This is a genomic window from Rhizobium sp. RAF36, assembly GCF_052114105.1.
Taxonomy (GTDB): domain Bacteria; phylum Pseudomonadota; class Alphaproteobacteria; order Rhizobiales; family Rhizobiaceae; genus Rhizobium.
Window position 1 is genome coordinate 57,672 of sequence record NZ_JBFREC010000004.1, and the last position, 56,313, is coordinate 113,984.

52 protein-coding genes and 1 pseudogene (2 of these 53 running past the window's edge) are annotated in these 56,313 nt (G+C 60.7%); 32 read left to right on the plus strand and 21 right to left on the minus strand.

The genetic code is table 11. The features are described 5' to 3' along the window. From AB4Z25_RS15605 to AB4Z25_RS15625, 5 genes are all read left to right on the plus strand, one after another. Positions 1–556, plus strand: partial view of a MurR/RpiR family transcriptional regulator gene (locus tag AB4Z25_RS15605; protein WP_442208408.1) — the 3' portion only. The gene continues 311 nt to the left of window position 1, outside the view; only the last 556 of its 867 coding nucleotides appear in the window; the start codon falls outside the window, past its left edge; its stop codon occupies positions 554–556. Between the two features lie 22 nt (positions 557–578). Continuing rightward, entirely contained in the window at positions 579–1,355 is a 777-nt protein-coding gene (locus AB4Z25_RS15610) for an SDR family oxidoreductase (RefSeq protein WP_442208409.1), read from the plus strand. Positions 1,356–1,386: 31 nt separating this feature from the next. Then, a complete protein-coding gene (locus tag AB4Z25_RS15615; RefSeq protein ID WP_442208410.1) occupies positions 1,387–3,303 on the plus strand; it encodes a beta-N-acetylhexosaminidase in 1,917 nt (638 codons plus the stop codon). 10 nt (positions 3,304–3,313) lie between these two features. Next, positions 3,314–4,750, plus strand: a complete 1,437-nt coding sequence (locus tag AB4Z25_RS15620; RefSeq protein ID WP_442208411.1) for a M81 family metallopeptidase — start codon at positions 3,314–3,316, stop codon at positions 4,748–4,750. A gap of 78 nt (positions 4,751–4,828) precedes the next feature. Next, positions 4,829–6,025 carry an MFS transporter gene (locus AB4Z25_RS15625; protein WP_442208412.1) on the plus strand — a complete coding sequence of 399 codons (1,197 nt, stop codon included), beginning with the start codon at positions 4,829–4,831 and terminating at the stop codon, positions 6,023–6,025. 129 nt (positions 6,026–6,154) lie between these two features. Here the strand turns inward: AB4Z25_RS15625 and repC are convergent, their stop codons facing one another. The 4 genes from repC to AB4Z25_RS15645 all read right to left on the minus strand — a co-directional run bounded on the left by repC (position 6,155) and on the right by AB4Z25_RS15645 (position 12,411). Beyond that, on the minus strand, positions 6,155–7,423 hold the full coding sequence (gene repC / locus AB4Z25_RS15630; protein ID WP_442208771.1) for a plasmid replication protein RepC: 1,269 nt from the start codon (positions 7,421–7,423) through the stop codon (positions 6,155–6,157). A gap of 151 nt (positions 7,424–7,574) precedes the next feature. Further along, positions 7,575–8,621 carry a plasmid partitioning protein RepB gene (gene repB, locus AB4Z25_RS15635; protein ID WP_442208413.1) on the minus strand — a complete coding sequence of 349 codons (1,047 nt, stop codon included), beginning with the start codon at positions 8,619–8,621 and terminating at the stop codon, positions 7,575–7,577. Between the two features lie 51 nt (positions 8,622–8,672). Further along, positions 8,673–9,887, minus strand: a complete 1,215-nt coding sequence (gene repA / locus AB4Z25_RS15640; RefSeq protein ID WP_442208414.1) for a plasmid partitioning protein RepA — start codon at positions 9,885–9,887, stop codon at positions 8,673–8,675. A 487-nt stretch (positions 9,888–10,374) separates the two neighbouring features. Next, positions 10,375–12,411 (minus strand): oxidoreductase, encoded by a 2,037-nt coding sequence (locus tag AB4Z25_RS15645; RefSeq protein WP_442208415.1) that lies wholly within the window; start codon positions 12,409–12,411, stop codon positions 10,375–10,377. Positions 12,412–12,556: 145 nt separating this feature from the next. Here AB4Z25_RS15645 and AB4Z25_RS15650 point away from each other — a divergent pair, with 145 nt between their 5' ends. Then, positions 12,557–13,186, plus strand: a complete 630-nt coding sequence (locus tag AB4Z25_RS15650; RefSeq protein ID WP_112597384.1) for a TetR/AcrR family transcriptional regulator — start codon at positions 12,557–12,559, stop codon at positions 13,184–13,186. 11 nt (positions 13,187–13,197) lie between these two features. Here AB4Z25_RS15650 and AB4Z25_RS15655 read toward each other — a convergent pair whose 3' ends face one another. Then, entirely contained in the window at positions 13,198–13,632 is a 435-nt protein-coding gene (locus AB4Z25_RS15655; protein WP_112514426.1) for a ProQ/FINO family protein, read from the minus strand. A gap of 139 nt (positions 13,633–13,771) precedes the next feature. Next, positions 13,772–13,975, minus strand: a complete 204-nt coding sequence (locus tag AB4Z25_RS15660; protein WP_112388787.1) for a cold-shock protein — start codon at positions 13,973–13,975, stop codon at positions 13,772–13,774. A 326-nt stretch (positions 13,976–14,301) separates the two neighbouring features. Here AB4Z25_RS15660 and AB4Z25_RS15665 point away from each other — a divergent pair, with 326 nt between their 5' ends. Then, the gene (locus AB4Z25_RS15665) at positions 14,302–16,644 is read left to right on the plus strand and encodes a methyl-accepting chemotaxis protein (protein ID WP_442208416.1); all 2,343 of its coding nucleotides are present in this window, start codon (positions 14,302–14,304) and stop codon (positions 16,642–16,644) included. Positions 16,645–16,739: 95 nt separating this feature from the next. Here the strand turns inward: AB4Z25_RS15665 and AB4Z25_RS15670 are convergent, their stop codons facing one another. Together AB4Z25_RS15670 and AB4Z25_RS15675 are read right to left on the minus strand one after the other, a co-directional pair. Next, positions 16,740–18,392, minus strand: coding sequence for an acyltransferase (locus AB4Z25_RS15670; RefSeq protein WP_442208417.1), 1,653 nt, complete (start codon positions 18,390–18,392; stop codon positions 16,740–16,742). A gap of 19 nt (positions 18,393–18,411) precedes the next feature. After that, entirely contained in the window at positions 18,412–19,680 is a 1,269-nt protein-coding gene (locus AB4Z25_RS15675; protein WP_442208418.1) for an ABC transporter substrate-binding protein, read from the minus strand. A gap of 161 nt (positions 19,681–19,841) precedes the next feature. On the opposite strand from AB4Z25_RS15675, the gene AB4Z25_RS15680 reads away from it, so the two are divergent. Together AB4Z25_RS15680 and AB4Z25_RS15685 are read left to right on the plus strand one after the other, a co-directional pair. Continuing rightward, on the plus strand, positions 19,842–20,885 hold the full coding sequence (locus AB4Z25_RS15680; RefSeq protein WP_442208419.1) for a LacI family DNA-binding transcriptional regulator: 1,044 nt from the start codon (positions 19,842–19,844) through the stop codon (positions 20,883–20,885). A 186-nt stretch (positions 20,886–21,071) separates the two neighbouring features. Further along, positions 21,072–22,025, plus strand: a complete 954-nt coding sequence (locus AB4Z25_RS15685; RefSeq protein WP_112514429.1) for a sulfonate ABC transporter substrate-binding protein — start codon at positions 21,072–21,074, stop codon at positions 22,023–22,025. A 200-nt stretch (positions 22,026–22,225) separates the two neighbouring features. Here AB4Z25_RS15685 and AB4Z25_RS15690 read toward each other — a convergent pair whose 3' ends face one another. From AB4Z25_RS15690 to AB4Z25_RS15705, 4 genes are all read right to left on the minus strand, one after another. Continuing rightward, positions 22,226–22,468, minus strand: coding sequence for a hypothetical protein (locus AB4Z25_RS15690; protein WP_442208420.1), 243 nt, complete (start codon positions 22,466–22,468; stop codon positions 22,226–22,228). 228 nt (positions 22,469–22,696) lie between these two features. Further along, positions 22,697–23,158, minus strand: a complete 462-nt coding sequence (locus tag AB4Z25_RS15695; RefSeq protein ID WP_112388780.1) for a helix-turn-helix domain-containing protein — start codon at positions 23,156–23,158, stop codon at positions 22,697–22,699. A gap of 167 nt (positions 23,159–23,325) precedes the next feature. Continuing rightward, entirely contained in the window at positions 23,326–24,348 is a 1,023-nt protein-coding gene (locus AB4Z25_RS15700; protein WP_442208421.1) for a hypothetical protein, read from the minus strand. Between the two features lies 1 nt (position 24,349). Further along, positions 24,350–25,390, minus strand: a complete 1,041-nt coding sequence (locus tag AB4Z25_RS15705) for an aldo/keto reductase (protein WP_442208422.1) — start codon at positions 25,388–25,390, stop codon at positions 24,350–24,352. Positions 25,391–25,826: 436 nt separating this feature from the next. Between AB4Z25_RS15705 and AB4Z25_RS15710 the strand changes: the two genes are divergently transcribed. The 3 genes from AB4Z25_RS15710 (at position 25,827) to AB4Z25_RS15720 (ending at position 28,878) form a co-directional block, all read left to right on the plus strand. After that, on the plus strand, positions 25,827–26,876 hold the full coding sequence (locus AB4Z25_RS15710; RefSeq protein WP_442208423.1) for a sugar ABC transporter substrate-binding protein: 1,050 nt from the start codon (positions 25,827–25,829) through the stop codon (positions 26,874–26,876). A 176-nt stretch (positions 26,877–27,052) separates the two neighbouring features. After that, positions 27,053–28,054, plus strand: coding sequence for an ABC transporter permease (locus AB4Z25_RS15715; protein ID WP_442208424.1), 1,002 nt, complete (start codon positions 27,053–27,055; stop codon positions 28,052–28,054). Continuing rightward, on the plus strand, positions 28,051–28,878 hold the full coding sequence (locus AB4Z25_RS15720; protein ID WP_442208425.1) for an ATP-binding cassette domain-containing protein: 828 nt from the start codon (positions 28,051–28,053) through the stop codon (positions 28,876–28,878). Before AB4Z25_RS15715 ends, AB4Z25_RS15720 begins: the two co-directional genes overlap by 4 nt. A 174-nt stretch (positions 28,879–29,052) precedes the next feature. Here AB4Z25_RS15720 and AB4Z25_RS15725 read toward each other — a convergent pair whose 3' ends face one another. Next, the gene (locus tag AB4Z25_RS15725) at positions 29,053–29,541 is read right to left on the minus strand and encodes an Lrp/AsnC family transcriptional regulator (protein WP_442208426.1); all 489 of its coding nucleotides are present in this window, start codon (positions 29,539–29,541) and stop codon (positions 29,053–29,055) included. An 84-nt stretch (positions 29,542–29,625) separates the two neighbouring features. Between AB4Z25_RS15725 and AB4Z25_RS15730 the strand changes: the two genes are divergently transcribed. Genes AB4Z25_RS15730 through AB4Z25_RS15740 form a run of 3 tightly spaced genes read left to right on the plus strand, consistent with a single transcriptional unit; the run spans position 29,626 to position 32,998 of the window. Further along, complete coding sequence (locus AB4Z25_RS15730; RefSeq protein WP_442208427.1) at positions 29,626–30,687, plus strand: pyridoxal-phosphate dependent enzyme; 1,062 nt, start codon at positions 29,626–29,628, stop codon at positions 30,685–30,687. A gap of 12 nt (positions 30,688–30,699) precedes the next feature. After that, complete coding sequence (locus AB4Z25_RS15735) at positions 30,700–31,800, plus strand: branched-chain amino acid ABC transporter substrate-binding protein (RefSeq protein WP_442208428.1); 1,101 nt, start codon at positions 30,700–30,702, stop codon at positions 31,798–31,800. A gap of 49 nt (positions 31,801–31,849) precedes the next feature. After that, complete coding sequence (locus AB4Z25_RS15740) at positions 31,850–32,998, plus strand: M20 aminoacylase family protein (protein WP_442208429.1); 1,149 nt, start codon at positions 31,850–31,852, stop codon at positions 32,996–32,998. A 68-nt stretch (positions 32,999–33,066) separates the two neighbouring features. Here AB4Z25_RS15740 and AB4Z25_RS15745 read toward each other — a convergent pair whose 3' ends face one another. Next, positions 33,067–33,537, minus strand: coding sequence for a hypothetical protein (locus AB4Z25_RS15745; RefSeq protein ID WP_442208430.1), 471 nt, complete (start codon positions 33,535–33,537; stop codon positions 33,067–33,069). A gap of 63 nt (positions 33,538–33,600) precedes the next feature. Continuing rightward, the gene (locus AB4Z25_RS15750; RefSeq protein WP_442208431.1) at positions 33,601–34,596 is read right to left on the minus strand and encodes a type I glyceraldehyde-3-phosphate dehydrogenase; all 996 of its coding nucleotides are present in this window, start codon (positions 34,594–34,596) and stop codon (positions 33,601–33,603) included. Between the two features lie 124 nt (positions 34,597–34,720). Between AB4Z25_RS15750 and AB4Z25_RS15755 the strand changes: the two are divergent. Together AB4Z25_RS15755 and AB4Z25_RS15760 are read left to right on the plus strand one after the other, a co-directional pair. Beyond that, positions 34,721–35,716, plus strand: a pseudogene (locus AB4Z25_RS15755) (glycosyl hydrolase family 95 catalytic domain-containing protein); the annotation flags it as partial. Between the two features lie 4 nt (positions 35,717–35,720). Further along, the gene (locus tag AB4Z25_RS15760; protein WP_442208432.1) at positions 35,721–35,906 is read left to right on the plus strand and encodes a hypothetical protein; all 186 of its coding nucleotides are present in this window, start codon (positions 35,721–35,723) and stop codon (positions 35,904–35,906) included. On the opposite strand, the gene AB4Z25_RS15765 is transcribed toward AB4Z25_RS15760, so the two are convergent. After that, positions 35,890–36,753, minus strand: coding sequence for a type 1 glutamine amidotransferase domain-containing protein (locus AB4Z25_RS15765; protein ID WP_442208433.1), 864 nt, complete (start codon positions 36,751–36,753; stop codon positions 35,890–35,892). The genes AB4Z25_RS15760 and AB4Z25_RS15765 overlap by 17 nt on opposite strands. Positions 36,754–36,789: 36 nt before the next feature. Continuing rightward, on the minus strand, positions 36,790–37,584 hold the full coding sequence (locus tag AB4Z25_RS15770; protein ID WP_442208434.1) for an SDR family NAD(P)-dependent oxidoreductase: 795 nt from the start codon (positions 37,582–37,584) through the stop codon (positions 36,790–36,792). A 189-nt stretch (positions 37,585–37,773) separates the two neighbouring features. Between AB4Z25_RS15770 and AB4Z25_RS15775 the strand changes: the two genes are divergently transcribed. Beyond that, entirely contained in the window at positions 37,774–38,721 is a 948-nt protein-coding gene (locus AB4Z25_RS15775; protein WP_442208435.1) for a GlxA family transcriptional regulator, read from the plus strand. A gap of 39 nt (positions 38,722–38,760) precedes the next feature. Here AB4Z25_RS15775 and AB4Z25_RS15780 read toward each other — a convergent pair whose 3' ends face one another. Further along, positions 38,761–39,699, minus strand: a complete 939-nt coding sequence (locus AB4Z25_RS15780) for a GlxA family transcriptional regulator (RefSeq protein WP_442208436.1) — start codon at positions 39,697–39,699, stop codon at positions 38,761–38,763. A gap of 110 nt (positions 39,700–39,809) precedes the next feature. Between AB4Z25_RS15780 and AB4Z25_RS15785 the strand changes: the two genes are divergently transcribed. Next, entirely contained in the window at positions 39,810–40,562 is a 753-nt protein-coding gene (locus AB4Z25_RS15785) for an SDR family NAD(P)-dependent oxidoreductase (RefSeq protein ID WP_442208437.1), read from the plus strand. Positions 40,563–40,890: 328 nt separating this feature from the next. On the opposite strand, the gene AB4Z25_RS15790 is transcribed toward AB4Z25_RS15785, so the two are convergent. Next, a complete protein-coding gene (locus tag AB4Z25_RS15790) occupies positions 40,891–41,028 on the minus strand; it encodes a hypothetical protein (RefSeq protein WP_442208438.1) in 138 nt (45 codons plus the stop codon). Between the two features lie 262 nt (positions 41,029–41,290). Between AB4Z25_RS15790 and AB4Z25_RS15795 the strand changes: the two genes are divergently transcribed. From AB4Z25_RS15795 to AB4Z25_RS15815, 5 genes are read left to right on the plus strand one after another with little or no spacing between them, the layout of a single operon-like run. Further along, positions 41,291–42,436 (plus strand): extracellular solute-binding protein, encoded by a 1,146-nt coding sequence (locus AB4Z25_RS15795; protein ID WP_442208439.1) that lies wholly within the window; start codon positions 41,291–41,293, stop codon positions 42,434–42,436. Beyond that, positions 42,436–43,326 (plus strand): ABC transporter permease, encoded by an 891-nt coding sequence (locus tag AB4Z25_RS15800; RefSeq protein ID WP_442208440.1) that lies wholly within the window; start codon positions 42,436–42,438, stop codon positions 43,324–43,326. Before AB4Z25_RS15795 ends, AB4Z25_RS15800 begins: the two co-directional genes overlap by 1 nt. Next, on the plus strand, positions 43,323–44,153 hold the full coding sequence (locus AB4Z25_RS15805) for an ABC transporter permease (RefSeq protein WP_442208442.1): 831 nt from the start codon (positions 43,323–43,325) through the stop codon (positions 44,151–44,153). The genes AB4Z25_RS15800 and AB4Z25_RS15805 overlap by 4 nt, the downstream gene beginning before the upstream one ends. Positions 44,154–44,186: 33 nt before the next feature. Continuing rightward, the gene (locus AB4Z25_RS15810) at positions 44,187–45,263 is read left to right on the plus strand and encodes an ABC transporter ATP-binding protein (protein ID WP_442208443.1); all 1,077 of its coding nucleotides are present in this window, start codon (positions 44,187–44,189) and stop codon (positions 45,261–45,263) included. Continuing rightward, on the plus strand, positions 45,256–46,104 hold the full coding sequence (locus AB4Z25_RS15815; protein ID WP_442208444.1) for a glycerophosphodiester phosphodiesterase: 849 nt from the start codon (positions 45,256–45,258) through the stop codon (positions 46,102–46,104). The genes AB4Z25_RS15810 and AB4Z25_RS15815 overlap by 8 nt, the downstream gene beginning before the upstream one ends. Here AB4Z25_RS15815 and AB4Z25_RS15820 read toward each other — a convergent pair. Continuing rightward, positions 46,101–46,931 carry an inositol monophosphatase family protein gene (locus tag AB4Z25_RS15820; protein WP_442208445.1) on the minus strand — a complete coding sequence of 277 codons (831 nt, stop codon included), beginning with the start codon at positions 46,929–46,931 and terminating at the stop codon, positions 46,101–46,103. The two genes, AB4Z25_RS15815 and AB4Z25_RS15820, sit on opposite strands and share 4 nt — an antisense overlap. Before the next feature lie 80 nt (positions 46,932–47,011). Between AB4Z25_RS15820 and AB4Z25_RS15825 the strand changes: the two genes are divergently transcribed. Genes AB4Z25_RS15825 through AB4Z25_RS15860 form a run of 8 tightly spaced genes read left to right on the plus strand, consistent with a single transcriptional unit; the run spans position 47,012 to position 55,160 of the window. Beyond that, positions 47,012–47,260 (plus strand): hypothetical protein, encoded by a 249-nt coding sequence (locus tag AB4Z25_RS15825; RefSeq protein ID WP_442208446.1) that lies wholly within the window; start codon positions 47,012–47,014, stop codon positions 47,258–47,260. A gap of 40 nt (positions 47,261–47,300) precedes the next feature. Further along, complete coding sequence (locus tag AB4Z25_RS15830) at positions 47,301–48,989, plus strand: ABC transporter substrate-binding protein (RefSeq protein WP_442208447.1); 1,689 nt, start codon at positions 47,301–47,303, stop codon at positions 48,987–48,989. Between the two features lie 20 nt (positions 48,990–49,009). Further along, complete coding sequence (locus AB4Z25_RS15835; protein WP_442208448.1) at positions 49,010–49,990, plus strand: ABC transporter permease; 981 nt, start codon at positions 49,010–49,012, stop codon at positions 49,988–49,990. Further along, the gene (locus AB4Z25_RS15840; protein WP_442208449.1) at positions 49,990–50,892 is read left to right on the plus strand and encodes an ABC transporter permease; all 903 of its coding nucleotides are present in this window, start codon (positions 49,990–49,992) and stop codon (positions 50,890–50,892) included. Before AB4Z25_RS15835 ends, AB4Z25_RS15840 begins: the two co-directional genes overlap by 1 nt. Then, positions 50,889–51,704: an ABC transporter ATP-binding protein gene (locus AB4Z25_RS15845; protein WP_442208450.1), complete on the plus strand. Its 816-nt coding sequence runs from the start codon at positions 50,889–50,891 to the stop codon at positions 51,702–51,704. Before AB4Z25_RS15840 ends, AB4Z25_RS15845 begins: the two co-directional genes overlap by 4 nt. Then, a complete protein-coding gene (locus tag AB4Z25_RS15850) occupies positions 51,701–52,633 on the plus strand; it encodes an ABC transporter ATP-binding protein (protein WP_442208451.1) in 933 nt (310 codons plus the stop codon). The genes AB4Z25_RS15845 and AB4Z25_RS15850 overlap by 4 nt, the downstream gene beginning before the upstream one ends. Before the next feature lie 12 nt (positions 52,634–52,645). Next, positions 52,646–53,122 carry a GNAT family N-acetyltransferase gene (locus AB4Z25_RS15855; RefSeq protein ID WP_442208452.1) on the plus strand — a complete coding sequence of 159 codons (477 nt, stop codon included), beginning with the start codon at positions 52,646–52,648 and terminating at the stop codon, positions 53,120–53,122. A gap of 16 nt (positions 53,123–53,138) precedes the next feature. Further along, the gene (locus AB4Z25_RS15860) at positions 53,139–55,160 is read left to right on the plus strand and encodes a beta-N-acetylhexosaminidase (protein WP_442208453.1); all 2,022 of its coding nucleotides are present in this window, start codon (positions 53,139–53,141) and stop codon (positions 55,158–55,160) included. A 5-nt stretch (positions 55,161–55,165) separates the two neighbouring features. Here AB4Z25_RS15860 and AB4Z25_RS15865 read toward each other — a convergent pair whose 3' ends face one another. Further along, positions 55,166–56,313 carry the 3' portion of an ROK family transcriptional regulator gene (locus AB4Z25_RS15865; protein ID WP_112597339.1) on the minus strand. Its footprint extends 55 nt past the window's final position, so 1,148 of the gene's 1,203 nt are visible here — the last part of the coding sequence; its start codon lies off the right edge, out of view; it ends in the stop codon at positions 55,166–55,168.

Sequence of the window (56,313 nt, forward strand, 5' to 3'; positions counted from 1 at the left end):
GCTGTTCCTGCTGCACCGCTCGCTTGACCTGACGGCGATAGAGGCGGCCGTCGGGCTGATCTCCAAGGCTGAAATGATCTACGCCTTCGGCTCCGGCGGCAATTCCTCGATGATCGCCGACGAGCTGCAGAACCGTCTCTTCCGTCTCGGCCTGCGGATCACCGCCAGCTCCGACCACAGCATGCAGATGATGATGGCGGCAGCGGCAAAGGCGGGCGACGTGATCATCGGCTCGTCCTTCTCCGGCCGTAATGCCGAGCTGGTCCGCTCCTTTGCTCTGGCACGCGAGGCCAAGGTGAAGACCATCGCGCTGACACAGACCGGCAGCCCGGTTGCCAAGGCCGCCGAGATCGTCGTTCCGATCGACCTGCCCGAAGGCACCAATATCTACCGGCCGACATCGACCCGCATCGCCTATATCGCGACGGTCGATATTCTCGCGAGCCTCGTGGCCTATGCCATCCAGCCGAAGGCAACGACGACGCTCCGCCGCATCAAGCAGCAACTTGTCGCCCACCGCGACGGCACCGATGACCGGCAGCTGCTTGGAGACTGATTGACATGAGAGGACAGCAGCAATGACGCAATCGGCGGCCATCGTGACGGGAGCAGCAGGCGACATCGGCGCGGCGATCGCCGCGAGACTGGCCGAGGATCACGACATTGTTCTGCTGGCCGATATCGATCCGAAAGCTGCGGCAGCAACCGCGGCGAAACTCGGCAGCGCCGATCGTTTCATCCCGGTCGAATGCGACGTCACCAGCGAGAGTAGCGTTGCAGCGCTCGCCAGGCGGGCAGCAGAGATCGGAACGGTCCGCACGCTGGTCAACAATGCAGGCGCCGCCCGCGCCGTCAGCCTGCATGACACGACGCCGGAGATCTGGCGCGCGGACAATGCGCTCAATCTCGAAGCGGCCTTCCTGACCTTCCGGGCCGTCGAGGATCAGCTGAAGGCCAGCAAAGGCTCGGTCGTCAACATCGCGTCGGTCAACGGCATGAATGTCTTCGGACATCCGGCCTATAGTGCCGCCAAGGCAGGGCTTCTGCATTTCACCCGGCTGGTGGCCGTCGAATACGGCAAGTTTGGTATCCGCTCGAATGCGGTGGCTCCGGGTACGGTCAAGACCCAGGCCTGGGAAGTCCGCGCCGCGGCCAATCCCAATGTCTTCGAGGATGCCCGCCGCTGGTATCCACTGCAGCGTGTCGTCGATCCGAAGGATGTCGCCAATGCCGTCGGCTTTCTCGCCGGACCGCTGGCGGCGGCGATCACCGGCGTCTGCCTGCCTGTCGATTGCGGCCTGACGGCCGGTCAGGCAGAGCTCGCCCGCACCTTCTCCCAATCCGAGCACTATTGAAAAATCATAAGAGAAAACGAGAGGAACAGAAATGAAACCGGTTTACTACCGCCTGGAAAACAGCTGGAACCCGGATGGCGGCCCGAACGGTGCATTCACCTTCACGCTCTTCAATCTGTCCGGCGAGCCGCTTTCCGGTTTCAAGCTCGTCTATACCTCGCTCACCCGCGTCATCGATGCGGCAGCTTGCGGCAACGCCACCTTCCTGCGCCGCAACGCCAATTTCCATGAGTTCGGTCCGCCCGCCGGTCTCACGCTCGCACCCGGCGAAAGCTGGAGTTTCACAGTCGCCGGCCTGCACCGCAGGGCGCAGCATTGCACCGACGGCGCCAAGTCCGCCTACCTGACTCTCTCCTCGGGCAAGCATGTGCCGGTCGCCGTGTCTGACCTCTTGCTGGAAGGCCGCACCAGCGAGCCGCCGCCGGAGCTTTTGCCGGAAGGCCGCCTCGATCTCCCCTTTGCGCTTCAGCCATGGCCGGCCGAGATCACTGCCACACCGGGCGACGGCTTCCCGGTTGTGCTCTTTCCGCAGGGTGCCAACATCGAGGAACTCGCTGCCATCTCGACGGTGATCTCGCTGACGCGGCGCCTGTTCGAAAGCGATCACGCGGTCTTCAATCTTGCCGCCTCGCCGCAGGGTCGACCGCTGATCTTCGAGACGGATGCCGCCCTTGAGGCAGAAGCCTATCGCCTGGATTTCACATCCGGCAGCGTGACGCTCAGCTATTCCGGTGCTGCCGGACGCCAATATGGCCTGACTTCGCTCGCCCAATTGCTGAACGGCGCTCGCGTCACCAAAGACAAATTCCGTTTCCCAATTTCAGGGACGATATCGGACAAGCCGCGTTATGGCTGGCGCGGCTGCCATCTCGACGTCTCGCGCCAGTTCTATCCGGTTGCCGACGTCAAGCGGCTGATCGATATTCTCGCCTGGTTCAAGCTTAACATCTTCCATTGGCACCTGACCGATGACGAGGCCTGGCGCCTGGAGATCAAGGCCTATCCGCAGCTGACGGCGGCGGGTGTTCTTCGCGGGCCTGACGAACCGCTGCTGCCGCAACTCGGCAATGGTGCCGAGCCCGCCGGTGGCTTCTATTCGCAGGACGACATCCGCGAGATTGTCGCCCATGCCAGTTCTCTGAGTGTCGAGGTCATTCCCGAGATCGACATTCCCGGTCACAATGCGGCAACGCTCGTTGCACTGCCCGAACTCACCGACGGCCAGGAAGCGCCCGACAGCTATCATTCCGTTCAGGGCTATCCCAACAATGCGCTGAACCCCGCCATACCGATGACCTATGAATTCCTGGAGAAAGTGTTCGACGAGATGGTCGAGCTTTTCCCCTCCTCCTACATCCATATCGGCGGTGACGAAGTGGCAAACGGCTCGTGGCTTGCCTCGCCGCTTGCCAAGAAGCTGATGGAGAAGGAAGGCATCTCAGGCACGTTCGGGCTGCAGTCCTTTTTCCTGAAGCAGGTGAAGGCGATGCTCGACAAGCGTGGCCGCAAGCTGGCCGGCTGGAACGAGGTGGCCCATGGCGGCGGCGTTGCGGCGAAGGACAGCTTGCTGATGGCCTGGGAAAATCCGCAGGTCGGCATCGAACTCGCCAAGGAAGGCTATGACGTCGTGATGACGCCGGGCCAGGCCTATTATCTCGACATGGTTCAGGCGACGGCTTTCCAGGAACCGGGCGCCAGCTGGGCCGGAACGGTGCCACCGGCCCACACCTACGCCTATGAGGCGGCAGGCGAATTCCCGGAAGAGCTCAAGGATCGGCTGAAGGGTGTTCAGGCCTGTATCTGGTCTGAGCATTTTCTGTCGCGCGGTTACTTCAACCGTCTCGTCTTCCCGCGCCTGCCGGCTATCGCCGAGGCGGCATGGACGCCGAAGGCCGCGAAGGATTGGCATCGCTTCGCTGCCATCGTTCCGCTGAGCCCGATGCTCTAGGATGACAGCGATGCGGATTGCGATCGGCGGAATTCACACAGAATGCAGCACCTACTCGCCGGTGCTGATGACCGTGGATGATTTCAAGGTGCTGCGGGGAGAAGAGCTTCTCGGCGCGGCGTACTTCGACTTCGTCCACGAGAGCGGTGCTGACCTGCTGCCGCTGCTTCACGCCCGCGCCGTACCCGGAGGCCCGGTGTCGCGCGTCGCTTACGAAGCCTTCAAGTCCGAGTTCATCGAGAAGCTGAAAGCGGCGCTGCCGCTCGACGGCCTCTACCTCGCCATGCACGGCGCAGTGAATGTCGAGGGCATGGACGATGCCGAGGGCGACTGGATTTCGGCAGCCCGCGCCGTCGTCGGCGATGCTTGCATTGTCGCGGCGAGCTACGACCTGCATGGCAATGTCAGCCAGACGATCGTCGACCAGCTGGATATCTTCGCCGCCTACCGCACAGCACCGCATATCGATGTGCGCCAGGCGATGGTCCGTGCCTGGACGATGCTCGTTGATGCGTTGGAGACGGGCAAGCGGCCAGGTGTCGCCTGGGCGCCGGTCCCGGTTCTGTGGCCCGGCGAGCGCACCTCGACCGAGGACGAGCCGGCAAAGGGGCTCTATGCCAGGCTGCCCGAATTCGACGCCCGCGACGGAATTCTCGATGCCAACCTCATGATCGGTTACGTCTGGGCCGATGAGCCGCGCGCGACGGCCTGCGCCGTTGTGACAGGCAAAGACAAGGCTGCCGCTATAAAGGCGGCAGAGGAAATTGCTCTCTCCTATTGGGATGCACGCGCCGAGTTTCGTTTCGGCCCGGTCACCGGTCCATTGGGCGAAGTCCTTGATATCGCTCAGAATTCACCGTCGCATCCGGTTATTCTTGCCGATTCTGCAGACAATCCGACCGGTGGCGGCGTCGGCGACCGCGCGGACGTGCTGCGAGCCGTTCTGAGCCGCAATCTGACCGGCGTTCTCTTTGCCGGCATCACCGATCGCCCGGCAGTTGACGCATGTTTTACTGCAGTAAACTCTGCGAGGGTAACGCTATCGATCGGCGGCAGTCTGGATCCGTCGAGCCAATCGATCGATGTGGAAGCGGAAATCCTGACCCTCGACGACCCAGGCATCCCTGCCGACCGGCAGGCCGTTGTGAGGATCGGCGGCGTGACTGTCGTTCTTGCTGCGCGCCGGCGCCCCTACCACAATATCGCGGATTTCACCCGCCTTAGCCTTGATCCCAAATCCGTACGACTTCTCGTCGTCAAATCCGGATATCTTTCGCCGGAGCTTGCGCCAATCGCCAATCCGAACCTGATGGCTTTGACGGATGGCGTGGTTGGGCAGGATATCGAAAACCTTGTCAGCCTCCGCCGGCAGCGTCCAGCCTTTCCATTCGATCGCGATTTCGCCTATACGCCGGAAGCGCGTCTTTCCGCTTCCTGGAAAGATTGACAACAACATACGGCGACTGTCCATATCGGGTGGCTTCATCCCCGCCCGGCCTGTATTCGCCAGTCTTCGATGAAGAACATGAAACGCCTTATCCCCGACGTCTTCCGCAACCCGGTCATCCGGGTGAGCATGTTTGCGATTTTCACCTTCGGCTTTGCCGGCGCGACGACTTCGCCCTACCAGTCCGTCGTCGGTATTCGAGAGCTGGGTCTTTCGAACGCGCTTTATTCCGCACTGATCTTCGCGGCCGCAACCGTCAATGTCGTCGTCAGCATCCTGCTGGGCAATCTTGCTGACCGGCTGGGCGAATACCGGACGATGATGCTGATCGCCGCGATCTTCGGCGTTGCCGGTTACGGCGCCATCTATCTCATTCCGACTGAGCAGGTCTTCGTGTTGAGCGCTCTTCTCATCCTGCCTGTCTATAGTTCGCTGAGCTCGCTGTTGTTCGCCAATGTCAGAGCGGCGACCGGAGACATGAACAGAAGCGATGTCGCGACCGTCAATTCGGGTGTGCGGGCGATGATCTCCCTCTCCTGGGTTCTCGTCCCGGGGCTGACCGGCATTCTGCTGTCCGGCTCGCCGACCATGTTGCCCGCCTATCTCTTCGCCTGCATTTCCTGTGTCGTCTGTCTGGCCCTGATCGGGCTGTTTCTGCCACGGCAGAGCGGCACCGATCATGCCGCCACCCACCATCTCTCCTATCTCGCCGCGCTCGGACAGGTCGTCTCCCCGAAGATCCTGAGCCGCGTCGTGGCTATCGCATTGATCAGCAGCACGCTTCACGTCAATGGCGCCATCCTGCCGCTGGTCGTCACCGGCGCTGCGCATGGGACCGTTGCCGATGTCGGTGTCCTCGTCGGCATTGTCGCCTTCCTCGAGGTCATCTTCATCATTCTCTGGTCGCGGCTGCTTCGGGTGATCAGCCAGCTGACGGCTCTGGCCGCGGGAACAATCATCTACGCCTTCTATCTCGTGCTGCTCGCCCTCGCCTCCGCGCCCTGGCAGGTCTACGCCCTCACCCTTATCAGCGGGATTGGCGCAGCCGCCCTGATCAGCGTTCCGATCACCTATCTGCAGGATCTGATTGCCGAGCGTCCGGGCCTCGGCAGCGCGTTGATCTCGGTCAACATATTCCTCAGCGCCGGATTGAGCGCCTTGCTCTTTGCTGCCGGGACGGCCCTGACAACCTATTCCGGCACGGCATTCGTCGGCGCGATCTCGGGGGTGGCCGGGCTCGGTCTGCTGCTCTTTCTCGATGGACGCCGACGTTAGGCTAAACGACTGGATTCGCTTGGATTTCAGTCCATATGGCGCTCTCATGGCCTGATTTCCCGACGTTCCAATCGTTGTTTATCCGATGTTTTCTTATCGCAACGGAACTCAATGAATAGTTTGCTTCCATCATTGGGTAACAGGCTTTGGAGGGCCTGCCGCAGGCTCCGATATGTTCGCCCGTCGCAAAGCGGCAAGCATTGGCCACGTGTTGAATTGCCCCTCCCCGGCGCGGCGGGATAATGTCCGCAAATAGCCGCCCGGAGACGCAATCGTACTACCCTTCTGGAATATGCAGGCAATCGCAACAGCCGTATTGTGCACGCCCATCCTGCTGACAGCCTGATGATAGGCGGATGGATCGATTTGCAGCATGGTGCTGACGATGGTGCTGGCGCTGATCAGATCGCTCCACGTTCGAACACTTCCCCCCGGTCCGTAAAGAGCGATATCGGGGCATGTTTCGGTCACTGTGGTGATCGGGTAGGAAATCGACGCCTTCCCGGATAGCAGCCTCTGTCCTTCTAAAGCGTTATCGCCGAGATCAGCGGAGTTTACTGCGGTCAACCCATCCCCGTCATTCGCAACCGGGTGTTCAGATTCAGAAATAGATTCAGATTCTGATATCTGTATGTGCCGCTCATTCTGTAAGGCATTGGCGCTCGAATTTTCGGTTTTAATCTGTGTTTCCAGCTGCTTGACGATTTCGGCGCGAAATTCCTCGAGCTCGGCCAGAACGGAAGCGATCAGATGCGGGGTTGCAACGCGTGGCAGCTTGTTGAGGATGGAATGAAACGCCTCATCGATCGCCCACCAGTCGCCATCGGCCGACTCGGCGATCGCAGCTGTGAGAAGCTTCGAGATATCGCGCCTGCAAAGGGTGAGCTGTTCCTTGATGGTCTGCAGATGCAATTTCTCGGCAGCGACCTTGGCTGCGAGACGTTCGATTTCCTCAGCGCGGGCAAGCAGCGGCGCTAACGAGAAACCATAGGCATCCCGGATTTCGCCCTGACGGTCCTTGCGCGCATAACGCTTGCCATTCGGACTGTCCTTGCGGAGCACCAGGCCGGACGCGATGAGAGATGCCATATGCCGCCGCACCGTCTGCTCGGCCATGCCGTGGCATCGGATTGAAAGCTGGTTGTTAGATGGGAACACGACAAGGCTGCGCTCGGCAGAGAGTTCGCCATGTGGATAGAAGCTCAGAAGCGCATTCAGCACCGCGAGCGCCCGGTCGGAAATATCGAGCAGAGGTTTGGCTTCGCAGAGCGCACGATAGATTTTCCACTTGTCGACCGAGGCACTGCTCTCGATCTTTTGGGCTCTGACCTGGCTTGCAAGCATGCCAAGCGTCATCGGCCGCCGCCCAAAAGGCGTCGTCACACTTCCACCATCCATTTTCTTCGCCTTCTTCAAGGCAAAAGATATCAGCTCACCAAAAATAGGTGCCGGGGACTCTTGACTATGTGGAGTGGAAATGTGATTCTCTGGGTGTCTAGATCAGAGAGGGCTTCCACTACGGCAACGTTTTGGGGGCCTTTTCTTTTGCTTATTGATCTCCATTCTTCGATGAAATCATGTCCTTCTCGAACGCCTCGTAGAGACGATCCAGATTGTCTGCGATATAGGCGCCGAAGGCCGATCCCTTGGCTGCCTTAAGCGCGATCGTGAACTGTTTCCCGTTATCCTTGATCTTCGCCTTGACCGAACCGTCGCGTCGCTGCCATTGGCTGATGGACGCCGGCTGCGTCTGGTTCTGAGCGGTAGAAACGGGTTTGCCGTTCAGAAACTGCACGAGCATATCGAAACGCGTGTCCGGCTCGGCAGCAACGAAATCGGCCGTCTCGACGAACAGCATTGCCCGCTCGGCGGCATTTTCTTCTTCGAACTTGACCGACAGATCGTGCCAGCGGTCGCGGCCTGTGGCGCGCGCAGCGCCGATTGCCGAGAGAACCTCGGCCGGGATGCGGCGGGTGACCGACAGCATCTTGGAGACTGTCGTCTTATCGGCACTCAGCGCCGACATGATGGTCTCGCGGTCGAAGCCGAGCGTATCGAGCTTGTCGGCAAACATCGTGCGCTCGATGAAGGAGAGGTCGGCACGCGCTGAATTTTCCTGGCCCTGGGCGATGACGTGGTCACGGTCGTCGAGCTTCTTGACCACGGCGCGAACCGGACGGCCAAGCTCCTTGGCAACGCGCGCACGGCGATGACCGAAGGCGATCTGATACTTGCCATCCTTTTGCGGATGCGGACGCACCAGAATAGGGGAGTCCTGACCGCGCGAACGGATCGCTTCCAGCAATTCCTGAAATTGCTCGTCGGTCTGAATCAGACGATCGCTGACGAAAGAGTCCTCGATGAGAGCGGTATCGAGATCGATGACCGTTTCGCCATGAGCGAGCTTTTCTTCGATATCGCGCGCCGCATCCGCCCTCGCCGCCAAGGCGTCGATGCTGCGGGTGACGGCGCCAAGCGCCCCGATTCCCTTGAAGGCAATCTGCTGCTTTTCGGCACCGGAATCGGTTTCGCTATTTACCGCGGTAAACTTCTTGGAATCGTCCATCAGGCCCGAGAGGATATTCTTACGTGCCATATGTCTCCCTCCGGACGGTCGATAGGTTTCCCGTGGTGAAGCCGTCGACTATCATTTGCGGCCCCAGGCTTTGTGGATGAGATCGGTGATCTCGCCGTTGACTGAATCCATCGCTTCCATTGCGCGGTCATAGGTGGCGCGCGTAAAGGCGCTTCGCTCGACCTCGTAAAGTGTCTGGTTGGTCATGGCCGCATCCGATATCGCGACGCTTCGCAGCATCGGATTGGTCAGAACGTGATTGCGGAACATCGAGCGCATGAAGGCCACCATTTGCGTCTGCGGCCCGTCCTGCGGGTCGTAGCGGGTCACCAGGTAGCGCAACCAGTCGAGGTTCATATTGCCGCCGGCGCCCTTCAGCGTGTTCAACACTTCGCCGAGCATCTGCAGGAACTGGCACATCGACATGACGTCGAGCATCTGCGGGTGAACGGTGATCAGCACCGCGGTCGCGCTGCAGATCGCGCTCATCGTCAGGAAGCCGAGCTGGGGAGGGCAGTCGATAACGACGACGTCGTAATCATCGGATACCGAAGACAGCGCCTCGTCGAGACGGGCAAAGAAGATCCGGCCGTAATCGCTGGTCTTGCCCTGCGCGAGAATGCGCGGCGTGTCGTGCTCGAATTCCATGAGCTCGAGATTGCCGGGGACGAGGTCGAGGTTGGGGAAATTGGTCTTGCGGATGATTTCCTTCAGCGGACGGCGCTCGTCGTCGTAGCGGATCGCCGCGTAAAGCGTCTCGTTCTCGTCGACGTCGAATTCTGGCTGGAAGCCGTGGATGGCGGACAGTGAGGCCTGGGGGTCGAGATCGACGGCCAGGACCCGGTGGCCGGTGAGGGCCAGGTGCTGGGCAAGATGGGCTGCACTCGTGGTTTTGCCGCTGCCGCCTTTGAAGTTGACGACGGCGACGACCTGAAGATGCTCGCTGCCCTTGCGATGCGGAACGTAACGCGTGCCGCCACGGGCGTTCTGGTCGAGAAACTGGCGCATCTCGTCCATCTGACCGGCGGTATAGGAGCGGCGCCCGGACGAGGTGACCTGGGGGAGGGGGCCTTTGCCCTCCAGCGACAGGTTCCTGAGATAACCGCTGGTGACGCCGAGAAAGCGTGCAGCCTCTGCCAGCTGGAACTCGCGCAGATCCTTCATGGCGCGCGGCGGAAACATCTCCAGCCGGTGCTGCTTCAGCTTCTCGGACAGTTCCTGCGCCTGAGCGATGATCAGCTGATCGACGTCAGAAATTGCCTTATCAATTGTCGGAGCCATATTCATGGAAATCTCGAAAATGCGATTTAAACACCCTACGGGCTTTGAAAGCGCATTTAGCTCCGATTCTCATTTTCTTGCAAGGCAATTAGGCTTAACAGGGAGTTAACGGGATTTCTTCGAGAAGCGTTTGCAGAGATAGGTGCTAAAAAGAGCGGTTTTTCGCGCCGGACAAGCCTGCGTACGGGCAGCGGAAGCGAACGGCGTTTCTACTTCCGTTCAGGGGAGAACATTAACCATATCACGGCATTAGCCACTATCGGTTTTTGGTCTCAGGGGCCGCGAATCGAATCGCAATTCGTTTGCCACTGCCTATCTTGAGCCCATTTCGGCTCGCCGATCAACGGTTTACGGACCGATCGGCTGTGAACAAACCGACCGATATGAGCCGCAAAAGCGCTGGTTGCGCCGGACTCCCGGCCTTGCCTCAGGCCGGGTGCCGCCTATCCCTGCTGCGACTCAGGGACGACGCGGCCGCATTCCCGCGCCGGGATCAAAGGCGGCTTGCGATCCGCAGGCCGTCATAGATGGCGGCATGGGTGTTTCGCGCCGCCACTGCATCTCCGATCCGGAACAGCTGGAATTTTCCATCGGCATTGCGGGTGACGGTCTGCTGCTCTCCGGCCAGAAGCTGATCGTGCGACAGCTCTCCGAGATTGCTGGAGAGCGGCTTCAGTTCGAAATAGAGGTCATCAAGCGGAATGGTGCCGTGGTTGACGACGATCTGGTCGACGATCCGCTGCTTGGCAACGCCACCATAGTCGCTACCGACATGCGCCATCAACTGGTTGCCTTGTTTCTCCGCCTGGTCCAGACGGAAGGTGACGGTGAAGGTGACGTCGAGCTTTTGCAGCGTGCGCATATAGGGAACGAGGTTCATCGCCATGACCTCGGGCGCAAAGGATCGGTCCGGCGTCATGATCTCAACCTTCGCGCCTGTCCTGGCGATAATCTCCGCCGCCTGCAGACCGGCGTGATCGCCGGCATCGTCATAGATCAGCACATTGGTGCCGGGCTTCACGTCGCCCGAGATGATATCCCAGGCGGAGACGACGAGTTCGTTGCCCTTCGACAGGACATCGGTATGCGGAAGGCCGCCGGTGGCGATGATCACCACATCAGGGTTCTCAGCGGCGATAGTGTCAGCCTCGGCCCAGCTGTTGAAATGGAAGGTCACGCCCCGTTTCTCGCACTGGCTCATGCGCCAGTCGATGATGCTGATCATTTCCTTGCGGCGTTCGCTTTGTGCCGTCAGGCGGATCTGCCCGCCGGGATTGTTGGCGGCCTCGAAGACGACGACCTCGTGGCCGCGCTCGGCAGCGACGCGCGCCGCCTCGAGCCCGGCCGGGCCGGCACCGACGATGACGATCTTCCGGCGGGCATCCGCCTTTTCCACCACATGCGGCATCGTCTCTTCGCGCCCGGTGGCGGCGTTGTGAATGCAGAAGGCCATGCCGCCCTGGTAGATCCGGTCGAGACAGTAATTGGCGCCGACGCAGGGACGGATATCCTCCTCCCGCTTCTCGATGATCTTTCGAACGATGTGTGGATCGGTCATGTGGGCCCGCGTCATGCCGACCATATCGACCTTGCCGGAGGCGATGGCGTGGCGGGCGGTCGCGACGTCGGGGATCTTCGCTGCATGGAAGGTCGGAAAATTGGTCGCGGCGCGGATCTCACCTGCGAAATCCAGATGCGGCGAGTTTGCCATGCCCTGAATGGGGATGACGTCAGTCAGGCCCGGATCGGTGTCGATATGCCCGCGGATGACGTTGAGATAGTCGATCAGTCCGCTGTCGCGCAGCCGCTTCGATATCTCGATACCGTCATTGCGATCGGTACCGCCGGGAAGACATTCGTCGGCGGTATAGCGGACGCCGAGGATGAAATCGTCGCCCACTCTTTCGCGCATCGCCTTGAACACGTCGAAACAGAAGCGCATGCGGTTTTCCAGCGAACCGCCATAGGGGCCGTCGAGTTCATTGGTCAGCGGCGAGGCGAACTGATCAATCAGGTGGCCATAGGCTTCCAGCTCGACGCCATCCATGCCGCCCGCCTTCATCCGCTCCGCGGCATCGGCGAAATCCTTGATGATGCGCTCGATATCCCAGTCCTCGAGTTTCTTCGGAAAAGCCCGGTGCGCGGCCTCGCGCTGGTGTGAGGGCGCAAGAACCGGCAGCCAGTCGCCCTTGTCCCAGCGCGTGCGCCGCCCGAGATGGGTCAGCTGGATCATGATCGCGGCGCCCTGTTCGTGCACGGCATCGGTCATCTCGCGGATCCACGGGACGATCTCGTCCTTGTAGGCAAGCAGGTTATTGAAGACGGGAGGACTGTCGCGTGAGACTGCGGCCGAGCCCGCGGTCATCGTCATTGCCACACCGCCTTTGGCCCGCTCGACCGTGTAGGCGCGATACCGCTCCTTCGGCATGCCGTCGTCGGGATAGGCAGGCTCGTGGGAGGTGACGATGATCCGGTTGCGAAGCGTCAGATGCTTGAGCTTGTAGGGCTGCAGGAGAGGATCGTTCGACATCGCGGTGCTCCAGTGTTCATGACTGGGATCGAAGGTTATCCAGAAATGTACACCTATGTCAATTTAGAAGGCATTGCTGTTTTGCTGACAGACAGCGATGCACAAACCCGTTGTTGCCGCGATGGGAGTTTGGTACCTCTGCGCCATGGAGCGATTACAGAACGATAGCGGCTGGCGGGGCTCGCCGGATGTGTGGCTCGAGGCGGCCTATGCCTCGCTGCTGGAATCGGGCGTCGATAGCGTGCGTATCCTGCCGCTCGCGAAGAAGCTCTCGCTGTCGCGCACCAGCTTCTACTGGTTCTTCAAGGATCGCGAAGAGTTGCTCGGCGCACTGGTCGCCAGATGGCGGGACAAGAATACCGGAAATCTGGTCAGGCGCTCGCAAGCCTATGCGGAAACGGTGGCCGAGGCGATGCTGAACGTTTTCGACTGCTGGATCGATCCTGCACTGTTCGACGCCAAATTCGAGTTCGCCATCCGAAGCTGGGGGCTTCAATCGGCGGAAACGCTTGCGGAAGTGCAGGAAGCCGATCAGCTTCGGATTTCCGCCCTGACGAAAATGCTGCACCGCTTCGGCGAAGACGAAGCCAGGGCCGATGTCCGGGCCCGCACTGTGTATCTGGTGCAGATCGGTTATATCTCCATGCAGTCGCAGGAAGATCTTGCGGTACGCATGAAGCGCATCCCGGAATACGTGGAAATCTTCACCGGCCGGTCGCCGGAAAAACGCGAACTCGACAGATTCTATTCACGCCACGGCTATGCGCCAGGCTGAAGAAGGGGCGGCTAGTGTCCGGCGCGCGCTTCGTCGGTGTGTGGCTTACTGGCCTGCTGCCTTTCGATGCTGGTGCGCATGAGCTGCCGCTTGACGTCGAGAAAGCTTTTCTGCGCCGCAAGCCGGTCTGCAGCGCTGAGCGGTTCGACCGGTCTGCCGTCGATGTCGTGGCGCATCGAATCGGGCTGGGCGCTGGCGAAATAATAGCGCTTGGAGAAAATGTGGAACGCCGTCGCCCGGCGCAGGCTGCTCACGCCATGTTCCGGCTTCAGCAGCGCCTTGATCTCGTTGAAGAGGCCGACCGCGAAGGGCAGGATGGGGTCACCGGGATTTTCGGGCAGGATTCCGATCGAGCGGGTCAGCATGGCGTTGATCGCCCGGGCTTTCTCGACATCCGCTTCGGTTGCCGCGATCGGTCCGCGGCTGACAGTCCAGGCTTTGCGCATGATTTACTCCACATGGCTTCCATACGTTGCCATTGTGAAAAAACCGCGACATACGCCGATGTTCCCGTGACGGGACCTGATCATCGGCATCGAATGAAGGCCCAGCCGGCACAGGCGTGCGGCTGGGCCTTGCAAAATATTAGAGAACTGCGACGTTTTCGGCCTTGGACTTGCCGGTCTTGCGGTCCTGTCCGACTTCGAAGCTCACCTTGTCGCCTTCGCGAAGCGAGCCGCCGCGCTGCAGAGCAGACACGTGCACGAATACGTCAGCGCCACCGCTTTCCGGGGTAATGAAGCCAAAGCCCTTGTCATCGTTGAAGAATTTTACAGTACCAGTAGCCATCAGAGTTCCTTTTACTTCTCTTAGCCGTTTTCAATCGCCGCCGGAGCCTATCGCTCGCGCGCCGGCTTATCAACGGTTTACGCCTTTTTACAGGGTGTAGTTCTTTCGCAGAAGAACGGCGTTTGGTCCAGCAATCGTTTTGCGATCGGCCTCGCAAATGCATTTTTTGCCGCCGAAGGCGCCTCATGATGCCATCAGGTTGCTGTCCAGGATATGCGTCAATCAAACATTCCTTAATCATGAATAGCTAAAATTATAAGTCTAAAGCCAAGAATATCGGCAGCGGGTCCAACGTAAAACAATCATGACGGGAATGAGTTACTAATATGCTCTTCAAAACAACGACAGGTCGTAATCTATTCTCGATTGGCGCTTGCGGCGTCGTTGCCGTTATTGCCGCGTCGGGCGTGCTTTTCTTCAGATCCTATACCGAAATACGCACCGAAAGCATGGATCAGATGCGCCAGATCGCCCGGTCCGAGGCGATCGCCGTCGAGCGCGATATTGGCGGGACCGTCCATATTGTCGATAGCCTTGACGCCGTTTTGCAGACTTTGAAGCAGACCGGCGATGCCGATCGCACCAAGGCCGACAAGATTCTCTTGAACATGCTGCAGGCCAATCCGGCAATCCTGGCAACCTGGACCGGCTGGGAGCCGGATGCCTTCGACGGCAAGGACAAGGATTTTGCCAACAAGGAAGGCCATGACCAGACAGGTCGCTATGTGCCCTACTGGGTTCGCAGCGGCACGCAGATCACCCATACGGCGCTGACTGATTACGCAACGCCGGGGCCGGGCGATTATTATCAGGTGCCGTTCACGACGCGCAAAACGATCGTCGTCGAACCCTATCCCTACACGATCGATGGCAAGGAAGTGCTGATGACCTCAGTCACCAAGCCGATCATCATCGATGGCAAGGCGGTCGGCGTCGCAGGGCTCGATCTCTCGCTTCAGGATACCAGCAAGGCGCTGTCGCAGATCCATCCGATGGGGAGCGGCTTCATCGGGCTCGTCAGCGGCGGCGGCAAGATTGTCAGCCATCCGAATATTGCACTGATCGGCAAGACCCTTGGCCAGGCTGGTGCTGAGACGGCCGGATGGGACGGCCTGATCACCAAACCCGGTGCCCAGCAGCAGCTGACGGCGAGCGATGGCACTGCTTCTCTGGCAGTCGCCGTTCCCGTCAAGCTTGGCGAGGGACCGGACTGGTATGCGGTGATATCCGTACCGAAGGCAACGCTGTTTGCCGAGCTGAATGCAATGATCCGCGATGCGCTGATCTCGACCGGCGTTGCCGCGCTGATGCTGGGCCTCGCCGGCTGGCTGATTGCGCGCCGTTTCATCGGCCGGATCTCCAATGTGATTTCCGAGACGGCTGAGATCGCCGCCGGCAAGCTCGACGTGCAGATCAAGGACGCCGGTTCGAAGGATGAGATCGGCGATCTCTCCCGCTCGCTGGGCCGGCTGCTGGAGAGCAATCGACAGAAGTCCGATCTCGAAAATCAGGCTGCTGCCACGCATGCGCAGCAGGAGAAGGAGCGGGCAGAGCGCGCACGGCTGAACACGGCGCAGGAAGCCGACGTCAAATTCGCCGTCGGCGAGCTGGCGCGCGGACTTTCCAGGCTCGCAGAAGGCGACATGACGACGGTGCTCGAGCAGCCCTTCACCGCTGCTCTCGATGAGACCCGCGTCAATTTCAACGACTCAATCGTCAAGCTTCGCTCGGCGATGGTCTCTTTCTCGCAGAATGCCAATGTGATCCAGAGCGGCGCCGGCGAGGTTCGTTCTGCAGCCGATGATCTGGCGCGGCGCACGGAGCAGCAGGCAGCGTCCGTCGAGGAAACCGCAGCAGCGCTCGAACAGATCACCACTTCCGTCAAGGATTCGACCGTCCGTGCCGAAGAGGCCGGATCGATGGTCGCCCGCACAAAGGGCGACGCAGAGCGCTCGGGCGAGATCGTCCGGCGCGCTGTCGATGCCATGCATGCGATCGAGCAATCGTCGCGGTCGATCTCCAGTATCATCGGCGTCATCGACGACATCGCCTTCCAGACCAATCTGCTGGCTCTCAACGCCGGCGTCGAAGCGGCGAGGGCAGGGGAGGCCGGCAAGGGCTTCGCGGTCGTCGCTCAGGAGGTTCGCGAGCTTGCCCAGCGCTCGGCTGGTGCCGCCAAAGAAATCAAGACGCTGATCGTCTCCTCTGGATCGCAGGTCAAGACTGGCGTTGATCTGGTCACCGAGACCGGCAACGCGCTATCGGCCATCGTCGGCCAGGTGCAACAGATCGACCAGAATGTCGACGCGATCGTCAAGTCTGCGAGGGAGCAGTCGACCGGCCTTCAGGAGATCAATACCGCGGTGAACCAGATGGACCAGGCAACGCAGAAGAATGCCGCGATGGTCGAAGAATCCAACGCTGCCTGCCACACACTGGCGACCGAAGTCGCGGCGCTGGCGGAACGTCTTGCGCAGTTCAAGCTGGATGATGGCGCTGACGGAAATCGGCCTTACGATGTCTCAAGCAATGCCCACAGAACGCCAAGCGGCAGCAGGCTTCACGCGGTTGCCTCGCCGGCGCGAACGCTCTCGACAAAGCTTGCCGTTGCCTTCGGCGGATCAGGCGGGACGACGCATTCGGCCAGCAACGACTGGAAAGAGTTCTAATGCTCGCCTGCGGCGGCAGCGAGAGTGACGGAAGGGCCGCAGCGATGGATTTCGTTGCGGCCTTTGCCGTTCTGCGGGCGCGGTCGGAGTTCTCGCTATAAACCGAGACCGACGGCGGCCGTGCGATGGATGCCCTTTGGCACAAAGGAGAATGCGTCCGCCACCCCAAGATACTGGGCTGCCAGATGAACGACCGACAGCCACATTTCGGTTCCCTGCAGGCTGGCCGGGCTGCCATCGGCAAAGGCGAAACCTTCGCCGCCCTGCCAGCGGTCCACCGCTCTGGCGATGATCTTCCTGGCGATGCCTTCGGCGTCGCCACGCCGGTAGTCACTCTGGCGCGCGATGAGCAGGAGAGGATGGATCGTATCGAGAAGATTGCACGCGGTGTATTTGGAGCCGGTGAAGCCCTGATGGTTCCGGTAGTTCAGCAGCACCGTTTCAAACGCTTCATGCGGTTTCGGAAGCGGCACGCCGAATTGTGCATAGGTTCCGCGCGTCAGGCGGTAGAAGCCGTTGACAGGCTGCAGCCAGCCTTCCGCCACCGTCGGTTCGCCCCATACACCTGTCGCCACGTTGACATGCCGCGTCAGCCATTCGAACAGTGCCTGGCGTGGCTGGTCCACGTTGAAATATCTCGCGTTGAAATACATGGCGGTGCCGATCGCATCGATGACGCTGCCCGCGCTCCAGGCTGCGGTTTTCCAGGGCAATCCCAGGAGCCAGCGATCGAGTTCGGCGGGATCGATCTGCACGGCTTGGATTGCCTGCTGCGGATGGGAGCCCAGGACTTCGAGTGCGTAGCCGGCGGAGAGCACATTGTAGAGCGCTTTCGGGTCCTGCCGGAGCTCGGTGCCGGCGGTTTGCATTCCAGCTTCCGGGAAAAGACCGGTCTCACGGTCCTGAAGGCTCCGGAGCCGCTCGATGGTCTCAGCCACATTCAGTCCGGGCGGCAGTTCGCCGAAGCCTGCAGCAATCTCGATCGCATCGCAGAGATGGCGGGCAGCCGGGCGGCTGACGCCGTCAGCTTCAAGTGACAGATAGGCGTCGGCAGTTTTCCAGCGCTGAAGGATCTCCGGCCATTGATCCCGCGCCTTCTGTCCAAGCGCCTGAAGATTGCCCTCTATGCTACCGGGCCGGGATGATCGCGGCGGCTGGCCTCTCATGCGGATGACTCGCGCCGGTACGCCGCCGGCGATCGCCATCGGCGGAATTTCGCCGGAAACGACAGCACCCGCCGCAATGACCGCCCCGCTGCCGATGACGGCGCCGTCAAGCACGACGGCATTGGCGCCGATCCAGACGTCGTCTCCGATGGTGATGCCAGTCGTGGTCACCTTCTGCCGGTGGATCGGCACGCCGGGATTGTCGAAACCGTGATTGAAGCCGACGATCGACGCATGCGATGCGATCCGCACGCCATTGCCGCAGGTCACCTTTCCGGAGACGCAGGCGAAGGTGTTGATGGTACAATCATCGCCAAGCACGACTGCACCGCGGACCAGCGCATGCCCCGCGATCCATGACCGCTCGCCCATCTTCAGGCTTTCAGCGAAGACCGCCGCATGCTCGGCGATGTAGGAGGTATCGGCGAATTCCGCGCCGCAGGACTTCTGCAGCGCAGTCTTTCGTTCGATATGGTCAGGATGGTCGAGGTCGGCAGCGGCACGCTCCCACGGCAGGAACTGCAGTCTGCGCGCTTCCTTGTGCTCGTCCAACGGCTGCTGCGGACTATTACGCTGATCCATCATGCTTCCCCGGTACTGCTCATCCGCCGAATATGCGCTTACCTTCCGACATGAGCTGCTTGCCAGCGTCGGATGGCGTCATCTGCTCGAAGGCGACGCTGTCGGCAGTCGCAGTCAAAACCTGCTGCGAGAACTCGGCGGCACCGATCGGGATTGCAGGCGGATAGGGGCCGACCCTATCCTTCAACGAAACGATGTAGTCGATCGTCTGTTTCGATACCTTGTCGTCGGTGGCGGCGACGTCGCCCTGGATCTTCGCATTCACGGGAACGCCGCGTTCGGTTCCAAGAGCATGCCCGGCATTGGTGTCGTTGACGAAGAAGTTGATGAACTTCGCAGCCGTCTCCGGCGACTTCGACCAGGGCGATATCGACCATAGCGTCGAGGGCCGGTAAAACAACCCCGATGGACCGGACGCTTCCTGCACCGGCAGCGAGCCGATCGACATTTCCGATTTTGCCAATGCACCGTAACCGGCAAGCTGATTGGAATAGGCAAATGCCATCACGGCATTGCCGCTGGCTATCGGGTTGGTTTCGATATTGCCCTTGTCGAGGGCCTGAATATCGGCGGTCACGCAGCCGCCAGCCTTCGCCAGCTGATCCCAGTAATCGAACCACTCGATCGCGTCGGCTTCCTGGAAGCCCAGCTGTCCGTCCTGCGTGAACAGTGTCTTGCCGCGCTGGCGCAGCCAGACTTCGAAGACGAAGCTGTATCTCGCGCCGTTGCCGACGGCAAAGAGGCTTGCGGAACCAGCGGCCTTCTTGAAGTCGGTGCAGATCGTCTTGAACTGCTCCCAGGTCGTGGACGCCGCCGGCACCGGAACTCCTGCTTTCTCCAGCGCTGCCTTGTCGACGATCAGGGCCGCGGCATTGAGCGATGTCGGAATGCCAGTCAGTTTTCCATCGACCGTGCCGAGATCCAGTGCGCCGGGGGCGAAATCCGTCGATTTGATGATGCTGTCGCGAAACGGCGTCAGATCTAGTGTCGCTCCGCGGCGGGAATAGTCGGCAAAGGTGACCGGCTCAAGCGCGAAGACATCCGGCACATTGCGGCCCGCGACCATGGTGCTCAGTTTCACCCAATAGTCGGAAGTGGCGACCTGCCCGGTAAATTTTGCGCCAGGTGCGGCGGCTTCGAACTGCTTGATGACCTCGCCAGTCCGTTTTGCCCGGTCGGGGTTGCCCCACCAGAACACTCTCAGCGATTCCTCCGCAGCCAGTGCCGCGGGAATGTCGATCATGGCGGCGGCGATTGCACTTGCGATGAATTCTCGACGTCTCAGCATCTTCCCCTCCCAGGTCAATGCCGCCCGCTTGATGCGGCGACTGTGCAACGATAAACGAAAAAATTGATCGCGAAAGAAAAATTTCGCCGACGGAGAAAATTTCTCGAGCAGTGGCGAGGTTCAACCGGCCGTGCTAATCAAGGTCCGAGGAGAATCCCTGGATGACACGCAGATCACGTATCTCTGATATTGCCGAAGCCGCAGGCGTTTCAATTGCCTCGGTGTCGAAGGCGCTGAACAACCGGTCAGGGGTAGGGATTGAGAGCCGGGAGCGGATCCTGGAGGCGGCTGCGCGTCTCGATTATCGCCACAAGACCACAGAGCTAACGGAAGCCTTTCCATCCGGTCTGGCGGTTGTGACCACAGCGGCACTTTATCTGAACTCGAAATTCTATGAGGGCGTCATTCAGGGTGCGCTCGATGCGGCAAGGGAGGGCGGCGTCGATGCCAAGGTCCATCTGCTCACGCCGGATATCGAAACCGGCAGCGTCAACGTCGAAAATCTGCTCGGTGCAGACGGCGCCTGTCTGCTTCTCGTCGGCCTCGACCATCCTGTCCTGATCGAGCAGGTGGCCCGAAGCCATGCGCCGGCGGTGATCGTCAACGGCATCGACCGGACAATGCGGCTTTCCTGCGTCCTGCCCGACAACAGATCGGCCGGTTGGCTGGCGACCACAAGGCTGTTGTCGGAAGGCCATACCGAAATCGTGCATGTGAGCCGCCTGTTCAGGACGTCGCTCAAGGAGCGCTTCGATGGCTTTCGGGATGCCATGCAGGAGGCCGGAATTGCCATCGACACGGACAGGCACCTGTTCGACCTGACGGCTGCGGGGATCCTCGAGCCTGATCTCTCGAATGCCCTGATCGACGCGATGCAGAAGGGCCGGTTCGCCAAGGCGACGGCATTCGTCTGCAGCAACGATATCATGGCGCTCGGCGTCATCGATGCCCTGCGCGCTCGCGGCAACATCATCCCGCGCGATTATTCGGTGGTCGGTATGGACGATATCTCGATCGCGCAGCACAGCACCCCGGCACTGACGACGCTTCGCATCGAGCGCGAGGAACTTGGCCGCGTCGGCTGGGATATGCTCAAGGAGAGAGCGCTGAATGCCGAGGCGCGGGTGCGCCGCGTCGGCATGTCGGTCCGGTTGATCGAACGGGGAACCGTTGGCCCGCCGCGCCACTATCTTCGTGCGCAATAGACGCCGCGCCGGTTGTTGTCTGTTCGATACCGGGTGGTCGAGCGGCTCTTCCGAGCAGCTATTTTTCGAATGACCCAAAAATCAAAAATGGAATCCTTGGACCGCTCCGAAAACAGCACGATTAGTCTAGTAAAGCTGTAGACATAATTTAATTTTGGCCCAACCAATTCAACGGAGGGGCTCACTATGAAAATCTCGAGACGCGCATTTACCGTGGCCATGGCCGGCGCAATCGCCGCTCCGCTGGTCGGGGTTCGGACCGCTATTGCAGCCGACAAGGTCGTTCGCATCGGCTACCAGAAATACGGCACCCTGGTGCTGCTCAAGGGCAAGGGTATCCTGGAGAAGAAGTTCGAGACGATCGGCTATTCGGTCGAATGGACTGAATTCCCAGGTGGCCCGCAGCTTCTCGAGGCGCTGAACGCCGGAGCCGTCGATTTCGGCTCGACCGGCGAGACGCCGCCGATCTTCGCACAGGCGGCCAATGCGCCGCTCGTCTATATCGCACACGAGCCGCCGGCCCCGCGCGGCGAAGCGATCCTCGTTCCCAAGGATAGCCCGATCAAGTCGGTTGCCGATCTGAAGGGCAAGAAGGTCGCCTTCAACAAGGGCTCGAATGTTCACTATCTGCTCGTTAAGGCGCTCGAAGAAGCGGGCCTGACCTATGCCGACGTCGAGCCGTCCTTCCTCGCTCCGGCCGATGGCCGCGCCGCTTTCGAAAAGGGCGCCGTCGATGCCTGGGTTATCTGGGATCCGTTCCAGGCGGCGGCAGAGATCGCGATCGAAGCGCGAGAGCTCAGAAACGGCGAGGGTATCGTCCCGAACCATCAGTTCTATCTCGGGACCAAAACTCTGGTCGATGGCCACAGCGCGGCGATCGATGTGGTCATCGAAGCGATTTCCGAAATCGACGACTGGACCAAATCCGGCGTTGCGGCAGCAGCTGCCGAACTGTCGCCGTCCGTGGGTATTCCGGAACCGGTCCTCGTCCGCGCGCTGGAACGTCAGTCCTATGGCGTGAAGAGCCTGGATGCTTCTGTCGTCGCTCAGCAGCAGGCGATCGCCGACACCTTCTACGAGCTCAAGCTCATTCCGAAGAAGGTCACGATCGCCGACGCGGTGCGCGGCGGCAAAGCCTGACGGCTCATGAAAGCATGTGTGGCCTCAGCCGGTGGAGTTCTCCAGCATCATCGGCTGAAGGCAAATCGGACTATCGCGATTATCACCGCGAACATGGCTACCGGCAGGCAGCACGCAGCTTGCTGTAACGTTTAAGCAGTTGAAGCAAGCATACGAGCGATCATCTTGCCCCGGTTTTCCGGAGCAAGAAAATGGCTCTGTCAGTGGCGGACGGCGAAAGCCGCTTCGAGCCGCTGCCCTTCCTCGGCGATCGCGGGCGCTGCGCTGCCCTGCAGATCCTGAAGCAGGGCATTCAGCGCCATATCCAGGCAATGGGCCGGGAATTCTGCATTGACCTCCCTGGCATCCTCACGCGCGAAGGCAATCAGTCTCGCAAGCGAGGCCAGCTCCTTCAGCTGTTCTTCGCTCTTCGCGTTCCTGATGTCGATGACCGCATCTTCCATTGATACACCCCATGAGATCGTTGCCGCTGCAAACGGCCACATGACGAGGCTAGTTGAACTTCCCGCAGGACGCGCGTGACACAAGCGTGACACACGTCTAGGCGTCGGAATGCGCTTCGGAATTCAACCTGGAATCCGGATGCAACCATTCGGGTCATAGGCTGCGGAAATCAAAAGGCGCGGTCCGGATGGCCGCGCCTCGATGTCATCGTTTTGCTGGATCAGCGGTCAGCCGTTCAGCGGGACGCTGGAATCCGAAGCGACCGTGTCGGCGGCAACCTCGCGGTGGCCTTCGGCCTGTGCCATCGCCTTGACGAGCGAAACGATCTTTTCGCGGATCTGCGGATCGTTGATTTTCAGAAAGGCGCGGTTGAGAGCGAGGCCCTCTTTGGAGCGGAGGAATTCTGACACCGGATCAGCCTTCTGCGGCATCTCCAGGCCCTCGAGCGTCAGCGGCTGGTTGTCGTCCTGCTGGAAGAAATAGCTCGGCTGTGCAGACAGCACTTCGGCGATCTTCTGCAGGCGGCTGGCGCCGATGCGGTTCATGCCTTTTTCATACTTCTGGACCTGCTGGAACGTCACGCCGATCTGATCGGCCAACCTTTCCTGGCTAAGGCCGAGAAGGAGCCGGCGCATTCTTACTCGGGAGCCGACATAGACGTCGATTGCATTCGGGGCCTTGGCGTTCATTTCTTTTTTCCGTTTACCGCGAGGGTCGATTGGCGTCCTTGCGGAGGACCGATCAATAGGGGGGCGCGAATAGATAGTGTATGAGCAGAGTGAAAAATTCAATCGCTACTTCTGGGGATGGACCATTCGCCGCTACGCGCTTGTGTATATAGTACCAATGGGTGGCACTAGCCCCCGTCTGAAGCGCGTTCGCTGCTTCTGAGCCAGGCCTCGATCGCTTCGGCAGCAGGGCTTCCAAGGCTCAAGAGATCGCAGAGGACGATCAGTGGATTGGCAAGATCAAGCCCGTGGGCGCGCCTGGCGTGGAGCCAGCTGGCGGCATCCGCCGAAATCACGATCGCGAGATTACCCGGCGCTTTGACCGGCGCGGCCCTGAGATGGGCGAGCAGGTCGGCGATGTCGACCGACGGCGAAAGCCTGATCTGCAACTCCGGCACATCGCCGCGCCTGCCGAGATAATAGCTCGCAGCGTAGCGCCCGGTAATCGCATAGCCGATATCATGCGTCCGGCAGAATCCATCGAGCCGCTGGGGCAGAGATGTGAGGGCATCGGCGGGAACGGCGTAGTGCTGCCAGCGCGGGCTTGACGCCGCTGCCGTTGTTTTCACCGTATCGATGATCGCCCGCGAATTATCGACGGCGTAGCGGTGGCTGCGGCCACGGGCCTGCGCAACGAGCCAGCCCAGCTGCACGGCGTCGGAAATGGCGCTGCGCGCCGCGGTCGCCGAAACGCCGGCGGCAGCGCCGAGTTGCGACGCTTCGAAGCTTTCGTTTCGCAGATGCCAAAGGGCGCAGAGAAGGGTGAGCTTCCGGCTTCCGAAACCCTGAATTTTCCGGTCTGCCATGTCCGCTGGAGGGCCGTCCGGTACAATCTCATTGCTGCCTTCACGCAGGATGGCCCATCCAGCATCCTGTAACACCGCAGCAAGCGGAGATGCAGCGAGCGCGGTGACCAGAACAGGCGTCGCATCCACCCGCGCAAGCGCGGTGGCAACGCGCCGCGCTTTCGCCTTGAGCGCCGGCCAGTCGGTGATTGCCGCCTGCGTCTCGCGCACGAAGAACAGCCTGATCCGACGGCCGGATATCTCCAGTTCGGGAAAGCCAGCAGCCGACGTCAGGTCGGCTTTCGTCGACGACAGGATCGTCTCCAATTCGCCGATGGGTGCGATCGCCGGCCGCGGAGGCATCATGTCACTGCGTGTCGCCGGGTAGCGGCGCTGCCGGATCGATCAGCCCCTGATCGCGCAGGTCCGACCACAGGCCCGCCGGGATCGGCCACGCGAGATAGTCGAGATTCTGTTCGAGTTCTGCGACTGAACGGGCGCCGGGTATGACGCTGACGACAAGCTTGTGGGCCAGCGGAAACTGAAGTGCGGCAGCGGCAAGCGGCACCTTATGTCTTTCGCAGACGGAGCTCAGCCGGGCAACGCGATCCAGAACCTCCTGCGGCGCATTGCGCGTATTGAAGGTCGCGCCGTTGACGGCGCCGGTCGCCAGAATTCCCGAATTGTAGGGGCCGCCGATGACGAGCTTCGTGCCCTTGCGCTCGCAGGCGGGAAACAGTGTTGCCAGCGGCTCCTGTTCCAGAAGCGTGTAACGGCCGGCCAGCAGGAAGTAGTCGAACTGACCCGCTTCGACGAAATCGGACAGCATTTGCCACTGGTTGATGCCGACGCCGATCGCCTTGATGACACCCTGCGATCTGAGCTCGTCGAGTGCCGGATAGGCGCCGTCCATCGCTTCCCTGAAGCGGCTGCGGGCGCGCGGATCCTCACCCTTGGCGAAGTGGATCGCCTCGTCCGGATCGTGGATCGCCAGCATGTCGATATAATCAGTGCCGAGGCGCTTCAGTGAGCCCTCGATCGACCGGAAGACGGCATCGCGCGAATAGTCGAAATCGGCGCGAAAAGGCGGCGCCTCGTCCCAGAGAACAGGTTTGACCTCGCTGTCGGGGATCGGCACCAGATCGTAGCCGACTTTGGACGAGATGACGATTTCGCTCCGCGGCAGCGTGCGGATCGCTTCGCCAAGCCTGGTCTCCGCCAGGCCGAAGCCATAGACCGGTGCCGTATCGAAATAGCGCAAGCCCTTCTCGAAAGCAGCGTGAACGGTGTCATGCGCCACTTGCGGGTCGGTCGCCCGGTACATATTGCCAAGGCCGGTCCCTCCCAGGCCCATGACGGTAACCTCAGGCCCATTCCCGCTGACGCTTCTCTTCTCCAGTTTCGGCATTGATTTTCCTGACACTTCTTCGCTCGATCGTCTGATGTGATGCGGGGCTTCGCACCTTCCTGCGTTACCTCGCCATCGCATACTGGCATATAATTTGTCGTACAACAATGTAACCGGACGAATGAAATCTTGCGGGTGAATTCGCAAAGTGGCGGAACCAGCTGCCTGTTTGCTCCCAACCGGGGCTTGGCAGAATGAAGTTTGCAATTCGCAAACCTCGCACATCTGCCGGCCACTCGCCGACGATAATCGCCGATCAATTCGGGCTGCGCATTTGGCCGCAGGCTGGCGAAAGGTGTTGACACCATATTTGTCGTACAACAATGTAACCGTACGACAGTAAGCGCACGGGAGGTGTGGCTCCTGCCGTCAAAGGGAGGTTGCAGTGTTGACTGACAGTCATGATGAGAATGACGAATCCCATGCGCAGCGTTTGTTGAGCCGCAGACAGGCGTTCGGCTTTGCAGCAAGGGCAGGCTTCGGCGCTGCGGCACTCGCGGGCGGCGCTGCCGCCCTGATGACAAACCCGGACTTCGCAATGGCGCAGGCCGCCGCACAGGCAAGCGGGGGACTGCCGAAGAAGCCGTTCAAGTTTCACTTTGTCTGCCACGTAACGCTCGACCAGTTCTTCACGCCCTGCATCTACGGCATTCAGGATGCCTGCGCCGCCTTCGGCGCCTCCTATCAGTGGACGGGTTCGCAGAAGAATGTCGTTTCTGAAATGGTCAGCGCGATGCAGACGGCGATTGCCCAGAAGGCCGATGGTATTGCCGTTTGCCTCGTCGATCCCAAGGCCTTCGACGCTGCGACAGATATGGCCGCCGCTGCCGGTATCCCGGTTGTCGCCTTCAATGCCGACGTACCGGCAGGCAGCCCGAACAAGCGTCTCTCCTATGTCGGCCAGCCGCTCTATCAGGCAGGCTACAACGTTGCCATGAAATGGCTGAAGCTGCTTCCGGCCAATGCCCATGTGATGTTGACGATCGGCGTACCGGGCTCGCTCAACACACAGCCCCGTCTGGATGGCTACATTCAAGCAATCAAGGATTTCGGTAACGGCATCACCTATGATGTCGTCAATTCGGGACCCGATCCGCAGACGGAAATCTCCCGCGTCGAAGCCTATTATCTTAGCCACCAGAATGTCGCCGGTCTCTTCGGCACCGGAGGTTCCGACACCTATGCCTGTGGTTTCGTGTCGAATAAATACGGCCTGGTGAAGAAGGGCGGCGTGGTTGCGGGCTTCGACCTCTTCCCACAGACGCTGACCTTCATCAAGAGCGGTGACGTCACTTTCACGACCGATCAGCAGGCCTATCTCCAGGGCTTCCTGCCGGTGCAGCAGATGTTCCTCTACAAGGTTTCCGGCGGTCTCGTCGGCCCGGCAAACAGCGATACAAGCCAGGCCTATGTGACCAAGGACAATGTCGACGAGTATCTTGGCCAGACGCGCTTCGAGGGCCGCACGGCCGATGAACCCAAATAGGCTCCGCTTCTGAAGGCGTGCGCGGGCCTTGGCCGTCGCGCGCGCCTTCACCGTCCATGCTGCTATCCAATCAATAGCGAGGTCGACTGTCGATGAATGTGGAGTCCGGTAGCCTGGAGAAGGCAAGCCAAACAGCCGTCGGCGCCTTGCCGCCCAGACCCTCTGCCGGCAGCAGGATGGCGACAGTGCTGTCGCGCTACAGGGAAGCGAGCATCGCCGTCGTTGCAGTCCTGCTCGTCATCTACTTCCAGTTCGGCAGCAATGGCGGCTTCCTGACGACACAGCTGATGAGCGTCGTCCTGCGCGATACCGGCCGCCTGGGCATGATATCGGCAGCCGAGGTCATGCTGATGATCACCGGCGAGATCGACCTGTCGCTCAGCAGCACGTTCTCGCTCGCACCCTATCTGATGGTGCTGATGTCAATCACTTGGGGGCTGCCGCTATTTGCCGGCGCGCTCATCGGCATATTGCTCGGCATCGCCGTCGGCTTCATCAACGGTTTCATCACGGTCAGATTGCGGGTTCCATCGCTGATCACCACTGTCGGCACCCTGTTCTTGCTGCAGGGCATTACGGTGTCGATCTACGATAGCCAGCCGATCGTGGCGCCCGTCGAGGAGCCGTTCAATTCCATTTTCGGTGAAAGCCTCTACAGCCCGACGACGGATTCGCTGTTTTCCCCGCATGGGCTGACGGCATTTACACCGTTTCTCTGGGCCCTGCTGGTCGTTGTCGCGCTCGCTCTGGCGCTGACCAAGACGCGCTTTGGTCTGCACACGATCGCAACAGGCAGCAACATCACCGGCGCCCGCGAGATCGGGGTTCGAACCGACCGGATCAAGATCTACAATTTCATGATCGCCGGCGGCATCGCAGCCTTTGCCGGCATCATCAATACTGCCGAGTTTTCCTCTGCAGACCCGACGGCGGGCAGCCCATTTCTGACGCTGCAGGCAATCGCCGCAGCCGTCATCGGCGGAACGTCCCTGCTCGGCGGCTCGGGAACGGCGATCGGATCGCTGATTGGCGCCTTTGTCGTCGCTTCACTCAACAACGGGCTCGTCATGGTCGGCGCCCAGGCGACGACCTCAGACATCTATCTCGGGGCTGCCATCATTGCCGCGATGATCATCAACGTTCAGGTCGACAGGCTGCGCACCCGGAGACGCACATGACAAGCGAACCCATTCCCGCTCTCGCTCAGGATGCGCCGGTCATTCTGGAGATGCAGCATATCAGCAAGAGCTTCGGTGCCGTCACCGCGCTCGTCGATGTCAGCCTCAAGCTGCACAAGGGTGAGGTTCTGGCGTTGGTCGGTGATAACGGCGCCGGCAAGTCGACGCTCATCAAGACGATGTCCGGTTTCCACGCGCCCGATGGCGGCAGGATGTTCTTTGAAGAAGAGGAAGTGCGGTTCAATTCGCCACGCGATGCGCGGGCGAGGGGGATTGAGACGGTCTATCAGGACCTCGCCTTGATCGGCGACCTCAGCGTCTATCACAACATGTTCCTTGGTCGCGAGCAACGCCGCCGGTTCCTCGGATTGAACCTGCTTGACAATCAGCGCATGCGGCAACTTTCGCGAACGTATCTCGACACGCTGGGTATCTCGATCCCAAGCGTCAACAGCACGGTCGACATGCTTTCGGGAGGTCAGCGCCAGTGCATCGCCGTGGCACGCTCGATCTATTCCTCGCCCACCGTTCTCATCCTCGATGAGCCGCTTGCTGCCCTTGGCGTGCGCGAGAGCGCCCATGTGCTCGGCCTCATCCAGAACCTGCGCCGTCAGCGCGAAGTTTCCGTCGTGCTGATCGTCCATAACTACAATCAGATCTTCGAAGTCTGCGACCGCATCAACTTCCTTCATTCCGGCGAGATCGTCCTCGACGCCGCGACCTCTGAGACCAGCGAGGAGGAACTGATCCGCATCGTCAAATCCGGCCTCGGCAAGCGCGCAATCTCCGCGGCAGAGCAGACGGTTGATCCGATCCTTCTTTAGCCGCTGCCTCACGCCGAGACGCCGGTTGTCTTCCGGTGGTTGCGCCTTCATCTTTCCGTCAGTCTGGCGCAGTTGGATTCGACTTGCACGTGGGGCCGCGTTGCGTCGATCACTGGGTACTTCCATCGCCATGACCAGCGTCCGTCGCGCCCGCGGTGTGAGCCGCGCCTTGATTTATCGATCGATGCCTCGAGCAAGGACGGCATCCATAGGGTTGACGACATCGCGGATCGTAACCAGCGTCGTGAACGATTTCACGTTGCCGTCTTCGTGAAACACCTCACGGGTGAAAACGTCGTATTGCTCCATACCGGAAAGCTGCAGCATCAGAATGAAATCAGCCTCACCCGTCACATAGTTAGCCTGCCGAACCTCCGGCCGCTTTTTGATCTTCCTGATGAACGCTTCGAGTTCGCTACCGGCCTCGCGCTCCAGCGAAACGAGCACGTGGATCGTCAGCGGCAATCCCATCGACGCCGGCCGTACGATCGCGACGTCGGCGGCAATGGTTCCATTCGCCCGCATCTGGCGGAGCCTCCGCAACACCGCGCTTTCAGAAAGGCCAACTTTCTCGGCGAGCATACGGGCCGGCATCAGGTTGTTGACCTGCACCAGCTTCAGCAAAGAGAGATCGAATGAATCGAGGGTAGCGGTTTCCGTCATGAATAGGAAGAATATCGCCTGAAACCGGTAAGGCGCAAGGAATTTCGGCGAAACTCAGCGCGCATAACGCAGTAGCATTTCCGCATGACAAAGAACCCGCCGATCGAAGAAGCTCACATTATCCAGGCCCGCCTGCATGCGCTTGCGCCGGGATATGCCGCGACACCGCTGGTCGCCTCGCCGGAGCTCGCAGCTGCCCATGGTCTGGGTGCGGTCTTCCTCAAGGACGAGGGAGCTAGAACACTCGGCAGTTTTAAATCGCTTGGAGGAACCTATGCGGCATTGCGGGCGCTGTCGCGCGCCACTGGTGAGGATTTCGCCGCGATCGCTTCGGGCAAAGTGCCGGCCGGCCAGCTGCCTCAGCTGTTGACTGCGAGCGCCGGCAACCATGGCCTGGCCGTTGCCGCCGCCGCACGTTTTGCTGGCAGCCGCGCCCGCATCTTCCTCTACCCCGACGTCTCTCGCGCCCGCCGTGATCGCATCGTCAACATGGGTGCAGAGATCGTCGACATCGATGGAACGTATGACGACGCTGTCGACGCGGCAAAGCAGGCGGCCAAAGACGGTGCCGGCATTCTGGTGGCCGACACCTCCTCCGATCCCGATGACCCGATCGTGAGCGACGTGATCGCAGGCTATGGCGTGATCCCGCAGGAAATCAAAGAGCAGATTGGGGAAGCGCCGCGTCCGACGCATCTTTTTATCCAGGCCGGTGTCGGCGGTCTCGCGGCGGCAATGACGACAGGCCTCAAGGACTGGCTCGCGCAACCGGCAAGGATTGTCGTCGTAGAACCCGCGACAGCTGCATGTGTCGATACGGCAATCCGCACAGGCAATGTCGAGCGGGTGCCTGGCGATCTGGCAACATCGGCGACGATGCTTGCCTGCGGCGAGGCAAGCCGACCGGCATTAAAGCTTATGGCCGGGTTTATCGACGTTGTGACCGTCGAAGAGGATCGTCTCACCAACGAACCACTCTTGCTGGAAGCCGCTGGCGGTCCCGCGACCACGCCGTCGGGCGCAGCCGGTCTCGCCGGGCTTCGCCGAGCCATTGCAAATCCCGAAATGGCAGTCCGCCTTGAACTCGACGCTTCGAGCCGCGTGCTGTTGTTCGTGACCGAAGGACCTCTCAACGAAGAAACCTAAAAGGGGAATGACATGAAAATCATAATAATTGCCGCGACGATTGCGGGCGTGCTGGCCACGCCGGCTTTGGCGGATATGACGATCGGCTGGGCCGGCCCGGTTACAGGCGGCAGCGCCGCTGTTGGCGAACAGAACCTCAATGGCGTCAAGCAGGCGATCGAGGATATCAATGCCGCGGGTGGAATTCTCGGCGAAAAGATTTTGCTGCAGACGGAAGATGACGGTGGCGATCCCAAGCAGGCCGTCTCGGTCGCCAATCGGCTTGCGGCATCCGGCATAAAATTCGTCATCGGGCATCAGAATTCCGGTGCCTCAATCCCCGCCTCGGATGTCTATGCCGAGAACGGCATGTTCCAGATCACTCCGGCATCCACAAATCCCAAGCTCACGGAACGCGGGCTCTGGAACACCTTCCGCACCTGTGGGCGTGACGACCAGCAAGGGACCGTCGCAGGGAACTATCTGATCAAGAATTTCACCGGCAAGAATGTCTTCATCGTTCACGACAAGACGCCCTACGGTCAGGGTCTTGCCGAAGAGGTAAAGAAATCGATCAATGCCGGCGGCCTGACCGAGACCGGCTACGAGGGTATCACTGTCGGCGACAAGGATTTCTCGGCCCTGATCGCCAAGATCAAGGAGACCAAGGCTGATGTCGTCTATTTCGGCGGCGTCTACACCGAGGGAGGTCTCATTCTTCGTCAATTGCGTGATCAAGGAGTCAAGACCCCGATGATCGGCGGAGACGCGATGTTCTCGAGTGAATTCGCGGCTATCGCCGGGCCGGAAGCCGACGGCACATTGATTACCTTCGGCCCCGATGCACGTCAAAACCCCGCGGCTGCGGAGGTTGTGAAGCGCTTTTCCGGGAAGAAGATCGATCCGGAAGGCTTCACGCTCTATGGCTACGCGGCGATGCAGGTCATAGCAGCCGGCATCAAGGAAGCTGGAAGCGCCGATCCACAGATTGTCGCAGACAAGCTGCACGGTGGGCTGAAAGTCGATACCGTCATAGGCCCTCTCTCCTACAACGAGAAGGGCGATATCACGCGGCTGGACTTCGTCTTCTACGAACTGAAGGGTGGCAAGTTCGAGCAAAAGGGTGCCGAATGATCTTGTCCGGGCGCCGCTCCAGCGGCGCCCTCTTGCTCGGGAGTGGATTATGAACAGGTTCGAGACAATCGAGAGGGAGATGATCGAATGGCGGCATCACCTGCACCGCAATCCCGAATTCGGCTTTGAGGAAATCAACACGGCAGCGTTCGTCGCCGAGAAGCTCCGTTCATGGGGCATCCAGGTCACAGAAGGTGTTGGAAAGACCGGCGTTGTCGGCAGTTTGACGCTGGGAACCGGAAAGCGCGCCATCGCGCTTCGTGCCGACATGGATGCGCTTCGGATCAGCGAGAGGAGCGACCTTCCCTACCGGTCGCAAACCTTAGGCACGATGCACGCCTGTGGCCATGACGGACATGTCGCAATGCTGCTTGGTGCTGCCCGAATCCTGGCAAAAGAGGGTGGCTTCGAGGGCACGGTTCGCTTCGTCTTTCAGCCGGCTGAGGAATGGGGCAGGGGCGCTCTTTCAATGCTGGACGACGGACTGATGGCCCGGTTTCCTTTTTCCGAAGTCTACGGCATCCACAACATGCCGGGTATGCCGGTGGGCCGGTTCGCGACGCGAACTGGCTCAATCATGGCCGCCGAAGACATATTCGAGATAAGGCTGGACGGAACAGGCGGCCACGCGGCGCGGCCGCACCATGCCAATGAAGTGCTGGTCGCAGCCTGTGCGCTCGTCGTGAATCTGCAGACGATCGTTTCTCGACGGCTCGACCCCGCAGATATGGCGGTTGTATCGGTCACTGAACTCATTGCCGACGGTACACGTAACGCTCTCCCCGGTACCGCAACCATACTCGGCGACGCGCGTAGCATGCGGTCTGAGGTCAGCGCGGAGATTGAGCGCCGTATGCGCCAGATTGTTGATGGGACTGCTTCGGCCTATGGTTGTTCGGCATCGATCGACTATCGCCGTGAGTTCGTTCCACTCGTCAACACACCTGAGCAAACGCGCGTTGCACTGGAGGTTGCCGGCTCCGTTTTCGGACCTGGGGCGGTGGAAGACGATATTGCGCCTATCGCCGCCTCCGAAGATTTCGCCAGGCTCCTGGAGAAAGTTCCCGGTAACTTCGCCTTCATCGGCAATGGAGAGACGTCAGCTCCCCTGCATAATCCCAGCTATGACTTCAACGACAATGTGCTTCGGCAAGGGGCTGAATATTTCGTTGCCGTCGCGAGACAACGGCTGCGATAACGCTCACAATCCTTGCCGCAAAATGGCGTTCTCATAGACAGGGTCGATGCCGGCGCCGAAACGAATGGTCATTCCACCTGCATATCGAGTTGCTGGGCAATGTTTTCGTAGTGGCGCGATGAGGCGGCGTTGCCCTGCTTGGCATATTGCGAGCCGACCGCTCGCGCTGCCTTTGCCGCCGCCCGGAACGCATCGAGCCGAACCTGCGGTTCGAGATTGGCATCGCCACCGATATCGCCATTGTTGAAGCGGCCAACGCGATAACCATCATTATCGATCACACCGATGACAGGCACTCCTGCTTTCATTTCACCATAGAAGGCAGGACCGGCGCGATCGCCGTCGCGCCGTCGCAGCATGCCAAGTCCGGATGCTTTGTTCGCAGTGCATAGCCCTGTCCAGTAGGTGGGACCTGCAGTCAGAGAGATAGGGGAAATGAATTCGCAGCGGCTGGTAGGGTCCTTGGACCAGTTCGAACCGGACGATGCCTCCTGCGCCAGCAGCGCCGGTGCCCACAATACGGACAGGGTGGCGGCCACTGCCGATATGGCCCTGAATGACCTCGGATACGGCATTGCTATCGTCTCTCCCATTTCGCCGCGCTAAGATCGTGCCATTAGGGCCGCAACGTCGAGCATCCGGTTGGCAAAGCCCCATTCATTGTCGTACCAGCCGAAAACCCGCAGAAGGCCGCCAGCGGAAACCGAGAGTTCCGGTCCTGAGACGACCAGCGATTCCGGCCGGGCGCGCAGATCGACGGATACGAGCGGCTTTTCGATCCAGCCGATGACGGGAGATGCGGCGATTGCGCTCTTCAAGCGTTCGCGGGCTTCGGCGAGGGTCGGCGCCTTCTCCAGCGACACCGTCAGGTCGATCGCCGAGACGCTCGCGGTCGGAACGCGGATGGCCCGTGCTTCGATCTTTCCGGCGAGGGATGGCAGGATTTTGCCGACCAGCTTGTGGGCGCTGGTGCTCGTCGGCACCATAGAGAGAGCGGCGGCGCGGCTGCGTGCAAAATCGTCCCGCGGCTGGTCGACGGTCGGCTGGCTGCCGGTGTAGCAATGAACCGTCGTCATCTGCCCGCCAATGATGCCGAAGAGGTCATCGACCGTCTTCAGCAGGGGTGCCAGCGCGTTCGTGGTGCATGATGCATTGGATATGATCTTGTGGCTGGCAATCATCTCTTCGTTGGCGCCAAGCACCACCGTCACGTCGGCAGATTCGGCGGGACCCGAGATCAGTACACGCTTTGCCCCGGCCTCCAGCGCCCGGGAGACGTAGTGGCGGGTATAAGGCTGGCCGGTGCATTCGAGGAAAATATCGACGTCCGATAGATCGAGGGCGCGAATATCCCGCTCGTTGTGGAAAGGTATCGAACGCTCGCCGATCCGCAATGTGCGCTCCTCGGCCACCACGTCCTCCGGCCATGGGCCGAAGACGCTGTCATACTGGAACAGGTAGGCGCAGCTTTCCAGCGGAGCGATGTCGTTGACGAGGACAACCTCGATGTCGCGGCGCTCTTTCAGCAGGATGCGAAGAACGGAGCGGCCGATGCGGCCAAAGCCATTGATAGCAATTTTCGGCTTCTGTTCTGTCACGCGCTGGGCTCCTGCGATTATGCGATGAGGCCTATGACAACCGTGAGCGATACGCAATATCAAGGCGGTCGCTGCTACTGCTTCCAAGCGCCGCGGCGATCGCTTGGACGGGTGAGGAGCCGCCGCCCAATGGGGCTTGTGGCCGACCGGCGGCATCTGGTTGATCGCGCAGCCTCTCCATCTTTGCGATTATCTCGACGATCCCGAGGCGATGCGAAAGCGTCTGTTCCCGATAGCCAAAGGTGCCGCACAATTCATCTTTGACGTTCTCGTTCCTCTTCCGGGCACGCCTTACCTCGTTACCAGTCCCTCGCTTTCGCCGGAAAATATCCATCCGCATGGCGCCTCGGTCTGTGCAGGCCCGGCGATGGATAGCCAGTTGATCCGCGACTTTCTCGCCTTGCTGCGTCCGCTCGCCGTGGCCATCGGCAGCGAGCACGCCCTCGTCGCGGAGATTGACAGCGTCAATCCGCGGCTGGTGCCCGACAGGATCGGCGCCAGCGGCCAGCTGCAGGAATGGCTGGAGGATTGGGACATGGATGTGCCCGAGATCCATCATCGCCATGTTTCACATCTATACGGCCTCTATCCGAGCTGGCAGATCGACATGGACCGGACACCGGATCTATCGGCCGCTGCCCGGCGCTCGCTCGAGATCCGCGGCGACGATGCGACCGGCTGGGGCATCGGCTGGCGCATCAATCTTTGGGCGCGGCTTCGCGACGGCAATCATGCGCTCGATGTTATCAAGCTGCTTCTGAGTCCCGAAAGAACCTACAAAAATCTCTTCGACGCCCATCCGCCCTTCCAGATCGACGGCAATTTCGGCGGCGCAGCCGGTATCCTGGAAATGCTGGTTCAATCCCGTCCCGGCGAAATCCACCTCCTGCCGGCGCTGCCAGACGATTGGCGCTCGGGCTCGCTGTGTGGCCTGCGCACGCGTGGCGGACTGCTATTGGACATGACCTGGCAGAATAGCCGACCGGCGACCGTCCGGCTTTCGGCAGCCAGGGACGTTCGAACGACGCTTCGGTCCGGCGGCACAAGAATGGATTTGGCGCTGGCGGCTGGCGAAACGCGCGTTATTGATTTGGCGGAGGGTTTCGAGCCGCAGGGCTGACGAAATGAAACATCGCGGACGATGGCTGAAGTTCAGCTGCGAGACAGGCCTCGCCCATGCCGGCGAAGAAGGCATGGATGTCGCCGGGTTGCTGCCATCGCTGGTGCGCAACGGCAAGTATCCGTTTGGGACCACCGGTTACCCGGCGGTCCCAAACGTCAAAACGGACCTGATTACTTCTTCTCGTTGAGCTTTGCGACGAGCACGTCGCCGAACTCCGGTGCCGACATCGGCTGCTGGCCGGTGATCAGTTCGCGGTCGACGACGACGTTGCTGTGCCAGTTGGCGATGGTTTCCACGCGCGCGCCAGCCTCGGCCAGGGCGTTGACCGGGTAGAACTGAACGTTGCCACCCAGGCCGTTCGGGCCTTCGAGCGCCTGCTCTTCGCCGGTCGAGAAGATCGTCGCGCGATAACCCGCATAAGGCCAGCCGGTGGTGAGCGAGCTTGCCTTGCCGTCACCGGCGATCATCGAGGCGACGAAGGCATGCGGATCCGGCAGAGCGGACAGAAGAACGATCGGGCCGTGGCAGATGATGCCGGTCGGGCGGCCGGTATCATGGAAGCTCGTCAGGATCTTGCCGAGGTTCTTGTCCTTGATCAGATCGGCCATCGGTGCGTGACCACCTGGGATAAAGAGGCCGGCGTAACCGTCCATGCCTTCCTTGACGACCGCCTCAAGCGTCTTCGGATGCTTGAGCTGGTCGATGGTCTTCACGTATTCCGCGGCGTCAGCGCGGGCCTTGTCGTCGCCGCCGAAGAACATCTTGTTGTCGGAGTTGACGTCCATCGCCGGCAGATCGCCCTTCGGATTGGCGATCACAGGCTCGTAGCCGGCTTCGACCAGCTTGCGATACGGGACGGCGAACTCGTTGAGATAGTAGCCGGTCTTGTAGGTCTTGCCGCCCTTCAGATCGAGCTCATGGGCGCTGGACATGACGACCAGGACCTTGCCCCTCGACTGGGCCGAAGCCATATTGGGGGATGCGACGGCGACGACCATAGCGATAGCGGCCGCACCAATGGTGAGGAGATTCATTGTTCTATTCCTTTGTTCGGGTTCGTGAGTGACGCGTTACTTTGCGTAGCGCGGAGCAGGCTTGGCGTTGGCGAAGTTCCGGCCAAAAGCGCGGCGGTCGGCTTCCCAGCGCAGCCACTGGTCGCCGTCATGCAGCGGCGGGATCGTCACCAGTTCGCCCTGGTCGAGGCCGCTGAGGGCCGCATCGACCAGATCGGCGGCCGACATCGTCGTCGGCTTGTCCTTCTGCGGCGCGTAACCGGCGACATCCCAGAAGTCGGTGGCGGTCGCTGCCGGCAATACGGTCTGGATCCGCACACCCTTGTCGGCCAGATCGCGCTGCAAGGCGTGGCCGAAGCTCAGAACATAGGACTTCGAGGCGCTGTAGACACCGTTCAGGGATTCGACGGCAATGCCGACGGCCGAGCTGATGTTGATGATCGTGCCGGCGCCGCGGGCAACGAAGCCGGGGGCGGCCGCATAGGTCAGGCGCGTCAGAGCCGTGATGTTCAGTTCGATCATCGCTTCCATCTCATCGGCATTGTCTTGCAGGATCGATGCGACCGAACCGACGCCGGCATTGTTGACGAGAACGGTGATCGCCGTGTTGTCGCGCAGGATGTGTTCGACCTTGCGAAGATCTTCCCTGTTGCCGAGATCGGCCGCGACGCTGGTGATGGTCCGGCCGGTTTCCTTGCCGAGCTTGTCTGCAAGCGCTGCGAGGCGCTGTGCATTGCGGGCAACGATGATGAGGTCATAGCCGCGCTTGGCGAGGCGATCGGCATAGATTGCGCCGATGCCTGCAGAAGCGCCGGTGATAAGGGCGGTACCTTTGAATTGGGTGCTGGTCATGAGGCTTTCTTCCTTGTTGATCCTCCGGCGTTGTGCCGACGATGAGGAGATACTCGCCCCGAAAAGAGATATCCTCAATGTCATATATGCAACGATTTAGGACATTGGGTCCTGTCTGTTGCAGCAGCTGCGTCTGTGGCGTATTTTAAGTACAAGCAACGTTTTACGCCTCTTGTCCCGGGAGCAGTCATGCATACGGTTGGATTAATTGTTTACCCGGAATTTCAATCGCTTGGTCTGGCTGTCACGACTGTATTCGAATACGCAAACATCGGTAGCGAGGAGCAGGCCTACGACCTGCAGATCGTGTCCGAGCATGGTGGTCCGGTGCGGACGTCGGAGGGGTTTTCGGTCAACACCAAGCCGTTGGGCGGCGGCAGCTTTGACACGCTGATCGTGACCGGAGACAACAACTGCCGGCTACCGTCCACGACGCTCATCGAGTTTCTGAAGCGCGCGCCGGAACGATCTAGGCGGATCGCCTCCGTCTGCACGGGAGCGTTCGTGCTTGCCGCGGCCGGGCTGCTCGATGGTAAACGCGTGACGACGCATTGGGCGCATGCCCGGTCTTTTGAACGCACCTATCCGAAGGTGACGCTGGATGAAGACAGGATTTTTGTTGTCGATGGACAGATCTGGACCTCTGCCGGGATGAGCGCCGGGATTGACCTTGCGCTTGCTATCGTCGAGCGGGATCTTGGCCTGGAAACGGCACGCGCTATTGCACGGAAAATGGTGATCTATCAGCGCCGCGGCGGGGGGCAGTCGCAGTTTTCCGTTCTCCTGGACATGGATCCGAAGTCGGACCGCGTCCAGATGGCCCTGTCCTTTGCAAAGGAGAACCTTGCAAGCGACCTTTCGATCGAGGCACTTGCTGAAGCGGCACGACTGAGCCCAAGACAATTCAGTCGCGTTTTCCGGGAAGAGACTGGTCAGACACCGGCAAAGGCGGTCGAGCGGCTGCGTGTCGAGGCAGCGCGTCTGATGATGGAAACCAGCCGGCATCCGATCGAGGTCATCGCGAGGGAAACCGGCTTCGGCGATCGGGAACGAATGAGGCAGGCGTTTCTACGCGCCTTTGGTCAATCGCCACAGGCAATCCAGCGAAGCTCTGCGATGGTGGAATCGGCGGCTTAGCCTATCGCCGTTTCGAGCTCTGTCAATTTTACGAGTTCATCACGTCGCGCCATGGGCATTGCGGCGAACCGCTTGTGGTGGCTGCCCGACAACCCGCAGGAATGCCCGGCGCATGCGCTCCCTGTCCGCAAAGCCGGCTTCATACGCAACGGTTTCGACTGTATGGCGCCCGTTTTCCAGCATCAGGCGCGCGGCCTCGACCCGCAACCGTTCCACTGCCTTTGCTGGCGTCTGTCCGGTTTCGCTTCGGAAAGCGCGGCTGAATTGCCGTGAACTGAGCCGTGCGGCCTTGGCAAGTTCATCCAGCGATAGCGGATTCCTGAGGTTTGACCGGGCATAGGTCAGCGCATTTTGAATGCGGTCGGATTTCGGCTCCAGCTCAAGCAGCGTGGAGTGCTGCGACTGCCCGCCCGAACGGCGGTGATAGAGGACAAGCTGGTGGGCAACGGTGCGGGCCACGTCCATACCGTGATCGTGCTCGACCATGGCAAGCGCCAGATCCATGCCCGCGGTCATTCCGGCAGACGTCCAGAACCTGCCATCCTGGATGAATATTCGATCCGCCTCGATGCGCACATCGGGAAAACGCTGTTCCAGTTTATGTGCCATCATCCAGTGTGTGGTGGCGCGCCGGTTTGTCAGCAATCCCGCCTCGGCAAGAATGAAGGCTCCCGTACAGATGGCAGCGACTCGCTGCGTTTCCGCCGCCGCACGGCGCAGGTAGTCAATCAGCTCTCGCGACACCTGAGGCATTGCCTCGCCACCGCAAACGATGACGCTGTCGAAAATCTCGTTCCCAAGCGGCTCGCTCATCACTGTGACCGCTGTCGTCCCGCGCATCAGGCCGCCGCCCTCGGAGCGGATCGAAACATCATACGCCTGCGTCTCAAGCACGCGGTTTGCCACCTCGAACACGGTGCTGGCCGCCAGACAGAGCAACTGGAAATCTGGATAGACAATAAAGCCGACGCTGTGCATGAGCAGATCTTTGTGGCTGAAAAGGTGGCAACTATGACATTTTCGCCAGGCCGCGCAAGGTCCATAACGTTCCCATTGGAACTTATCTCAACGACCATATGGAGAATGTCATGTCGCGGCTTGAAGGAAAGATTGCACTTATCACCGGCGGAAGTTCAGGAATCGGCCTCGCTACCGCCAAGACCTTTCTGGCGGAGGGTGCTGCCCGCGTTTATATCACCGGGCGGCGCAAGGCGGAGCTTCTGGGAGCGGTCGCGACGCTCGGCAACAAGGCCAGCGGTATCCAGGGCGACGTCACCCATCCCAAGGATTTGGATCGGGTCGCGGATCTGGTGCGCGCGGAAGCCGGCCACCTCGACGTGGTCTTTGCAAATGCAGGCTTTGCTGCGCCGGCCCCTCTCGGAAGCATCACCGAGGATCACCTCGACGGTCTTTTGAACACGAATGTCAAAGGCGTGATCTGGACGATCCAGAAGGCGCTGCCGCTGCTGATGCCCGGCGGGTCGATCATTCTGGCATCGTCGATCGTCGGCACCAAGGGCTTCGGGGACTGGAGCGTCTACAGTGCCAGCAAGGCCGCCGTTCGCTCCTTCGCCCGCACTTGGGCGTCGGATTTGAAGCACCGGAACATCCGCGTCAACGCTGTCAGTCCCGGCGTCATCAGGACACCCGGTCACGACGGCTATGGTGCCTCGCAGGAGCAGGTTGCCGGCTTCTTCGATTTCGCCGCCAGCATCACACCGCTCGGCCGGACCGGCCGTGACGACGAGGTTGCCAAGGTCGTGACATTTCTTGCCTCTAATGAAAGCAGCTTCATCAATGGCAGCGAAATCTTCGTCGATGGCGGCATCGCTCAAATCTGAGCGCAACGTCTTGCACCGAGCATCTCGCCCCCCTGCGTGGAGCGCCAAAGGCTCCACGCAGGGGAGACCTTTGCCCATTTGAGAACGCTGGCGATGCACGATGAACTGAGCGTCAGTGGCGGTGATCACAAGATTGCGGTAAAGCTGGAAAGCGTCCTGCCGTGCGAAGGAAAGATCGTGCGCGGTGTGAGAGGCGCCATAGAAGAGCGGCCAGCCACAATAACACCGAAGGTCAATTTGCGCCGTTGGCGAATTTCGTAGACGTGTTTTGCTTTCTGAGACCCCAGCGATCCATTGCTTGCCGGCGATTGTCTTTCGACTCTGCTCGTCACCCCTGAGCGCGGAGCAGGCGAACAATATGGCCGATGGCGTCCTCGTCTGCGAGTGCTTCATCGCCGGTAACCGCCAAAGCTGCACGAATCTCCAACTGGCTGTCGAGCCAGAACTGCACCAGTGCGCCGCCCATGATTGCGGCCAGGCCAGCTGGCAGGTCGTTGCGAATGAAGCCAGCCTCCTGGGCGCGCTTGTCGGGACCGTGCTCTTACTCGCTGCTTTCGGGACGTCCAGTCGGACCTGATAGGAGATCCCCACGACGCAATCCAAAACCCTCAAGCCAAATGATGCACAGGCGTGCAAAAAGTGAATTTTTGTCATTGCGGTGTCATCCACCACGGATAGCTAGGCTTTCGAAGGCCTCTCGGAATGAGGCCCAGGAAGAGGAGAAGGTCATGAACAGACGCGAATTTCTAGTCACTTCGGCGGCGGCGGCTGGCCTCCTGGCAATGCCGCGCTTTGCGTTTGCAGCTGGAGAGACGATTGATCTCTACAGTGGCTCTGACGCCAACATTATCGATTTCTGGAGCAACGTCGTTGTGCCGGCGTTTGCAAAAGCTCATCGCGAGCTGGCCATCAAGGTAACCGATGCCGGCGACAACACCGGCCTTCGCGCCATCGCCGATCGCGGTCTTGCCGCGCTGAAGACCAAGACCGATCCGCAGGCCGACATTTTCGAACATTTCGACCCGCGCCTTCCGGCAGGCGGCATCGACGCTGGTCTCTGGGTGAAATTCTCGGCCGAGAACATCGAAGGCTTCGACCACGTCAACCCGCTGAGCGTCGATAGCGAATACTCGCTTCCCTATCGCGGCTCGCAGGTTCTGCTGGCCTACGACACCACGAAGCTCGACCCGAAGAACGCGCCGAAGACCTGGGAACAGTTGACGGCATGGATCAAAGCAAACCCCGGCCAGTTCATCTACAACCGTCCCGACAAGGGCGGTTCTGGCGGTAACTTCGTCCGCCGCGCCATTCATGAAGCCAATGGCCGCGACCCCAGCAAGTTCACCGTCGACAACTTCACCGCCGACTACGCCAACCAGACGCTAACTCCGGCCTGGAAGCTTCTTACTGACCTCGCTCCCTCGCTCTACGAAAAGGGTGCCTACACCGCTGGCAACACGCAGTCGATCCAGCTGCTCGCACAGGGTGTCGTCACTATGACTCCTGTCTGGTCGGATCAGATTCTGCAGGCAATCTCGCAGGGCGTGCTGCCCGAGACGACCGGCCTCGTCCAGCTGAGCGATCTCGCGCTCTGCGGTGGTTTCTCGCGCATGACGGTCTTCTCGAACGGCGCCCACAAGGATGCCGCTCTCAAGCTCGCCTCGTTCCTGCTCAGCAAGGAAATCCAGGAATCCATCATCACCGAGATCGGCGGCTTCCCGGGCGTATCCTGGGACCACATCTCCGATGACCTCCGCAAAAAGTATGCCGACGTCATCCCGAAGACCATTCCGACCTTCCCGAGCGGTGATTGGGAAACCAACATCAATGACGGCTGGTACCGCAATGTAGCCCCGGGCATCAGCCGTACCTGATGCGCAGGCGGATACAGGTAAATTCGCCGGCGCGTGATGGTGCGCCGGCCAAGAGTGCCTCGGCGGGGCTGCTTCTGGTCGCCCTGCCGATTCTTCTGCTCGGCTGGCTTATCGTCTATCCGATCATCTCGGCCGTCATGGGTACGATCTTCGTGCGCCAGGTGGATGGAACTTCGCAGTTCTCGCTGGCTTCCTACCAGTTCTTCTTCACCGACAGCTACAGCCTTGCCAATCTCTGGGTAACGCTCTGGACGACCTTCGTCTGCGGCGTGCTGCTTGTCGTCATCGGATTGCCGATTGCGCTTTATCTTCGCTTCTCCCAGGGCCGCCTTGCCGGCTATGTGCAGGGGCTTGCAATCTTCCCGATGTTCGTGCCGTCGATCATTCTCTCCTACGCGCTGATCCGCACCATCGGCCCGAACGGCACCGTCGATATACTGCTCAACGCCGTCGGTCTGCCGAAGCTGCCGTCACCCTATCTGACACCCTGGGGGCCGGTGATCGGCCTCGTCTGGGACAACCTGCCGCTGACCGTGCTGATGTTGACGGCCGGGCTCAGCAGCATTTCGAAAAGCTCGATCGAGGCCGCGCGTGATGTTGGCGCCAAGCCTTTGCGCGTCTTCATCTCGATCATCATGCCGCGCATGGGCAACTCCCTGCTGGTGACCGCATCCTTCGCCGTTCTCGGCATCTTCTCGTCTTTCACGCTGCCCTATGTTCTCGGTCCCGCGTCGCCCGAGATGATGGGGCCGTTCATGCAGCGCACCTTCTCCGACATGAACGATCCACTGAACGCGTTGACGCAGGCGGTTATCTCCTTCGCCTTCTGCCTGGTCTTCGGCATTTTCTACGTGCGCTCGATCGCCAGAAACCGGGAGGGCGGCCGATGACGCCGGTTGAAAACACCGCTTCACGCGCCAGGATCGATTGGACCGGGATCTGCTTCGCAGTCCTTCTGACGCTGTTCATCGCGTTGCCGCTGGTCGTCGTCGGCACCTGGGCCTTTACCGAGGTCTGGCGCTATCCCTCCGTCATTCCGCAGCAGTTTGGCCTGCGCTTCTGGCATCAGACGTTGTCGCGTGCCGATGTCTGGGATGCGCTGACGCTGAGCCTGCGGCTGACGGCAATCGTCACCATCCTTTCCGCGATCATCTGCCTTCCGGCGGCCTATGCCTTTGCGCGGATGAAATTTCCGGGCCGCAACATCCTCTTCCTGTCCTTCCTCGCATCGCATGCCTTTCCGAAATTCGGCCTGCTGGTGGCGATTGCCGGCATCTTCCTGCAGTTGGGGCTGATCAGCACCTTCTGGGGTGTCGTGCTGATCCAGCTCGTCGGCACGCTGATGCTGATGATCTGGATTCCGGTCGCGGCGTTCCAGAATGTCGATCGCCGCATGGAAGAGGCGGCGCGGGACGCGGGCGCCACGCCGCTTCGGGTGTTCTGGTCGATCACCCTGCCGCAGGCGGGGCCGACGATCGCCGCCGCCCTGCTTTTGACCTTCGTCGGCACCTTCTACGAAACCGAAGGCGCCTGGCTGATCGGCGCCCCCGAAATCCGCACCATGCCGGTGCTGATGATCACCTTCATCAACAATCAGATCGTCGTTCAGTACGGCGCTGTGCTTTCGGTGATGCTGTGGGTGCCGTCTTTCATCGCCTTGATGTTTGCCCGCCGCGTCATCGGCACGGGTGCATTCGCCCGGGGCTTCGGTGCATAGTATGGTCGGGTTCCGCCCGAAGAGAGGCTGCCAATGGCACGTTTGACGATCAACGGCGTTTCGAAGAGCTTCGGCACGTCTTTCGCCGTGCGCGATTTCTCGCTCGATGTCGAAGACGGCGAGCTGGTCTGCCTTCTCGGCCCCTCCGGCTCCGGCAAGTCGACGCTGCTGCGGATGATCGGCGGCTTCGAGCGTCCGACGGGCGGGTCGATCCTGATCGACGCCAAGGACGTGACCGACCTGCCGCCGGAAAAGCGGCCGACCGGCATGGTGTTCCAGAGCCACGCCTTGTGGACGCATATGGATGTCTTCAACAACATCGCCTTCGGCCTGAAGCTGCGGCATCTGCCGAAGGCAGAGATCCGCGACCGCGTCGAAGGCGCCCTTCAGCTTGTCGGCCTGTCCAACTACGGCAAGCGCCAGACCACGCAGCTGTCCGGCGGCCAGCAGCAGCGTGTCGCGCTGGCCCGTTCGCTGGTGCTGGAGCCGAAGATCCTGTTGCTCGACGAACCCTTCGCCAGCCTCGACCAGCATCTGCGCGAGCGTCTGCGCGAAGAGGTGAAGGACATCCAGCAACGTCTCGGTATCACCACGCTGTTCGTCACCCACGGTCAGGACGAGGCGCTAGCGCTTGCCGACCGCATCGTCGTCATGCGAGACGGCGGCACCGAGCAGATCGCACCGCCAGACGTCATCTATCGCGAGCCGCAGACGGCCTTCGTCGCCGGTTTCATCGGCTCGATGAATTTCGTCCGCACGACGGTCAAGAACGGCATCAGCGAGCACCCGGCCTTTCCGCTTGCCGTACCGGTCGGCGATGGCGAGGTGGAGATCGCCTTCCGGCCCGAGGCACTTTCGCTTTCTCTCTCAGAGAAGAAAGCAGCGTCCGTCCACCGCACGATCGATTTCGGGACCCATAAGCTTGTCGATATCGATCTCATCGACGGTAGCCGGCTGAAATCGATGACCGCGCCGGATGCCAACTGGGCGAAGGGCAGTCTGGTCGAGCCCAAGGTTGCAGCCTACTTCGCATTCCGCGATAACGGCCTCGTCTATCAATCGCCGCAAGCCGGCCATCAAGGACAGAGGCAGGTATTCGGTCATGTCTGATACAACGGGCGTCGCAATCAAGACGGATGGGCACCTCACCTGGCTGAAATGGCATCGTGGCCACCGATGCGCTGGTGACATCTCCTTCACACGCCAGCGGATCGCCGAAGGCATGGCGCTCGGTGCAAGCGTCGAGATCGATCTCGTCTGTTTCGCGGGTGATGGCTTTGCCGTCCTGCACGACGACGTGCTGCACCCGGCGACGACAGGCGAGGGCGTTGTCGCCGATGCCTCGGCCGACTATCTCCGCGGCCTCTATCTTCGCGACCACGAGGGCCAACCGACCGGTCATCCGGTCATGCTGATCGATGATCTCGGCCGTCTGCTGGAGGAGATCGACTGCCATGCGGATGCAGTCCTGCAGCTGGATCTGAAGGAATATTCCGTTCGCATCAGCGAGGCCGATGTCGCCGTCTTCGCCAAGGCGATCGCGCCGGTGGCGAAATCCGTCATTCTCTCAGGAGGCGACGCCGTCGCCGTGGAGCGCCTGTCGCGCGCTGTCCCAGATATGCCTGTCGGCTACGACCCGTGCCATGACGGCGCGATCGAGCGGCTGATGGAAAACCGCGATTTTGCGGGCTTCGTCGCTGCCGCGCTTGCGGCCTCGCCAAAGGCCACGATGATCTATCTGCATCACAAGCTGGTGCTGTTTGCCGATGCGGCGGGTTTCGACATGATCGGCGCTTTTCATCAGGCGGGCCGGACGATCGACGCCTATACGATCAATCGCGCTATCCCCGACATCTTGCCGGATGTTCGCCGTCTGTTGGCGCTGAAGGCCGACCAGATCACCACGGATGACCCGGTTGGCCTTGAGGCCCTGATCACCTCCGGCCACTAGCCTTCGCGAAAGCCATCGACCAGCCAGGTGTGTACCGCGGTGTTGGCCGCGATTATATCGCCATTCGGCGTCACCGGGCCGCCGGAGAAGGCGGAGACATTGCCGCCTGCCTCTTCGACCAGCAATGCCGAGGCGCCGTAGTCGTGCAGCGACAGGCCATCCTCGAAGAAGCCATCGAGGCGGCCGCAGGCCACATAGGCGATCGAGAGCGCCGCCGAGCCGAGCCGCCTCACGCCGGCCGTCTCATCCATCAGCCGCTGCAATGCCGAGAGATAGGTTTCCTTCCTGACCGCCTTGACCTGGCCGGGAACGGGAAGGCCGGCTCCGATCAGGACATTCTCGATATCGCCATTGTCGATGCAGCTGATCTTCTCGCCGTTGAGATAGGCACCCTGTCCGGCTTCGGCGCTGAAGAGCTCGTCGAGCATTGCATCATAGACGACGCCCAGGGTGATCCTGCCATGCTCGACGATTGAAATCGTCATGCCGAAATGCGGTATTCCCCACGCATAGTTCGTCGTGCCATCGATCGGATCGATGTAGATCACTGGCGTATCCGGGCCGGCATCGCGATTGCCGACGGCTTCTTCGCCCTGGATGGCGTAATCCGGAAATGCCCTGACCATCTCGTCGACAATGATCCGCTCAACCGCGACGTCGATCTCCGTCTGATAGTCTCTGGGAGCCTTCGCCAGCATCTCGTTGACACGGCGGCGTTTCAGGGAGGAACGGGCGAGCGTGCCGGCCTTGAGAACGGCTTCCGCCAGAAGCCTGAGACGGCTCGATGCCGCGGGATGGAGTCGGTCGGCAACGTCGGGAATTGTCATGGAAACCTGGAGAGTGATTCACATTTGGAGACTTGAGGCATCGCAAAGGCACATTACGCTTTTATGACGAAACGCCTGCCATGTCGCCCATGAAGAAACTTGGCGACCTGGAACTGTTCGGTTCTGATGAACGATCGGCAATGACGCGAAGATTGCCTTCGCGATCCACATTCTGTGCGCAGACGATGCCGGCGTCCGGGCAGCCCACACCTCCGCCTCTATGCCGTTTCGTGAAAGAAATGAAGGCTTTCCGGCGGGCGCATTTTCAAACCCAAATTTCTGATTTTCACAGATTGACCGGCATCGCCAAGATCGGTATCCATTATTAAATCAATTTGATTGAGTTCAAATAAAAAAGAGGGAACCTTCATGAACATCACTGGAATTGGGTATCGCAATTTTATCGCGAAGGCGGGCTGGGCGACGACCGCTGCCTATATCGCCTTGTTCGGCGCTTCGAGTGCATTCAGCGCCGAGGCGGTCCTGACAATGCACATTGAGGAGCAGACCAGCTGGGTGCAGAATTTCAATCCGTTCGACCTCGCCGGGCGCCGGCAGAGCACGATGGATTTCATCTATGAGCCACTTGTCATTTTCAACGCCGAGGACGGTGGCAAGCCGGTATGGCGGCTGGCGACGAGCTTCAAATTCTCAGATGACCTCAAGTCGATCACCTATGAACTGCGTCCTGGCTTGAAATGGTCGGACGGTCAGCCGCTGACTTCCTCCGATGTCAAATATACTATCGATCTGATGCTGAAGAACGCGGCTCTCGACACGGTCGGTGTCGGTGAAACGGTTGCATCCGTTGAGGCGCCATCACCGACCGAAGTCCGCATCAATCTGAAGGACGTCAACTCCGATTTCCCTGAGTCGCTGGCGGATCTGGCCGTCGTTCCCGAGCATGTCTGGAAGGATGTTTCCGACCCCGTCGCATTCAAGAATGAAAAGCCGATCGGATCCGGGCCTCTCACCGAGCTGCGCCGGTTCACGCCGCAGGTTTACGAGCAATGCCGCAATCCGAATTACTGGGATGCGGCGTCGCTTCATGTGGATTGCATCCGGCTGCCGCAGATCTCCGGCAACGATCAGATGCTGGCAATCCTGCCGGAAGGCAACATGGACTGGATTGGATCGTTCATTCCGGAAATCAAGAAAACCTTCGTGGCACTCGATCCGGATCATAACGGCTATTGGCAGCCGCCGGCCGAAACGGTCGCCTTCCAGATGAACTTCAAGAGCGCCAACCAGGGCAATCTCGAGGCCTACAAGGACATCAATTTCCGTCACGCATTCAGCCTCGCCATGGATCGGCCGTCGATGGTGGATATCGCCGGGTTCGGCTATCCGGTGGTAAACCTTCATGCCAGCGGCCTGCCACCGCGCTTCGAAAGCTGGCGCAACAAGGCTGCGGAAGGCGACAAGGACGCCTTCATGGGCTTCGACACGGAGAAGGCCAACAAGGTTCTCGATGACGCGGGCTTCAAGAAGGGCGCCGATGGCTTCCGGACGACGCCAACCGGCAAGCCGATCGCGTTTCCGGTCATCGTTCCCAACGGCTGGACCGACTGGATCGACGCCGTCCAGATTGCCGTCGAGGGACTCCGCGCCATCGGCATCAATGCGTCGGTCGCCACGCCCGAATACGAGCAGTGGCGGAAGCAGATCCTCGACGGAAGTTTCGAGGTGGTCATGAACTCGCGCGCCGATGGGGCGACACCGTTCCGCGGCTACTATCAAAGCCTCTCGACAGCCTATGCCGGACGCATCACCGGCGCGCCTTCGCGCTATTCGAATCCGAAACTGGACGCTCTCTTCAGTCAGTATCTGAAGGCCACGACCGATGATGACCACAAGAAGATTTTCAACGACATCCAGCTCCTGGTTGCCGATGACTTCCCGGTCGTGCCCGTGTTCAACGGTCCAACCTGGTATCAGTTCTCCAGCAAGCGCTTTACCGGCTGGGTGACGGACAAGGATCCGGTCATGAACCCGGAAGATCATGACAACAACCGGATGCGTCTGATGCATCTCCTGCGCCTCAAGCCGGTTCAATAAGCCGGCCAGGGATAGAGGATATGCGCATTTCGAGCCGGCGCCTCGGCGTCTATGCGGTCGCTCTGGCGTTCGCTGTGTTGATGAACTTCATCCTTCCCCGGCTTATGCCGGGGAGCCCCGTCGATGCCATGGTGGCCCAGCTGGGGCCACGCGCCACGCCGGCAGCCGTGGCAGCGATCAAGGCTCGCTTTGGTGCGGTCGATGCCCCGATGATGAGCCAGTTCGCCGACTATCTGAAGGGGTTGGCCACGCTGGATCTTGGCGTGTCGGTCAAATACTATCCGCAAACGGTTGTTCAGGTTTTGGGCAGAGCCACCATCTGGACAATCTTTCTGGTCGTCACCGCCATCTTCTTTTCGCTATGTGTGGGTGTGGTTCTCGGCGCTGTCGCCGCATGGCGGCGCGGCGGCCGGTTTGACACGATCGTCTCGCCCCTTTCGGTCGTGATGATCTCCGTCCCTCCCGTCATCATCGCATTGACCACGCTTTTCATCTTTGGTGTCTCGCTTCGCTGGTTTCCGGTTGGCTATGCCTATGATCCGAACCTGGATCCGGGTTTCGACTTCACCTTTGCAGGCAGCGTGCTCGTTCACGCCATTCTGCCGGTACTGACGCTGTCGCCATTTCTCATCGGCGAGTTTCAGACGACGATGCGTTCGGCGATGATCTCGGTGCTTGGCGAAGACTACGTCACGATGGGGCGTGCCAAGGGCCTCAGCCACCGTGCCGTGATGTTCGGATACGGCGCCCGCAACGCGATGCTTCCCGTTCTCACCAATCTGGCACTGATGATCGGCGCGGTCTTCGGTGGATCGATCGTCACCGAGATAGTCTTCAACTACCCGGGGCTCGGATTGACCCTCTACACCGCGAGTATCGCGCGTGACTATCCGGTCATTCAGGGCCAGCTGCTCCTGATGACGCTTGCCACTCTCGGCGCCAATTTTCTCGTCGACATTCTCTATGGATTGATCGACCCACGACTGCGGGAGGCAAACTAATGAGCTTCACTCTTGGGGCCATCCTTCGCCAGCGCAAGGCTGTTGCCGGATTGATTATCGTCGCGGCCATCTGGGCGATCGCGCTGCTTGCTCCGCTTATTGCGCCGGGCGAACCCGGCGCGCGCGTCGGCCGTTCCCATCAACCCCCGTCGATGGAACACGTTCTTGGCACCACGAAGATGGGGCGCGATGTCTACCGCCAGTTTGTCTGGGGTGCGCGGAGCTCGCTTTCGGTCGGGTTTGCCACAGGCATCGCGATCACCGTCATCGGCACCGGTATCGGTCTTGTGGCCGGATATGCCGGCGGAAAGACCGACGCCGCTCTCGATCTCGCGACCAATGCCGTTCTCGTCGTCCCGAACATGCCGTTGCTGATCCTGCTCGCCTCATTCGCGGGAACGGTCGGTCCGATGACGATCATGATGATCATCGCTCTGACATCGTGGCCATGGGGCGCAAGAATGACGCGGTCGCAGACCATGTCGATCAGAAACCGTGATTTCGTGACGGCGTCGAAAATGATCGGCGAGCCGGCATGGCGGATCATCTTCGTCGAGATCCTGCCCAATCTGGCGCCCCTCATCGGTATCAATCTGGTCGGGAGCATCATCTATGCGGTGGTCGCACAAACGACGCTGGAATATCTGGGTTTCGGCGATCCCCTGAAGGTTTCCTGGGGCACGATGCTCTACAACGCGCAGAACGCCTCGGCGATCATGGTGGGCGCGTGGTGGGACGTCGGCGTTCCGGCGGCCGGGATTGCGCTGACCGGGCTCGGGCTGGCTCTTCTCAACTTCACATTCGATGAGATCGCAAATCCGCAGCTGCGCTCGGGGCCTGCCCTTGCTCGCTGGTTCCGTCTCAATCGTACCCGCAATCGCGAGCTGGAGGCACGCCGATGAGCGACAATCTGCTGGAAATCGAGCATCTGAACATCGACTATCTCGTCGATAAAGGCGAGTTCCGCGCCGTCAACGACGTCTCCTTCAACATCGGCAGGGGAGAGATCTTTGGGCTTGCCGGCGAGTCCGGATGCGGCAAGAGCACGATCGCCTATGCGATCACACGGCTCTCCAAGGCGCCGGCGTGGATCACAAGCGGCAGCATCAGGTTGGGCGGACAAGATCTGCTGCGCCTGACCGAGCGCGAGCTCCAGAAGATCCGCTGGAAGCGCGTCGGCATGGTGTTCCAGAGTGCGATGAATTCGCTCAACCCTCTGATGCGGGTCGAAGCGCAGTTTCATGACGTACTCTTCCGGCATACCGGATGTTCGCGCGACCAATCGAGGGCACGCGGCGAGGAGATGTTTCGGCTGGTGGGCATACCGCCCCATCGCATCGCTGACTATCCGCATCAGTTTTCAGGCGGCATGCGTCAGCGCATCGTCATCGCCATATGTCTGGCCCTCCAGCCCGAACTGATCATCATGGACGAGCCGACGACAGCACTCGACGTCGTCGTCCAGCGCGAGATCCTCGAGCAGGTCGTCGATCTGCAGAGAACTCATGGTTTCTCGGTGCTGTTCATCACGCACGACCTGCATTTGATGGCGCAGCTGTGTCAGCGCATCGGAGTGATGCTGAAAGGCGAGCTGGTCGAGGTCGGCGATGTCCATCAGGTCAGCACGGCGCCGAAGCACGAATACACGCGCAAGCTGTGGAACGCGATCCCGCAGCTTCCCGTCCATGACCTGTCTTCCGGAGTTACAGCATGAGAGCCGAGCCGAGCATATCCACCGCAGCTTTGCCGCATATCCGGCTTGAAAGCATCAACAGGCATTTCGGCCCGGTCCAGGCTTTGAGGGACATCAGTTTCTCGCTCTATCCGGGACGGGCTCTGGCGCTTGTCGGCGAATCCGGATGCGGCAAGACGACCTGCGCGCGGATCATCGCCCGCCTGGACAGACCGTCTGGCGGCAAGCTGCTCTTCCGCGGGCAGGATCTGACGCTTCGCGGCACGCCGAAGGAGGAGCGGCGCTACCGCAAGGACGTCCAGATGGTGTTTCAGGATCCGTTTTCCTCGCTGAATCCCGCCTTCAGCGTGAACCATCATCTGTCGCGGCCGCTCGAACTTCACCAGCACGGTCTTTCAAAGCAGGTGCTGGATGAGCGTATCGGGGCGCTGCTTGAAAGCGTCGGGCTCGACCCGGCAGTCTCGCGCCGGAAGTTTCCGCACGAGCTCTCGGGCGGTCAGCGCCAGCGCGTCAACATTGCCCGGGCGCTTGCCGTCCAACCGAGCGTGCTCGTTGCCGATGAACCGACGTCGATGCTCGACGTCTCCATTCGCAAGGACATTCTCGACCTCTTGGCGCGCGTCAAAAGGCAAAATGACCTCGCTCTGCTTTACATCACCCATGATATCGCCACTGCGGCCAGCGTTGCCGAGGAAATCGTCGTGATGTTTGCCGGACAGATGGTCGAATGGGGCGATACGTCTGCCGTGCTGGGCCAGCCGCATCACCCCTATACCCGGCTGCTGCTTTCTGCCGTGCCCGACGGCGGCAGGCCGTTCGTGACCGGCGGAAGTGCCCGCTTCCTTGAACAGGCGGAAAAGGTCCGCAGCCTCAGCCGCCCGGCGTCGGCGGCGATCGATCAGGTGGGCGCGAACCACTTCGTCCGAATGCCCGGCAACACAGCTCAATAAGGCCAAACTAGAATGGATTATCTCGTCAACCTGTCGGCCTTGCCTGCCGACAAAACGTCACAAGCCGCCATGACGGAGGCGCGGGTGACAGTCAGGCGCGCCCTGCCGCCCGAGCTCAAACTGATCATCGGCTGGATCGAGGACAAATTTGGAAGCGGCTGGGCCAGCGAAGCAACGGTTGCCATGACCCGCCAGCCGCCCACCTGCTTTGTCGCGACGCGCGATGGCGCGCTGATCGGCTTTGCCTGCCATGAAGCCACGGCGCGCGGCTTCTTCGGCCCAACCGGCGTTGATGAAAATGCGCGCGGCCTCGGCATCGGCCGTGCTCTCCTGTTTGCCAGCCTGAACGACCTTAAGTCGCTGGGATATGCCTATGCGATCATCGGCGACGTCGGGCCGTCCGCGTTTTACGAGAAGGCCGTTGCGGCAACGCCGATCCCGAATTCCGAGCCCGGCATTTATGCCGGCATGCTCAAAACTGACCACTAAACCCAAAGGAATAGCCATGTCCGCACCTCAACGCTCCGCCCTGCGGCTGGAGACCATATGGAATCCGCCATCCGGCAACGCAGATTTCTCCTATGCACTTCGCCTGAAGCACATGGGAGGCGAGCCGCTGACCAATTTCGCCCTCTGTGTCAGCGGGCCGGGACGTGTCGATCCGGCTGGCCGGGTCGAAGGTGCGGTTGTTTCCAAACGTCTCTCGAACTTTACGGAATTCCGTCCACCCGAAAGCTTCGTGCTCTCTCAAGGAGACACCTGGTCGATCTCTGTCTTTGCGCTGAGCTGGCAGTTTCAGCATTGGACGGATGGTGCCACCAACGCTTATCTAGCTCTTGATGACGAGCGCATCATCACGCTTGAATGCGAACCGACACGGTCGTCGGCCAGCAACGCGCCGCTCAAGCGTGGCGCAGAGATCTTTCCGGTACCTGCCCAGGTCTCCGTTCCCGTTTCCATTATTCCGTGGCCCAGCAAAGTCTCGGTTGGCGCCCGCATGCCGTTGCCTGCAGGCTTTGCCCTGCAGGCTTCCAATGCCGAAGCAGAGGGGGCGGCAGAAAATTTCACGGCGCTGGTGGAGCGGCTGTTTGCCGTCGAGGGGATGGTGAGACCGGCTGCCGAGGGAGGCATGCCTGTCTTGCTGACAGCAGCAGATCTCCCGGGGCCGGAAAGCTACCGTATCCGCTTTCGGGGCAGCAGCGTCGAGGTCGAGGCGGCCGGCCGGACTGGCTTCCTCTACGGCCTCATCACACTTGGTCAGATCTGGCGGGGCGCAAGGCTGCATCCGCAGGTCTTCCACTTTCCGGGGTCCGGCGAGATCGCCGACGAGCCGCAAATGGCCTGGCGCGGACTGCATCTCGATGTTGCCAGACAATTCTACGGCGCCGCCGAAATCAAGAAGCTGCTCGCGGTGCTGGCGTGGAACAAGCTCAACCATTTCCACTGGCATTTGTCGGACGATGAAGCGTGGCGCGTCGAGATCGACGCCTATCCGGCTCTGACGAAGATTGGCGCCTGGCGCGGCCACGGGCTGGCAATTCCGCCGCTCCTCGGCTCCAGCCCGGCTCGAACGGGCGGGTTCTATACAAAGGCGGCGGTACGAGAGATCGTTTCGCTCGCCTCTTCGTTCGGCATAACCGTCGTTCCGGAAATCGACATGCCGGGCCATTGCTATGCGATGCAGCTTGCCATTCCGGAACTGCGCGATCCGGACGAGATGGGCAGCTACTATTCCGTCCAGGGCTTTCCGGACAATTGCCTCAATCCGGCAAGGGAAGAGACCTACGAGATCGTCGAGACCATTCTCTCCGAACTCATCGACCTGTTCCCTTCGAAGATCATCCACATCGGTGCCGACGAGGTTCCGCTCGGAGCCTGGTCCGGTTCTCCGCAGGCACTGGCAAGATTGCGTTCACTCGCCGGTAACGAGATCGCCGACAGGCATGCGGAACGACTGAACGTCATTACCAACGACCATGGCGCCGACGATATTTCCGGGTCGGGCACCGCGGTGCTGCAGGCCGAATTCCTGCAGCGGGTGCAGCGCTTCCTGGCCGCCAACGGATGCGCCACCGGCGGTTGGGAGGAGGCAGCTCATGGAGACGTCATCGACAAATCGCGCAGCTATCTCTGCAGCTGGAGAAATGTCGAAGTGGCGGCCGAACTCGCCGCCCAAGGCTACGAAATCGTGGTTTGCCCCGGCCAGGTCTACTATCTCGATATGGCACTCAGGCCGGATTGGGACGAGCCGGGCGCCAACTGGGCGGGCACGTCCGATGCTGAAAAGCTCTACCAGTTCGATCCGGTCGAGGGATGGACGGACGCGCAGAGGAACATGCTTCGCGGGATACAGGCCTGCATCTGGTCCGAACCGATGACCGACCGGGCCGTCTTCGATCGCCTGGTCTTTCCAAGGCTTTCGGCCCTTGCCGAAAACGGCTGGACGAGACCGGAGACGAAATCCTGGGAGCGGTTCCGTGCACTCGCCGGACTGATGCCGCTTCTCTACGGCATCCAGCAAGCCTGAGGCCGCTAGCCCAGCGGCTTCTGCAGCACGTCGAAACGGGGGTTCGTTTCGGAAAAGATCGGGAGGGCTGCGGCGCCGAGAATGGCCGTATCCTTCCCGGTCGTGCCGATGGTGACGCGCGGCACGGTCCTTATCTCATCCGGATCGATCGGTACGGGGAGCGGTGCCAGGCAGTCCGCCAGCCGCTGCATCATCAGCGTCGATATGCTGCCGCCGAGAACGATCGTCTGCGGGTCGAAGGCAAGCTCGAGGAAGTCGATCGTCTGCCGCAAGGGCTCGACCGCCAGCGCCAGCCAGTCCTCAAGGCCTTTGCCGCCGGCTCTCACCCGTTCGTCGAGTTCGTCTGTCGAAAGCTCGCCTGCATTGCCGATGCCCATGAATTCATAGGCGACCGATGGCGACACATAGCGGTCGAGGCAACCACGTTTGCCGCAGGGGCAGAGCCTGCCGTTGCGTTCGACGATGATATGGCCGATTTCGCCTGCATTGTAGCGGCTGCCCTTGTAGAGATGGCCGTCGAGAAACATGCCGGCACCGATACCGCCGTCGCGGGCAAGGTAAAGATAGACGAAACTGTTGAAGCCGCGTGCAACGCCGTGAAGGCGCTCGCCGATCGCCGCTGCCGCCGCATCGTTCTCGATGAGCACCGGCAAGCCCAGACGGTCTTCAAGCTCGCGTCCCACAGGAAAACGCTGCCATCCCGGCAGATTCTGGGGGCTGAGCGTGGTCACCCCTCCGTCGGCATAGCGCCCGGGAAGCGCCATGCCGATCCCGAGAAGGCGGCGGCGGTCAAACGCGAATGCGCCCTGAAGCTCGGCGACGACACCCTCAAGAACTGGAATTGCCTTCTCCGGATCGGCGTGATCGATGTTGTGCTCCACGCGGGCGCAGATGGCCCCGGAGAGATCCGTCAGAATGCCGCTGGCGCGCTGACTTCCAAGCTCCAGGCCGATCGAATATGCTCCCTTCGGATTGATCGAGTAGGGGATGATCGGCTGTCCGCGCGCGGTCTTCTGTGGTTCGCCGGAAATCAAAAGGTGAGAGCGTTCCAGGTCCTCGACAATGTTGGACACCGTTTGCGTGGTCAGCGCGGTCATCCGCGCGATCGCCGCCCGGGACAGCGGTCCACTGCTGCGGATCGCTTCGATCACAA

Excerpts from the sequence above, each read along its gene's own strand:
- AB4Z25_RS15720 (WP_442208425.1), top strand. The coding sequence starts at position 28,051 with ATGACAAGCGAACCCATTCCCGCTCTCGCTCAGGATGCGCCGGTCATT.
- AB4Z25_RS15645 (WP_442208415.1), bottom strand. The coding sequence starts at position 12,411 with ATGTCGAACGATCCTCTCCTGCAGCCCTACAAGCTCAAGCATCTGACG.
- AB4Z25_RS15735 (WP_442208428.1), top strand. The coding sequence starts at position 30,700 with ATGAAAATCATAATAATTGCCGCGACGATTGCGGGCGTGCTGGCCACG.
- AB4Z25_RS15665 (WP_442208416.1), top strand. The coding sequence starts at position 14,302 with ATGCTCTTCAAAACAACGACAGGTCGTAATCTATTCTCGATTGGCGCT.
- AB4Z25_RS15790 (WP_442208438.1), bottom strand. The coding sequence starts at position 41,028 with ATGGGCGGCGCACTGGTGCAGTTCTGGCTCGACAGCCAGTTGGAGATT.
- AB4Z25_RS15650 (WP_112597384.1), top strand. The coding sequence starts at position 12,557 with ATGGAGCGATTACAGAACGATAGCGGCTGGCGGGGCTCGCCGGATGTG.
- AB4Z25_RS15825 (WP_442208446.1), top strand. The coding sequence starts at position 47,012 with ATGTCGCCCATGAAGAAACTTGGCGACCTGGAACTGTTCGGTTCTGAT.
- AB4Z25_RS15775 (WP_442208435.1), top strand. The coding sequence starts at position 37,774 with ATGCATACGGTTGGATTAATTGTTTACCCGGAATTTCAATCGCTTGGT.
- AB4Z25_RS15740 (WP_442208429.1), top strand. The coding sequence starts at position 31,850 with ATGAACAGGTTCGAGACAATCGAGAGGGAGATGATCGAATGGCGGCAT.
- AB4Z25_RS15670 (WP_442208417.1), bottom strand. The coding sequence starts at position 18,392 with ATGGATCAGCGTAATAGTCCGCAGCAGCCGTTGGACGAGCACAAGGAA.
- AB4Z25_RS15820 (WP_442208445.1), bottom strand. The coding sequence starts at position 46,931 with ATGACAATTCCCGACGTTGCCGACCGACTCCATCCCGCGGCATCGAGC.
- AB4Z25_RS15760 (WP_442208432.1), top strand. The coding sequence starts at position 35,721 with ATGAAACATCGCGGACGATGGCTGAAGTTCAGCTGCGAGACAGGCCTC.
- AB4Z25_RS15845 (WP_442208450.1), top strand. The coding sequence starts at position 50,889 with ATGAGCGACAATCTGCTGGAAATCGAGCATCTGAACATCGACTATCTC.
- AB4Z25_RS15835 (WP_442208448.1), top strand. The coding sequence starts at position 49,010 with ATGCGCATTTCGAGCCGGCGCCTCGGCGTCTATGCGGTCGCTCTGGCG.
- AB4Z25_RS15655 (WP_112514426.1), bottom strand. The coding sequence starts at position 13,632 with ATGCGCAAAGCCTGGACTGTCAGCCGCGGACCGATCGCGGCAACCGAA.
- AB4Z25_RS15725 (WP_442208426.1), bottom strand. The coding sequence starts at position 29,541 with ATGACGGAAACCGCTACCCTCGATTCATTCGATCTCTCTTTGCTGAAG.
- AB4Z25_RS15770 (WP_442208434.1), bottom strand. The coding sequence starts at position 37,584 with ATGACCAGCACCCAATTCAAAGGTACCGCCCTTATCACCGGCGCTTCT.
- repA (WP_442208414.1), bottom strand. The coding sequence starts at position 9,887 with ATGAATATGGCTCCGACAATTGATAAGGCAATTTCTGACGTCGATCAG.
- AB4Z25_RS15690 (WP_442208420.1), bottom strand. The coding sequence starts at position 22,468 with ATGGAAGATGCGGTCATCGACATCAGGAACGCGAAGAGCGAAGAACAG.
- AB4Z25_RS15780 (WP_442208436.1), bottom strand. The coding sequence starts at position 39,699 with ATGCACAGCGTCGGCTTTATTGTCTATCCAGATTTCCAGTTGCTCTGT.
- AB4Z25_RS15615 (WP_442208410.1), top strand. The coding sequence starts at position 1,387 with ATGAAACCGGTTTACTACCGCCTGGAAAACAGCTGGAACCCGGATGGC.
- AB4Z25_RS15810 (WP_442208443.1), top strand. The coding sequence starts at position 44,187 with ATGGCACGTTTGACGATCAACGGCGTTTCGAAGAGCTTCGGCACGTCT.
- AB4Z25_RS15625 (WP_442208412.1), top strand. The coding sequence starts at position 4,829 with ATGAAACGCCTTATCCCCGACGTCTTCCGCAACCCGGTCATCCGGGTG.
- repB (WP_442208413.1), bottom strand. The coding sequence starts at position 8,621 with ATGGCACGTAAGAATATCCTCTCGGGCCTGATGGACGATTCCAAGAAG.
- AB4Z25_RS15705 (WP_442208422.1), bottom strand. The coding sequence starts at position 25,390 with ATGCCGAAACTGGAGAAGAGAAGCGTCAGCGGGAATGGGCCTGAGGTT.
- AB4Z25_RS15730 (WP_442208427.1), top strand. The coding sequence starts at position 29,626 with ATGACAAAGAACCCGCCGATCGAAGAAGCTCACATTATCCAGGCCCGC.
- AB4Z25_RS15830 (WP_442208447.1), top strand. The coding sequence starts at position 47,301 with ATGAACATCACTGGAATTGGGTATCGCAATTTTATCGCGAAGGCGGGC.
- AB4Z25_RS15785 (WP_442208437.1), top strand. The coding sequence starts at position 39,810 with ATGTCGCGGCTTGAAGGAAAGATTGCACTTATCACCGGCGGAAGTTCA.
- AB4Z25_RS15795 (WP_442208439.1), top strand. The coding sequence starts at position 41,291 with ATGAACAGACGCGAATTTCTAGTCACTTCGGCGGCGGCGGCTGGCCTC.
- AB4Z25_RS15680 (WP_442208419.1), top strand. The coding sequence starts at position 19,842 with ATGACACGCAGATCACGTATCTCTGATATTGCCGAAGCCGCAGGCGTT.
- AB4Z25_RS15800 (WP_442208440.1), top strand. The coding sequence starts at position 42,436 with ATGCGCAGGCGGATACAGGTAAATTCGCCGGCGCGTGATGGTGCGCCG.
- AB4Z25_RS15620 (WP_442208411.1), top strand. The coding sequence starts at position 3,314 with ATGCGGATTGCGATCGGCGGAATTCACACAGAATGCAGCACCTACTCG.
- AB4Z25_RS15695 (WP_112388780.1), bottom strand. The coding sequence starts at position 23,158 with ATGAACGCCAAGGCCCCGAATGCAATCGACGTCTATGTCGGCTCCCGA.
- AB4Z25_RS15675 (WP_442208418.1), bottom strand. The coding sequence starts at position 19,680 with ATGCTGAGACGTCGAGAATTCATCGCAAGTGCAATCGCCGCCGCCATG.
- AB4Z25_RS15765 (WP_442208433.1), bottom strand. The coding sequence starts at position 36,753 with ATGAATCTCCTCACCATTGGTGCGGCCGCTATCGCTATGGTCGTCGCC.
- AB4Z25_RS15860 (WP_442208453.1), top strand. The coding sequence starts at position 53,139 with ATGTCCGCACCTCAACGCTCCGCCCTGCGGCTGGAGACCATATGGAAT.
- AB4Z25_RS15815 (WP_442208444.1), top strand. The coding sequence starts at position 45,256 with ATGTCTGATACAACGGGCGTCGCAATCAAGACGGATGGGCACCTCACC.
- AB4Z25_RS15805 (WP_442208442.1), top strand. The coding sequence starts at position 43,323 with ATGACGCCGGTTGAAAACACCGCTTCACGCGCCAGGATCGATTGGACC.
- AB4Z25_RS15610 (WP_442208409.1), top strand. The coding sequence starts at position 579 with ATGACGCAATCGGCGGCCATCGTGACGGGAGCAGCAGGCGACATCGGC.
- AB4Z25_RS15850 (WP_442208451.1), top strand. The coding sequence starts at position 51,701 with ATGAGAGCCGAGCCGAGCATATCCACCGCAGCTTTGCCGCATATCCGG.
- AB4Z25_RS15855 (WP_442208452.1), top strand. The coding sequence starts at position 52,646 with ATGGATTATCTCGTCAACCTGTCGGCCTTGCCTGCCGACAAAACGTCA.
- AB4Z25_RS15715 (WP_442208424.1), top strand. The coding sequence starts at position 27,053 with ATGGCGACAGTGCTGTCGCGCTACAGGGAAGCGAGCATCGCCGTCGTT.
- AB4Z25_RS15700 (WP_442208421.1), bottom strand. The coding sequence starts at position 24,348 with ATGATGCCTCCGCGGCCGGCGATCGCACCCATCGGCGAATTGGAGACG.
- AB4Z25_RS15685 (WP_112514429.1), top strand. The coding sequence starts at position 21,072 with ATGAAAATCTCGAGACGCGCATTTACCGTGGCCATGGCCGGCGCAATC.
- AB4Z25_RS15660 (WP_112388787.1), bottom strand. The coding sequence starts at position 13,975 with ATGGCTACTGGTACTGTAAAATTCTTCAACGATGACAAGGGCTTTGGC.
- repC (WP_442208771.1), bottom strand. The coding sequence starts at position 7,423 with ATGGATGGTGGAAGTGTGACGACGCCTTTTGGGCGGCGGCCGATGACG.
- AB4Z25_RS15840 (WP_442208449.1), top strand. The coding sequence starts at position 49,990 with ATGAGCTTCACTCTTGGGGCCATCCTTCGCCAGCGCAAGGCTGTTGCC.